The organism is Rothia sp. ND6WE1A (assembly GCF_001683935.1).
Lineage (GTDB): Bacteria > Actinomycetota > Actinomycetes > Actinomycetales > Micrococcaceae > Rothia > Rothia amarae.
The window spans coordinates 1-57,511 of record NZ_LXTU01000061.1 but is presented as its reverse complement, the minus strand read 5'-3'; the positions used below and the strand labels follow the sequence as shown (position 1 = coordinate 57,511).

Below are 57,511 nucleotides of genomic sequence, written 5' to 3'. Positions count from 1 at the left end.
CAATTTTCTCATTTCCACCCATAATTTTTGATTGAATTTTTGGGCGCAAAGGGTAAAACGCGACGGTTGAGCGTAAAACGTTGGTTAAAGAAAGGAGGCTCCCCTCCACTTGAGAAAAAGGGGAGAGGAACCTCATGCTCTTCTTATAAAATTAGCGGTGCCAGACTGGGAGCGCCTCTCGGCGGAAGGCCGCTCGAAGCGGCTAAATATTGGAGCCCGGGGCTACCTATTAACAGCCTGACACCTGCTAACTAGTTTTCTCGTTTTCAGCCAGAGTGTCAATTTCAAGGCGCAGTTTGTGAACGTTCTTACGTTGCTATTAGCTATCGAGGGTTCCTGCCCGCCATTTGGCGGCGGCGGTTTCCAGCTCCACAGCAGTTCCTTTGAGCTTGCGGCTATGCTCCCGGAGTGACGACGCGCGGGTGGATGCCTCAGCCTGCACCTCGGCGCTTGGCGTCGAACGGCGAGAATCGGCGTCATTATTGAGTTCACGCTGAGGTTCAGAAGAGTAAGTTCCGGGCTCGATGAGGTAAGCCGTCGATTCTTCCCCTGCCGCAACTACTCGGCAAAAGGCAGCGAACCGTTCTAAGGCTATATCGAACTCGCCGGTGTATGCGCCGGTGAGGATTTCGTCGGTGGTAGTAATAATTTCCAGTTCGGTGGGAGGGGCAGCGACGCCGGACACTACGCGCGCCGCCCAGTCAGTGTTCATGCCTCGTTCGTAATACACGGAGATTTGCTGAGCATTTTTCTGCACGGTATCTCGGAGGGCATAGATACGCCACAGAGCGCCAGGTAAGGAAATCGCGGGGGAGTGGGACCACATTTCGGCTACGGTGTCGATGCCAAAAACGTCTGTAAATTCTACGAGCCGTTCGGTAACGAGAGGGTCGTCGGCTGCGCGCCCTCTGTGTAAAATCGCGTGCGCCGATCGATAAGCTGCCTCGTGGAGAGCCGCGGGGTCATCGCCACCGATGTAGTGCGTGAACTTATCCGGGGTGAATTTCACGGGCCGGTGCGGCCGGGGAGAGTTGGGGCAGGGCGAATGAGGCATAGCGACTATTTTAGAAGCATGAAGAGTGTTTGAGAAGGGATAAGAATTGCTGAAAAACTGGTCTGGTTATACTAATGTGCCCCATTGCACACGCAGGATTTTTAGGTTTCCGCCTCTGTGCTGTATAGTTGTTTTCGCTGACTTTCTTAGAAAGACAGTGGAGCGCCTTTAGCTCAGTTGGTAGAGCATCGGACTTTTAATCCGTGGGTCGTGGGTTCGAGCCCCACAGGGCGCACAACTAAATATAGAAAAACCCGCTCTGATTTGTGAAGACAAGCCAGAGCGGGTTTTTCTATGAGAAGCCACCGAAGTGGGTTAACCTTTATTTCTTGATTTCATCGGGGAGTTTGCACGAAGCCTCTTCACCATTCGTAGCTTCCGCCTGTGATTGGACGACGCCGTCTACGGAGATCTCACAAGAAACTGTGGCTGAAGAATCTTCACTCTTTGCGCGTAAACCGTAGCTATCCTGGGGACGGATGTCTTCTACCGTCTTATCCCATTCTCCAGCAAAGTCTTCGGCAACAATAGAATCATCGGGACCGTAGTATACGGTTCCGCTCGTGCTGGAGGTGGTTTTTAATTCGACCCGTACGCTCTCATTGTTACTGACGTTACCCACAAGTGCGCACCCGCCCCAGATGAGGAGGCTCAAAAGGAGTAAACCTATAACCCATGGCCAAGCGGGTTTCTTGGAGGGGGTAGTTTGGGCAGGAGGTTCTTCAGGGAGAACACGATTGGGCTCACGCTTAAAAGGTCTGGCATCGTTATGCTTTTCACCGTGATTGGGGTTTTGAGGTGTAGACATGATGTCCTTTCCGGTTCGTAGGGTTGTAATATCAGCTTACTTATAATCTGGTATATTACATACTCATTTAGGGAGAAACCGGTTGTCAGAGAAAGAATCTCGGTTTTTCCGGGGTATAGGTAAGCTGAAACTATGAAAACCCTCACAGTAAGTAGCTTCGGTTATTCTCCGATGAAGGGCACCCAGCATATGCACCGACGTAGCGGCCACTTATTAAATAGTTTCTTGCAGGAGGATCGTCGGTTGTGCCTGGTAGACATCACGAGCAGAAAAGTAATCCGCACTGTTCAGCACCCTGAGCTGATGGCGATTGAAGTCTTTCTCGATATAGAAAAGGCATCTGCGTGCATCGTTTTTCCCGGTAAAAAAGGGCGAGAGGTCAAACTTGTTCCACAAGAAACCGCCATCGGCGATTTCTGGGGCAGGTCTGTAACGCTTGGCATTCTGGATACGCCAGTCAATCAATTATTCTCTGATTTGCTACGTCAAGAGGTGAGCTTAGCTCTCGTAGAACCGGGTGCCATCCTATTCGGCGCACCTTTTTCTCTTATAGGATCAGCAACCATCGAAGAGCTTGCATCGCAACTAAATTATCCGTCGTTGGTTCACGAGGCGGCTCGATTCCGATCTACTTTTCTTATCAAAACAGAACGTCCGTTCGAAGAAGAAAAGTGGGAAGGAGAATCGTTCATTCTTCGCAACGAACGCGGGTTTTTACCGGCTAATCTCCAGAATCAAATAATTACTGTGGGGCAACCCATTGGCCGTTGCGCCGTCGTCGATTCAAACCCGGCAACCGGAACTCGGGATCTCAAACTCCTCAAGCACCTTGCGAAAACTCGCCTCTTAACGAGTGCAGGGGAACCACGCTTGGGCATGTACGCAAAAGCGGGTTAGACCCTATTTGCTAGGACGGCTCGTGCGCGCGAACTCCTCAGCTTTCTCGATATCGCTCATAGTCCTCTTGCGCTGGGCGTCCTTCTGAGTTGCTTCGGAACCGCCAATAACGTGGTCTTTACCCGCAAAGAGCGCATCAACACCGAGTTTAGCCACCAGAGCTGGCTCATTCTTCCAGGAATTATCTCCAAATTTGGTGTTATCCATCTTGGCTGTGTGGTGGAAATCAGTTGCGGTAGCACCGGGGAGGAGCGCAGTAACTGAAACGTTATAGTCCTTCATCTCTTCGCGTAACCCCTGAGCAAAGCTATACATGAACGCACGGGTGGGCCCATAGATTGACTCAAACGGGGTGGGAGTGAGCGCAGACATCGAGGTGGTAATCAAGATGCGCCCATCCCGCTGCTGAGCAAGCTGACGCACCACACGCTTTGCTAGCTTAACCTGCGAGATCACATTGAGATTGAGCATGTACAGCTCTTCATCAAGATCAGTATCGTGGAAAGATCCCCCTAGGCTCTTGCCGGCGTTGAGCACAGCCACGTCAAGGTTGCGCCCCTGCGATTCGAAGGTAGACCAAATTTTCTCGATTCCCTCATCAGCGGTGAGGTCAGCTTGTACCGGGTAAATCTGAACACCGGTTATTTTTTCACTGACTGAACTCACACGTTCAGAAGACCCTACGGCGATGATGTCGTGACCGCGCTCAGCCAACTCCTGGGCAATCTTCAAACCAATACCTGCAGAGGCCCCGGTAACTAGTGCTAGAGGGTTTATCGAGATCTCCTTTAACGAGTAGCTTTTGAATTTCAATGTATCATTTTTTAGTTTTTTAGTTTTTTGTTTTTAAAGCGCTTGCTTTCTGCCCAATAATCCCTGATAAGAACAGGGTTTTCTTCTCAAATACTTTAGGTCAGAGCAGACAAAACGTAATGCTTGAACATATTCTTTGAAACCCTACCCTCCTGCTGAAATAAACCAGTTTTAGGAGAAGACTAGAAGTATCACCCCAGCGGAAAGAAGCAGGCAGAAAATGAGTACCACCTCAGTGAGAGCTGGCACAAGAACCCCACAAAAACAGATCGGTCCGCGCTGGCTCAGCAACGTTCTTGCCAAATACATTATGGCTTTCACCGGCATCGTGTTTGGCGTTTTTGTGCTGGTGCACATGTTCGGAAACCTCAAAGTCTATCTAGGTCCCGAGCACTTCAATGATTACGCGCTATGGTTACGCACCCTCCTGGAACCCCTATTGCCCTATGAGGGATTCCTCTGGCTTTTTCGGCTTTTCCTTCTGGCTTGTTTAGCAGGGCACGTCTACTGTGCGTGGGTCATCAGCGCGCGTGCAAAAGCTCGCCGCGGCAAATTTGCCCGTAAAGGACTGCACGGCTTCAGCTCGTTCACTGCACGAACCATGCCAGTTACCGGCATCGTACTCCTGCTCTTCATCATCTTTCACCTGCTTGACCTCACCGCCGGGATAGGTGTCGCCACTGAAAACTTTCAACACGGGTCAGAGGCGGGCAGCTTTGCTTACCAGAACCTCATCGCCAGTTTTTCCCGCCCCGCAGTAGCAATCTTCTACCTGCTCGCCATGGTCATTCTCTTTCTCCATCTGGCACACGGTCTCTACGCCACGGTCAACGACTTCGGCATCACCCTCGGGCAAAAAGCCCGCTCCACCGTCATGCTCCTCAGCGGACTTTTCGCGCTCGTCGTCATGCTCGGCAACATCACTATTCCCATCGCGGTACTCACCGGACTCGTGAGCTAACGCGAATAGAGAGGAAAACCAATGGCAGACATCAATATTTCATACGGGGAAGACATCAGCGGGCACGTACCTGAAGGTGACCCCGCTACCGCCTGGGAGAGACGCCGCGATGACTACAAACTCGTCTCCCCGCTGAACCGCCGCAAATTCAAGGTCATCGTCGTGGGCACCGGTCTAGCTGGCGCAGGGTGTGCCGCAGCACTGGGCGAACTCGGCTACAACGTCTCCTCATACACCTTCCACGATTCGTCCCGCCGCGCTCACTCGGTGGCAGCGCAGGGCGGCATCAACTCCGCACGCGCTCGCAAGGTAGACAACGACTCGATTCACCGGTTCGTCAAAGACACCGTCAAAGGTGGGGACTTCCGCGGTCGCGAAGCCGACGCTTTCCGTCTCGCTGAAGAATCCGTGCGCGTCATCGACCATATGAACGGGATAGGCGCTCCCTTCGCCCGCGAATACGGTGGCGAGCTCACCACTCGATCCTTCGGCGGCGTCCAGGTCTCACGTACCTACTACACACGCGGGCAAACAGGGCAGCAGCTCCAAGTTTCAGCTCACCGCGCCTTACAACGCCAGGTAGCGGCGGGCACAGTAAACCTGCACACACACGAGGAGATGCTGGACCTCATCGTGAAGGACGGACGCGCGGTCGGCATTGTGACCCGCAACCTCCGCACAGGAAAAATCAGTGCGGAAACCGCTCACGCCGTCGTACTAGCAACCGGCGGGTACGGCAACGTATTTCACAAATCGACCCTGGCAAAGAACTCCAACTGTACGGCTGCCTGGCGAGCGCACCGGCGTGGGGCTTATTTTGCATCGCCCGCTTATATTCAGTTCCATCCCACGGCGTTGCCCATTAGCTCCAAATTCCAGTCGAAGACCACGCTGATGTCTGAATCTTTGCGTAACGACGGGCGTATTTGGGTTCCGCTCACAGCGGGAGATACGCGTGCGGCAAACGATATTCCTGAGAACGAACGCGACTACTATCTTGAGCGGAAATACCCGGCGTTTGCCAACCTGACTCCGCGTGATATTGCCTCTCGTGCTGCTCGTGAGCAGATTGAAGCAGGGCACGGCGTAGGGCCGTTGAAGAATTCGGTGTACCTAGATTTTCGGGATGCCAAAGAGCGCTTAGGCGTGAAGGTTCTAGATGAGCGCTACGGCAATCTGTTTGAAATGTACCGTGACGCTACTGGCGAGGACCCCCACGAAGTTCCGATGCGTATTGCACCCGGTGCCCATTTTGCAATGGGTGGTTTGTGGACTGACTATGACCAGATGAGCAATATCCCTGGCTTGTTTGTGGGTGGCGAAGCTGGCTGGGCGTATCACGGTGCTAATCGTTTAGGGGCGAATTCGTTGCTTTCTGCCTGTGTGGATGGGTGGTTCACTCTGCCTTATTCGGTACCTCACTACCTTGCCGAGCATCTGGGCGAGGCACCGGTAGACGTGGCGGACGACGTCGTCGTGCAGACACTTACCGATGTGCAGGAGCGCATAGACCGGCTCATGAACATCCGAGGTACTGTGCCCACCGATCATTTTCACGCCCGACTAGGCGAAATCCTGTACGAAGGGTGCGGGGTGAGCCGAAACGACTCCAAGCTACGCCGCGCCATCGAAGAGATTCGTGAATTGCGCGACGAATTTTATCGCGAGCTTTTCGTGCCGGGAACCGGCGAGCAGTTCAATCAGGAACTCGAACGGGCTGGGCGCGTAGAAGATTATCTGGAACTTGCCGAACTCATGTGCGTGGATGCCCTTGACCGTAAAGAATCTGCTGGCGCACATTTCCGCGAAGAATTCCAGACGGACGACGGTGAAGCACAACGAAATGATGAGGAATGGTGTTTTGTGAGCGCCTGGGAAATGGGTCCTGACTATTCCCATATTCGCCATGCCGAGCCCCTGACCTTTGAGGCTATCGAACTACAGACGAGGAATTACAAATGAGACTCACCATTGAGGTATGGCGCCAAGAAAACCCTGATGTTCCCGGGTTCTTTGAAGAGCACGCCATTGAGGGCGCACAGGAAGAAATGTCGCTTCTTGAGCTCATCGACTACCTCAACGACCACCTGGTATCTGAGGGGAGGGAGCCGATTGCCTATGATTCTGACTGCCGTGAAGGCATTTGCGGAACCTGCGGAATCACGGTCAACGATCAGCCTCATGGGCCGGTGCCCAACACGCCGTCGTGCCGTCAACATCTGCGTTCCTTTAAGGATGGGCAGAAACTGCGGTTGGAACCGCTGCGCTCGGCGGCGTTTCCCGTCATCCGCGATTTGGTAGTGGACCGATCGGCCATGGACCGCGTGATTCAGGCGGGCGGTTTTGTGGCGGTGGACGCCGGCACTGCTGCCGACGCCGACTCCATGCAGATTGGGCACGGCCGGGCTGAAAAAGCCCTTGATTTTGCTGCCTGTATTGGGTGCGGAGCGTGCATCGCGGCATGCCCTAATGGTGCTGCGAATCTGTTTGCAGGTTCGGTGCTCAACCACCTCTCCACCTTGCCGCAGGGCAAACCAGAACGCTCTAAGCGAGCTCGTTCGATTATCCAAGAAATCGACGAATCCTTTGGACCCTGTTCGGTCTACGGCGAATGCGCAGTGACCTGCCCCGCTGGCATCCCGCTTTCGGCGATTGCCGCCGTCAACCGCGAGCGAGCCCGTGCAGCCCTTCGTAGAGGAAAGGACGACTAGAAGGGGGCCTCACAGCCGGTGGGTCACTAAATCAGTGGAAGTGCACTCAAATAAGTGCACTTCCACTGATTTAGTGACCCAGACGGGACCAGCCATCTTCTCGGCACGCAAAACGCAGCTCTATACTTCAAGTATGTTTCTCTTCCGCGCCGTCGTAGCGCTCGTCGTTATAGGCATCATGGTCGCAATAGCATTTCTGCTCCAATACCTTAACAGGTCGAAAGAATTCCCCGACCACTGGGGCAACGTCCTTACCTTGCCCCAAGAGACAACGGCGCAGCGGATTGCCTCCTGGGTTGTTGCTCTAGCTGCTGTTGGCGGAATTTATTGGTATCTCACGAGGGGTTAAGTCCACCAGCGTTTGCACCCCGAGTTGCTCACAGAAGTACTCGTCATGGCTCACGAGCAACAGAGCACCTTCATAATTTTTAAGGGCACTCCCCAGCCAATCCACCGATGTCATATCCAAGTTATTCGTGGGCTCATCGAGAATGAGGAGCTGCGGCGCCGGTTGCGCCAATAAAATCTGCGCAAGCGCCACCCTGAAACGCTCCCCGCCGGACAGGGCTTCAGACGGTAAAAGCACCCGGTCGCGGCGAAAGAGCAGACGAGCCAAAGCATCACGAATCTGCTGTTCGTTCATCATAGGGTTGGCGCGCCCGACCATTTCCAGCATGTTCAAACCGGTCTCTAGCTCAATTCGCTGAGGCAAATACCCCACGTTCTCAATGCAGTACTCTGCCCGATAAACCGGCACCGGAGCAGAAGACGCGCGCACGCCAAGGATTTCCTGAATAAGCGTGCTTTTTCCCGAACCGTTTTCCCCGGCAATACGCCAGCGTTCGGGGCCAGCCACAATAATCTGCTCAGGTAAATCGTCGCTTTTCTTCAGCTCAGAAGACTTTTGTAATTCCAAAACTTTCTTTCCCACGGGCAAGGAAGTAGCGGGTAAGTCCAAATAGATACTTTCATACTCGCGAACCTTGCTCTCAGCTTCGCGCCTAGCCGCATCCGCAGAATCGAAGCGATTCTGATGCACCTGCCGGGTTTTCGCGTAGCTACGCTGGGCAGACATCTTATCGAGCCCTAAAGCTAGGGGCGCTTTTTTCTTGTTAGCTACCGCTTTCTTACCTGCTTGTTCAGCACGCGCTATTTTGGTTTCTGCTTCGATGCGCTCCCGTTTTTGGCGTCTTTCGTCTGCCTTTGCCTCGCGCACATGGCGTTCGGCGGCGTCCTGCTCGGTATCAAGAGCAGCCCGATACACCTCGAAATTTCCCGCGAAGAAGCGCAAGTTCCCCTCATAGAGTTCAGCAATCTGGTCAACATGCATCAGAAGATCACGGTCGTGGCTCACCACAATTGCCGGGCACGATAGTTCTTCTAGCAAGTGAATGAGCCGTGCTTTGGCGGTTGAATCCAGATTGTTCGTGGGTTCATCGAGGAGCACAACATCAGGGGCGGACTGTAACAGCGCGACGACGGCGGCAGTTACCGCCTCGCCACCAGAAAACTCGGTCAGGGGTCGAGTTAGTAAAGTCTGGGATTGTTCCTGCTTTGCTGGTTCAAACCCTGCCGAGGCCAGGGTACTCAGCGTTTTTTCGGCGATGTCCCATTGCTCGCCAATGATGTCATAAAGTTCAGGGTCGTACTCGCCGGCTTCTATCGCATCGAGGGCAGAGAGAACCTCTGCAATGCCGAACAGCTCTGCAATCGTAGAGTGCTGCGAAAGACCAAGATCTTGCGGCAAGTAGGCGACGGCATCAGGCACGCTGATTTCTCCTGAGCTAGGTTCGATGAGCCCTGCGAGTACTTTCAATAAAGAAGACTTGCCCGAACCGTTATCGCCGATTAGCCCTGTTATTCCCGGTGGGAAAGTACCGGAAAGATGATTAAAACAGGGGGTACCGTCTGCCCACAATAGGGATAAATCAGTAAAAGAAAGAGAGGGCACGGAGGTATTAAAAATATGCATGGATAAGCGTCTTTCGCTAGAGATTAAGCTGAAGACGGGTGCTTCAGCGGTTATCGAATAAACGCTGCAGAATCCAATGCAGAACCTTCCGTAGGCAATAGAACGATTCATAGTTTAGCACCGTGCTAGCTGAACCTAAAGAAATATCGAAAATCAATCCCTAAAGAATTCAGAAAATGTAGACACTTAAGGGGGTAAATTGCCTAAAAAGTGTGTATGACTAGGAGAAACAGTGGTGAACTACTAATAATCGATAGTACAAAGCTCAAATTATATTGCTTTCTTACTTCGTTTCCCCTCAGTATCTTCAATCGCAACCACAGTAAAAAACTTTTATACGTCTTATCAGGAGACCCCTTTCGTGAAGAACACCCTCAAAATCGGTTCAGCATTTATTTCAGCGACTATGTTGTTTGGAATAGCGCCCACAATGGCTCATGCTGCCCCCACCTCATCGCAGGGCGCAATCTCAACATTCGCTACCTCCCACGCCAAACAATTAGGTACCCCCACCAGCGCAGAAGAATGCTTTTCTAATGGAACATGCGCCCAGGAATTTAAAACAGGTATCGTCACCTGGCGTCCTTCCACCGGTGCCAAAGCCCTCACTAACTCCGCTGAGATGCAGAGTTTCAAACAGGCTGGTGGCCCTGCGCAGTTAGGCGCCCTGGAGAGCTCCTCTTGGAAGAGCTCTTACTGCGGTCAAATCGTCACCACTACCTCCGGTAAGACTCGATGGCTAGTCGTAGTTGACCAGGCCACCCAGCCTGGATCTAAAATCGATCTGCAGAGCCCTGAAGCTAAGACATGGATGGCACAACGTGCCAAAACTCGTGCCTGCTTCACCGCAAACACCGCTCCCGTTGTGAAAGGCCCAGAAAATATCAATTGGACCGCCGCACAGTTCATTCCAGCGCAGCGAGCTCTCCTTTCCATCACCGATACCACAGCTTACGTAACTGCCGCAGATGCCAACGGCGCGCGGGTTCCCGGCTCCGCCGTCGTCGAAGTTCCCTGGCTCAAGACAAACACCGCCGCGCTCAACGACTGGACAGGTAAAAGCACCTGGTCAGAGGGGTCCGCTATCCAGGCCCTGGGTCTGCCAACCAGCAACCCCGTGTGGAATGGCACTACTGCTCAGCAGAATTTCGAGCACGGAACCCTGACTTTCTCGCGCGACAACACCACGGTGAAGACCCAGCTCAACACCGAGGGTTTGAAGACTCTGGAAGAAAGCCTGAATCTTACGCCTAAAATCTCCGGGGAATACAAGACGGTCAATGACCGTTTGACCATCAAACAGGGCGGTACTTCTGTTTTCGTTTACGATGCGCAGACCGGGCACGCTACCGTAATGGATCAGCGGGTGTATAACGAGTATTTGAAGAACCCTGACCGCTTTGGCGCTCCGGCAGGTTGGCGTTGGGCAGGTGCCGACGGCCACGGTAGCAGCCAGTACCTCACCACCATGTTTACCGACGCCGCGGGACGTATAACTACTGTATGGGGTGCCGATACTGCTTCTGTAGTAGTGGACCCAGCAGAGGGCGATATCTTCACCATCAATAACGAACCGGCAACTGTTGATCCGGCCGCTATCAATTGGGATTACACCGATTACAGCTTGATACAGAACGCTCGAATCTACCTCCACGAAGGCGATAACGTTGCATACACCATCGCCGCCGGTAGCGATTACCATGCAGTTGCCGGGTCGCCCGTCTTTTCATCGCGCTGGCTCGGTTATAACCTTGCCCAAATGAAATCTGATGCCTGGGATTCATACTCTGATACCAACCAGTACAAAGAATGGAGCCAGGGAGAGTTAGGTTTGCACAGCAAGGTTTCGGCAATCGGTTTGCCGGTAGCTGCGGCAAAGACCGTTGTTGAAAACGGCGTAACGTACGAGGTCCAGGAGTACTCTGGCGGCACCGTCAAGTGGGCTATCCCTGGTGCTGCCGCAGCAGCAAACGCCGGGGACGCTCAGATTACCCTCAACGCTGTTGGTCAGGAACGTGTGGCAGCGGCAGATGCACAGCGCAAAGCAATCTACGGCTAAACCCCACTATGTGATATCACCGGGCAGCGTATGTGCTACCCGGTGATACGCTTTTTTCCATGAAAAACCCACAGTTTCACGTGAAAACATTTGATGAGCTGACCCTGCGAGAACTACACAGCATTTACGTGATGCGTGCGCTCGTCTTTACTGTGGGCCAAAAAATTACCGAGCAGGAACCGGACGACGCCGACCTCGACTGCATGCACCTTTTCGTCAAGGCCGACGACGGGCGCGTCATTGCCTACCTGCGCATGTTTGATTTGGAGACCGTCACTGACGATTCCCACGAAATCACTCCTGGCGCGTGGACGATTGGACGAGTCGCCGTCCTGCCCGAAACTCGCGGAACCGGGCTGGGCAAAGCGATTTTTGCCGAAGGTATCCGCTGGATTAGCGAAAATACCGATGCCCAGCGCATCGAAATTTCGGCCCAGCAGTACCTCGCGGGCACTCTCTATGCAGCTGCGGGGTTTGCCCAGGTGGGGGACGTGTACCTTGAAGCGGGGATTGATCATGTGCATATGGTTCTAGAGTTAGAACGCTAGATTTAAAACAATTGACCGCCGTAGCGTGTTTTGACCAGATATACCTGGTCAAAACACGCTACGGCGGTCAGTCGCTTAGGAAGCCCGCGATTTAAGCAGTAATCTGAATCAGATCATCGCCGGGAGCAACTTCACCGGTTTTCGCCGAAACCTCGGAGAACTTCACGGTGTTGGTCACCAAAACGGGGGTGACGAGGGGGAATCCGGCGTCCTCAATGACCTTGCGATCAAAGCTGAGGAGTGCCTGACCAGCTTCAACCTGCTGACCCTTAGTTACCTTGACATCAAATCCCTGACCGTTGAGGCTTACAGTGTCGATACCCACGTGAATCAGGAGCTCTGCACCGTTATCCAAGCGCAGACCAACCGCGTGTCCGGAGGGGAAAGTCGCAATAACCTTGCCCGCAGCGGGTGCATACACGGTGTTACCCGAAGGCTCGATTGCCGCACCCTTGCCGAGCTTTTCGCCAGCAAAGATGGGGTCAGGAACTTCCGCGAGAGGAATCGCGCGTCCTGCAAGAGGAGCAGGAACATCCAGACCAGAGTTGTTTGAGCCAGCCCAAGGCAGATCTGCGGATGCTGCAGAATCTGAGGACGATGCCGCAGTGGTAGTACCGGATGCCTGGTCTGCCGATCGGTGCGCACCAGCAGATGCGGTAGCCGCACCCGCTACACCTGCACCGGCAAGACCGGCAGCTACAGAAGAAGTTTTATTATCTTCCACGCGATCGGCTACGGTTTCACCCTCGGTAGCATCATCTTCCAGCGCCTTCTTGGAGGTCTTGGAGTCGTAACCGAAGATCAAAACACCTACGAGAGCACCGAAGTAAGCAACAGCCAAACCAATCATGTAGAGAGGCGCAGGCTGCATTGCAGGAATCGAAAGTAGAGAGGTGAACGCGAAAGCGTAGGACTTGACACCCAGCATAGAAATCAGCGCGCCACCGATGACAGCGGGAACAAGAATGAGCGGGAAGACACGCTTATAACGCAGAACCACACCGTAGAGCGAAGGCTCAGAAATACCACCGAGCAGACCGGAAACAGCGGCACCGGTTGCGGTCTGACGAAGCAGCTTATTGTGGCGAGCACGGATCGCAACACCGGTAACTACGCCGAAGACAGCGAAGTTGTAAGCGCCCATGGGGGACTGAATGAAGTCGAAACCATTGGTCTGCAGGTTGTTAATCATGACAGCGTTCAAAGGCCAGTGCAGACCCAGGGGAACCATGAAGAGATACAGACCAGCGATGAGCGCGCCTACCAACCAGGGAGCAATTTCGTTGATGTTGCCAATGAAGTCAGAGATCAAAAGTGCGAACTTGATGCCGAAAGGCCCGATGAGGAACGCGGTGAGCGGAACCAAAATCAGGACGGATAGCATAGGCACGAAAACCATGTGGAGCATGGTTGGAATGACCTTTTTGAGGAAGCGTTCCAGCGGTGCCAGCAGTGCCGCTGCGAACAACGGCGGGAAGATCTGACCGGTGTAGTTCATAACGTACAGCGGGATGGTGAGGCCGAGGAAGGGGACCTGGACTACGCCGTCAGTAGCGACGTCGGCGAAACCCTGGAAGGTGCCGGTCATCAACGCTGCGGGGATTGCTGCACCAACCCACATGTTGGCGCCCAAACGCTTAGCTGCGGTTGCACCAATCATGATGGGCATGAACTGCAGAACCGACAGTGACGCTGCCAGAAGAATGAACCAGAAGGGGAACTTCAAACGCCATTCGTTGAGCATAGAAGCTGCGGCATCTGGGTCTGAAAGGCGTGGGCCATTCACGATGTCGATGTTCACTACCTGACCGGTGAGGTCGGTGTAGGTTCCGAAGAAGCCTAGCTGCTGCAAGAACACGATGAGGGTCAGAATCATCGAGGTACCCAGCAGCGCCCACAGGATGGGGCGGAAAGCGTCGGAGAGGACGTCGAAGACGCGGGTCAAAACGCCCGCTTTCTTTTCGTCGTTGTCGTCGGCGTCAACGGTGCCTTCGCCTACGTTTTTCATGCCGGGAAGTTTGAGCATTTCGTTGTAAACGCCCTCAACCTTATCGCCCAGCACAACCTGGGTTTGGCCAGATTGTTCAAGGATGGAAAGAACGCCGGGGGTGCTCTCAATTTTGTCTTTATCGATAGCGCCGTGAGACTTGGGGGTAACGCGCAAGCGGGTGGCGCAGTGGGTGAAGTGCGAGATGTTCTCAGGGCCGCCGAGGCCTTCGAGAATCTGCTCACCCATCTGGGAGTTGTTCATGCTGATCCATTTCTGAATACGGGGATTGCCGGTGCATAGCTGCCTGAGAATACAAAAAAGACCCGAGCTGTATCGATGATTCCCCGTTTGGATAGACTGCGGGTATGGGAGCCGCAAGTACACCACCAAAGTGGTCAACGGGAACTCGCGAGTGTTATGCATGAGGGGCTTTCGCTCCGCTGCTTCACGAGTTGATACAACTCAGGTCTTGCCTGCAAAATCAGTAACAATCCTGATATGTGTACGTTTTTCAACGCATTTGAAATTTACTTTACACCCGGGGTAATCGCTGGCGCAACAGCAGATATTTACCCCGCTGGAAGTGAGAAGGACCGCTTGTCGATGCTGTGTCGGCTAGCGGTATGTTCTGCCTTATGAGAATTTCCTAGGATGCCTGAGCATTTTTAAGGGCCCGCACGGTCTCTGGGTGTTTGCGGCGCAGCCAGCGCTGGTGCAACTGCAGATTAATTTCGATGAGTACGATACCCAGCAAACCTAAGCCCCATGCCCAAAGGCGTAATGAGCCGGAGGGAATCTCAAATTGGTGGTAAGCCGCCAAAATCGGTAGGTGAATAGCCACGACCATACCCGCATACATCAGCACAATCAGAGCGAACCGGTAGGGTTTGAGCGGGCGAATGACCGTGGTGATGTTGTAAACGCCCATCAGCACTAGCGTTATAAAGGTGGCGGTCTGAACCTGCTGCAAGCTCACCGCGCTACCGAGCGAGCGTCCTACAAAATTCACTCCAACCAGCATGGCCGTGATAATGAACGCGGTGGGAATCGCATAGTGTAAAGAACGGGATAGGAACCCCGAAACATACTTGCGAGTATTGGGGAAGAGCGTAATAAAGAATGCTGGGCCGCCCACCATAAGTAGGTCGGCGGTGGAGTACTGGCGTGGCAAGAATGGGAACTCCCAGCACAGAATACCCAGTACGATGCCGAGAAGAATCGCAAACCCCGTCTTGGACAAGAAGAGGTTCGTGACTCGCTCGATATTGGCAATAATTTTGCGACCCTCGCCAAGAACACTGGGCAGACGGTCAAAGCGCCCGTCCAACAGAACCATGCGCGAGACTGCCTTAGTAGCGGGGGCCGCGTTTCCCATGGCGATGCCGAGGTCAGCGTGTTTGAGCGCCAGGGCATCGTTGATGCCGTCGCCCGTCATTGCAACCGTCTTACCGTTGCGTTGCAGAGCCAACACCATGTTCTTTTTCTGCTGGGGATTCACGCGACCAAAAACGGCGTGGTCCATGACGGCGCGTTCGAGCTCAGTACCATCGTCGGGCAACTGCGAAGTATCAACCGCGCCGGCAGAAATATCCATACCGGCCTGTTGAGCAGCGGCGGCGACCGTGTGCGGGTTATCGCCAGAAAGCACCTTCAAATCGATACCTTGGGAGCGGAAATATTCGAGAGTGGCAGGGGCTTCTTTGCGTACCTGTTCGCGGAAGGTTACAAAGCAAACCGGTTCTGTGCCTGCGGGAATCTCTGCCGCCGGCTGCCCCTTGGCATCACGCATGAGCTTGGTTGCATGGGAAAGCACCATGGTGCGTAATCCCCCTGCGGCAAGGTCTTTTGCTCGCTCGCGTTCGGGGGAATCTGCAGATAGCAAAGCCTCCGGTGCCCCCAATATCCACGCACCAGATTCTTCAAACTCGACGGCGGAGAACCGTTTGGCTGAATTGAACGCTACCTGACCGGTCGGTTCTGCCGCAGGAGGCTCAGAGAAACCTTCTGACAGCGCCGCTGCCGTGGGGTTAGCGTTTTCATCCGCGCCAAACCAGGCAAGAGCTGCCTGCGCCGAGGAATCTAGGGGCGCAGCGTCGTCATTTTCGGTGGTTGCGGAAAGAGAAAGAGTCTTGTTGAACCGGACGCCACCTTCAGTAAGGGTTCCGGTTTTGTCGAAGCAGACGACGTCCACTCGGGCTAGTACCTCGACCGCAGGTTGCTCCTGAATCAGAACATCATCTTGCGCAAGCTTTACCGCCGCCGTAGCAAACGAAATAGTGGTCATCAGCGCAAGACCCTGAGGAATCATCGAGGCAATAGAAGAAACCGCCACAATCAGAGCGTCCTGCCACGCCCCACTTTCTAACGCATGAGACCAGCCGCCAGCGGCAACCATCTGGCCATTGAGCACAATTGCGATAATCGGAATAATCGCCCATGTAATCCACTTGACCACTCGTTCCATACCGGCGCGTAGTTCAGAGTTGATAGCGGTAAATTTTTTAGCTTCTCGGGCGAGCTTAGCGGCGTGGGATTTCTCGCCCACCGCATAGACGCGCACGCGCCCGGTTCCACCGACGACCGCCGAAGCAGACAGTACCTTGTCGCCGGGACGTTTCGCCACTGGATCGTTCTCGCCGGTCAGCATAGATTCATCAAGATCCAGGCCGTCGGAGGTTAGCACCTCGGCATCGGCGGGCACCTGATCGCCGCGGGAAAGCACCACGACGTCGTCCTGTACCAACTCCTCCATACCAACTTTTTGGCGGGTTCCGTCGCGCAAAACCACTACAGGGTCGCGGCGCAACAGCGCAATCTGATCAAGTTTGCGTTTAGCAGAGAACTCTTGCACAAATCCGACGACAACGTTTGCGATAGCTGCCAACAAAAATAGGGTATCGAGCCAGCGACCCAACATGACCACCGCGAGACCGCACAACCCCAAAATCAGATTGAACAGGGTGAAGAGATGGGAACGAATGATGGTGAAAGTGCTACGAGAAGACGAATGATCCTGCGTATTAGTGAGCCCGGCATCGCGACGTTGCTGAACCTCCGCGCTAGTGAGGCCCTCGGGGGAGAGACGGGAAGTAGAAGTGTCAGCGGTTGAATTGCCGAGGGTGTTCACGAGGGCGGCTCCGACTATCTCATCTGTGCGGTTCGTTAAGGTTGCCACCGGGGAGAAGCGCAGGTGGCGGCAGCGCGGGGTCAAAGAGCCCGCACGCTCTAGCCTAATAGGGGTTACTTACTAAAACCTCATACCGGAGGAGGAAAACTGGGATTCGTTTGCTTTTAAGAGGACTTACTTGGGGGGCGGTCAACCAAAGAGGTGTCTCAAGGCCAATTTTATAAGCCCTAGGGTGCATGAAATTCGCTGTTGAGGTACAACTTCATAAGCGACAAAACCCGCCGTCTCGTCCTAGGACAAGTCGGCGGGTTCTGTAAAAAATGAAGTGGCGAGGTTTAGAGTTCTTCCTCGAGAACCTCAACTGTTGTCTTGCCCTTGTGGCGCTCAACCATGAACTCAATTACTATCGGCAGCAGCGAGACGACAACGATGATGATGGCAATAACATCGATGTGGTCGCGGATGAACGAAATACCACCGAGCAGAACGCCGGCAACGGTCAGCAGAACCACCCACAGCACCGAGCCGATTACGTTCCATTTGAGGAAGTCGCGGTAGCGGTAGTTAGCAACACCGGCAGCCAGCGGCACGAAGGTGCGAACAACGGGCACAAAACGTGCCAGAACCAGTGCCTTACCGCCGTACTTAGCAAAGAAATTTTCCGACGCCGCAAGGTTTTTCGTGTTCAGAATGCGCGCGCCAGGCTTGAAAAGGCGGCGTCCAAACTTGTGCCCTAGGAAGTAGCCAATCTGACCGCCAGCAATAGCTGCTACCAGCAAAACACCCAAAGTCAGCCAAATATTGAGGCCAAGCTGCGTGTGGAGCAAACCGAGGGTGAACAACAGCGAATCGCCAGGAAGAAAAGGGAAGAGAACACCCGATTCAACAAACACGATGAGCGCAACAACAGCCAAAGCCCAAGGGCCAGAATTTTCAAGGATTTGTTCAATATCGATACCCAGGAGGGCAACGGGGGCGTGGGCAACGTCAATGGACGACGCCGCAGCAAGCAAAGTGGACACAGGCAACTCTTTCAGAATAAGGGTCTATCTGAGGTGAAATCTTACTCTGCTCCCTGTGCGAGGAGGTGTGCCCGGGCTGTGGGTCTGCTGTGGTTTCTACTACGAGCTGCAAAAATCGCCTGTGGATAACTCGATAGCTTTGAATCGAGGTGCGCCTTTAGACTGAGGGTATGACTTTCGACCAGAACCATTCTGCCCTGCACTCCGAAGCATTGGAGCTGTTGCGTAAGCTGACCGGTAACCCTGAGGCAATATTCCACGATGGGCAGTTTGAGGCAATTGAGGCGCTGGTTGCTGAACGCCGTCGGGCGTTGGTGATTCAGCGAACCGGCTGGGGTAAATCGGCAGTGTATTTTATTGCTGCGTTGCTGATGCGCCGTCGTGGGGCGGGGCCTGCGTTAATTGTTTCGCCGCTTTTGGCACTGATGCGCGATCAGGTAGAGGCGGCATCGCGCGCGGGTGTGCGTGCGGCGATGGTGAATTCATCGAATGTGACGGAGTGGGAAGAGATCCGCTCGGCACTAGAAGCGGGTGAGCTGGATGTGCTCCTCATCGGCCCGGAGCGTCTAAATAACCCAGACTTCCGCACCGAATGGCTGCCGCGTATCCAAGCGCGTATGGGTTTGTTGGTTATTGATGAAGCGCACTGCATCTCTGACTGGGGGCATGATTTCCGCCCCGACTACCGACGTATCCGCCATCTCATTGCTGAATTACCGGCGAGCGTTCCGGTGCTGGCCACTACCGCTACTGCTAACCAGCGAGTGGTGCAGGACGTCGCTGAGCAGCTGAACGTGCACGGGGGAGGAGAACAGACGCCAGATTTTTCTCAGGAGGTCTTCATTCTGCGCGGCCCCCTCTCACGCGATTCCCTGCGTCTGGGCGTTCTTCAGCTCAAGCATTCATCTGAGCGCGTTGCCTGGTTGGTTGAACACTTAGGAATGCTCGAAGGTTCGGGCATTATTTACGTATTGACTGTGTCTGCCGCCGAAGACACCGCTGCAGCTCTGCGTGAAGCTGGCTACGAGGTACTCGCGTACACGGGTAAGACAGACCCCGATGAGCGTCTTGAAGCCGAGAGCGCTTTGAAGGACAACCGCGTCAAGGCTCTTGTGGCCACCAGCGCCTTGGGCATGGGCTTCGATAAACCCGATCTTGGCTTCGTGGTGCATTTGGGGGCGCCGTCGTCGGCAGTTGCCTACTGCCAGCAGGTTGGACGCGCCGGCCGCGGAGCCATCAACGCCGATGTTCTGCTTCTTCCCGGCAGCGAAGACACAGAAATCTGGAAGTATTTCGCTACCGCATCGATGCCTACTGAAGAAAACACCACACGGCTTTTGAATGCGCTCGCTGAGTCTACAGCGGCGGGGCAGACGCTTTCTGTTCCTGCGTTAGAAACCCGGGTTGACGTGCGAAGAAGCTCCATTGATTTGCTCTTGAAAGTCTTGGCAGTAGAAGGGGCAGTAGAACGGGCGGGCCGCGGTTGGGTATCGACCGGTCAACCCTGGGTCTATGACCAGGCGCGTTATGACCGCGTGGCAGCTACCCGCCAGCAGGAACAGCAGGCGATGCTGGACTATGAGCACACCGATGTATGCCGCATGGTGTTTCTTGCTCGTGAGCTCGACGACATGTCGGCTCAGCCATGCGGACAGTGCGACGTGTGCGCAGGTCCCTGGTATTCGCAAACCACAAGCGAACAAGCCGCTCAGGTAGCTCAAAATAACCTCAAAAGGGTAGGCGTGGTCATTGAGCCGCGGGGCATGTGGCCCACTGGAATGGACCGGTTGAATATTTCAGAAAACGGAAACCCGGTGAAGGGCAGAATTCCCCCAGCTTTGCGGGCTGAAGCAGGGAGGTCTGTGGCCCGCCTTTCCGATTTAGGCTGGGGTAACCGGCTGCGAGAAATCTTTATCACTGATGCCGCAGGCGTTGCTGTGGACGGCCCGGTTCCTGCTGATCTTGGACGCGCGGCGGTCAAGGTTCTGGGGGAGTGGGACTGGCCCGAGCGTCCGGCTGCGGTGATTTCCATTCCATCCCCCACGCGCCCCCAGCTGGCTGATTCGCTGGCGCGCGGGCTGGGCGCGGTGGGAAAACTCAAAGATTTGGGCAGCGTGCAACCTGTTGCGCCCTCGGAACACTTCGGCGGTAACTCGGTTTTTCGGTGTGCCGGTGTTTTCCACTCTTTTGAGATTCCTCAGGAGGTGGAAGAGTTCTTGCGCGAGAATCCGGTTTCAGTTTTGTTGGTGACGGACGTGGTGGATTCACGCTGGACGTTCACTGTAGTAGCACGCCAGCTCCTGCAAGCGGGGGCTTCAACAGTGTTGCCGTTTGCGTTGGCTTCGACCCATTAGGAGTCGGGATGAAGAGTTCAAAAACTAGGGCTTCTTCGGGTGCCTCAGTTCCCTCCCAGAATGTCTCGGGTGAGTTGGCTCCCTCCGCCCCCGGTGATTTTGTTCGTGCCCGGGGAGTAACGAATCCACAGTATGAACAGTGGATGGATCGGGCGCTCATCTTGGCCGGAGAAGCGGCAGCAAACGGCGATGTTCCGATTGGTGCAATAGTTCTGGACGTCGCCGGTGAGGTAATCGGGCAAGGGTATAACCGCCGCGAAGTAGACCATAATCCCACCGCTCATGCTGAAGTGGTGGCAATCCGCCAGGCAGCTCGCCAGCGGGGAAGCTGGCGATTGGAGGATTGCACGCTGGTAGTCACCCTTGAGCCCTGTCTCATGTGCGCGGGTTCTATTTTGTTGGCGCGGATCCCGCGCGTCGTGATGGGGGCATGGGAAGAAAAGATGGGCGCAGCTGGAAGCCAGTACGATGTTCTGCGGGATAGGCGATACCCACACACCGTTGAAGTAATTTCTGGGGTGCGGGAGCAAGAATGCGCTGAAATTTTACGTGTGTTCTTTAAAGAGCATCGCCCCTAGCCACCTTTGTGAAATACGCCGCAGAGGGCGGTCTAATATTTCACACCTCCTTTCTGTAAACTGACTGGTCGGTTCAAGTTAGAATTTTGTGGTAACTGCAATATATATTTTGAAAGTGGGCGCATGCTGATCATCAACAATATTTGGGCAAAGGGACGCCATAACGCTCTCTTTGGGCCGACAAGCTTTGAGGTTGAAGCCGGTGAAGTTATCATTATCCAGGCCGATAGCCAGCTGGAGCGAACGGCGCTCTCTTTGACCTTGACCGGTCGAATGAAACCATCAGGTGGAAGCATTAGCCGCGCAGAAGGCAAGCACTCAGTAAGAAAAGAAATTCGTCGCAAGCAGTTGCGCAAGCGCTCGGAACTAATCGATTCTCCCGATGTCAACGAACCCGAAAACTTCATGCGCGTGCACGATTACGTTTCGGAAATGCTCAGCTACCAACTTTCGGCATTTAGCAGACCTCGTAGTAAACAGTGGCTTGAAGAAAATGGTCTTGAAGAGCTCGATAACCTATGGATTGAGCAAGTCAGCGGTGAACAAAACATTCGTCTCATGAGCGCCTTGGCACGTAGCTACGATAAAGCTGACTTGCTAGTTTTTGACACACCAAGCCGCCACCTCAACCATACGTATATGTGGTTGCCCTACCTGCAGGAACTTGCAGAGGATCCCGAACACCCTCGCATCGTGATTGCCGTGGTGCCACATATTTCTAGCGAATGGACCGGTAAACGAGCTGTAGTGGGTAACGCGCACGAAGAATTTGACGAGGCTTCAATCCGACATTCTCCGGTGATATGGCATGAGGTAATAGAAGATTCTTCTGAAAATCAGCTCTCTTCCACTGAACCTCAGTCTTTGAACGGGAGCGTGGCTAACGATGAAACTTTGCACGAACATCATCTGCCTGTGCCAACAGAGGCGGAAAATTATTCTGCAGATACAGAAGGAACCAAATAAATGGGTATCGTACGAGTAACACTTTCCGAACTGAAGCGGTTAAGCGGCGGCATTCTGCCCAAACTGGTACTGCTTTCAATGGCTTGTATTCCGCTGCTCTACGGCGGAATCTACCTTTACGCTAACTGGGACCCTTATGGCTCGATGGACGATGTTCCGGCGGCTATTGTGATGCTCGATAGTGGTTCAACTGATGCCAATGGAAACTACCAAAAGGTGGGTCAAGACGTTGAAAAAAACCTCAAAGACTCAGCTGATTTCCAATGGCAAGATGTAGCTACCCGAGATGAAGCCGTGCAAAAAGTTACCGATGGTGACCTACAGTTTGCCTTGGTTATTCCTCAGGATTTCACGAAAAATCTGCAATCTACTTCTGAGATTAAGCCCGATGCAGACGGCAAGGTGACTAACCTTAATCCGGAATCTGCTGGAATTGAAGTTATTACCAATGATGCCAATAACTATATTTTGACTAATATCGTCAAAACTGCCGGCACCACCATTCGTAATTCCGTAGCACAACAGGTGGGCGACAAAACCGCAGATACAATGCTGGCAAGCTTCACGCAGATTCACTCGAATATTTCAGATGCAGCAGATGGCGCGGATCAGCTTAACGCCGGTTCTATCAAGTTGAAAGACGGTATAGACCAGCTCAAAGACGGCTCCTCCCAGCTTTCTGAAGGCACTATCACGCTCAAAGACGGCACAGTTCAGTTGCGAGATGGATCTGGTCAGCTGGTGGATGGCCAGCAAAAATTGGCAGATGGATCGAGCCAGCTTGCCAGCGGTGCAGACCAGCTTAGCCAAGGTGCTTCCGATGCTAATGATGGTGCGAAGAAGCTAGCTGATGGTTCCAGCCAACTCTACGATGGCACAAAAAAACTTTCGGATGGAGCTGATTCCCTGGCCGACGGTACGTCCGATTTAGCTGACGGTGCGAGCACCTTAGCAACAGGTACTCAAGATCTATCTACCGGCGCTGGTGCTCTTGCCAGCGGAACCAAAGACCTCTCTGACGGGGCAGGGCAACTCGCTGCCGGAACTAGTGAACTGAATCAGAAATTGAACGAGTCTGGTTTGAATACCGTTGCCTCTGATCTAAATCAGGTCTGCACTGATATTTCACAGAATAAGAGCACAGGTAATGCCGGAGCCAAGCTCACTGATCAGGTAACCACTCAAATTGCTCAGCAGTTCAAGCAGCAGGTTCAGCCGCTCGTTGCTGATGGCACGCTTACTCAACAACAGGCAGATCAGTTGGTAGCTACCTTGACGTCGCAGCAGACGAAAGACGATGTTACCGCCGTCAATAATAAGGTGATTGACGACGTCGATGCGCGGTTGGAACAGCTGGGAAGTTCGTGTGCTACTGACGGGACTTCATCCGTTGCCACCAAGATTACTGACCTCACTGGCGCTGTTTCTCAAATTAATGAGGGCGCTCAGTCTGTTGCTCAGGGAGCCAGCGATGCCCATGATGGAGCCCAGAAACTCTCTGATGGTTCTACGCAGCTCAACGATGGTGCACAGAAACTCTCGCAGGGTGCAGATTCTGCACGAGACGGCGCGAAGCAACTCGCTGATGGCGCGCAGGAGGTAGAAGATAACACCGGCAAGCTCTCCGAAGGCGCGTCTACTCTTGCAGACGGCACGCAGAAACTTGCCGATGGTTCATCTACCTTGGCAGCCTCCGCTCATCAACTTGCTGACGGCGAACAGACAGCTTTAGAAGGTCAGAAGGATCTCAATTCTGGCGCTACTAAACTCGACGACGGCGCTACCAGCCTGAAAGATGGCGCCTCTGAACTGGATTCAGGAATCGGGCAAGCGCAGTCGGGTGCTGGCGATCTTCAGGACGGTTCAGGAGAATTGGCAACTGGACTCTCTGATGGTGTTAAAAAGATTCCTTCTCTGACCGATAGCCAGCAACGAGATACTGCAGAAACCATGTCTAACCCGGTAGATCTCAACCGGACGTCCTTGGCATCAGGAGAGAACTACGGTGAGGGCATGGGACCCTTCTTTATGGTTCTTGCATTGTGGATTGGTGCTCTGATGCTGGTGCAGACTATGCGCCCTAAAAATACCCGCGCCCTTGCTTCTAACGCGAACTCCGTTCGCATTGCAATAGGCGCATGGGGACCCTTTGGCGTGGTAGGTATTTTGCAGGCATTCCTGCTCTACCTGGTCGTTGATAAGGTACTAGGGTTTAACTTTGCACACCCCGTCATGGTGTTCTTCTTCTTGCTTCTGGTATCCCTGGTCTACACCGCTGTGATTTATGGCCTAGTCGCTTTGCTCGATGCCCCAGGTAAACTATTGGGTCTGATTATTTTGATTATCCAGCTGGTTACTGCGGGCGGTATGATGCCCTATCAGACCCTGCCTGATCCCATCAGATGGCTTCACTTTGTACTGCCGATGGGATACGCCCTTGGCGGTGTACGTAGACTTGCCTATGGAATTGACCTCGGGGCTCTGCCGGTCATCATCGCAATGTTGCTTTTGTGGGGATTCATTGGGCTATTCTTAGGTTATTTAGGAACCCGAAAGAACCGTACCTGGACCCTCAAGACACTTAACCCGGAGATCGCGGTCTAATGAATTCTTCTATTCAACGACCCTCTACGCAGGAATTTCAGTACCCAGTCCCGGTAGTGAACGCTGATTCTCGACGTCCCGGGCGTACCAACCGTACTCAGCTCAAGCTGTTTCAAGCAGCTTTGGAAATTATGAGCGAAAAAGGCCCTTCCTCTACCACAGTGGAAGAGGTCGCTCTGAAGGCAGGTGTCTCTAAAGGAACGGTTTACTATAACTTCGGTTCTAAGAAGACCATGGTCGAACAGCTGTTGCAGTATGGAGCAAATCTTCTCAAAGAAGAAATCTTGCTGGGTGCTCAAAAGAATGATCCGCGTGAGGCAATACGAGGGGCAGTAAAGTCAGCGTTTCTCTACTTGGAGAATCATCCGGGCTTTGCGCGCCTGTGGATTGCAGAAGTTTGGAAGGGCAAGGCGTCGTGGTCTGAAACTATGATTCAAATTCGTGCTGAATTGATGAGCGTGCTTGAAGACCTCGTACGGAGTATTTCCACCCGTTACACGGTAGATAAAGCACAAGATCCCGAGGCTATCGCGGTAGCTATTTTTGGCTCAACTTTTATGCTCTCCATGGATCATGAGATTCACAACGCTTCGCGAACCGCTGAGGACGCCACTCGCGCCGTCATGTTAACTATTGATGCTTATATTTCTCACTAAACACCGTACAGAGAGTTAAAAGTTTGAGAAGTTAGCAAACTGCGAGTAAAGTATCCACAGTTGGTGACGTGTCCGAGCGGCCGAAGGTGCAACACTCGAAATGTTGTGTACGGTAACCCCGTACCGAGGGTTCAAATCCCTCCGTCACCGCCAGCGAAAGCTCCCGAGTTCTCTCTTACTCGGGGGCTTTTCTTTTGCCCCTTTTTCTGACGCATGGGAACTTGGAAAAGTGGTAGCTTGAAGGTATGCAGATTACCATTCTTAATCACCCTCTTGTAGACCATAAAATTTCAGTTCTTCGTGATAAGAACACTCCTTCGCCCATTTTTCGTCAGCTGGTAGAAGAGCTAGTTGCTTTGCTGGCTTATGAAGCAACTCGCGGTATTCGTACAGAAGAACGTGAGATTGAAACTCCCGTGGCAAAGACCGTGGGGCGTATGTTGGCGAGCCCCCGTCCGCTGGTGGTTCCCATCCTTCGCGCGGGGTTGGGCATGCTGGAGGGTATGACCAAGTTGCTACCTACCGCTGAGGTGGGTTTCTTAGGCATGGCGCGTAATGAGGAAACTCTAGATATCGTGACCTACGCGGAGCGCCTGCCTGAGGACTTAACCGGTCGTCAGGTTTACGTCTTGGATCCCATGCTGGCAACTGGTGGCACCTTGATTGAAACCATTAAATTTCTGCGTGAACGCGGAGCCGACCACATTACCTGCTTGTGCATTATTGGTGCTCCTGAGGGTATCGAGGCGCTTCAGCAGGGAGTGGCAGGCATGGAGAACGTTAATCTTTTCTTGGCGACTCAGGACGAGCGATTGAACGAGAAAGCTTATATTGTGCCGGGGCTGGGTGACGCCGGCGACCGCCTGTATGGGCTGGCCGAATAATCGAGAAGTAATGTAAATCACTAAACGCCGTAAGTGAAGCTTTGCTTTACTTACGGCGCTTTTCATCACTGTATATATGCAGTTTGTTACCTAACCTTTACCTGGGAAGTTTCAAGGTGTTAGTGAGGCGACGTTTCTGGAGTGTCGATGCATCTTGGAGGAGTAGGCGGGTTGCTGCTTGCGGTGGTCAATCCTTGCGATTCCACGTGCTGTTTTCATGTGGGGTATCTGGTTTTTGCCCCTAGGTTCCCGGTGGGAGGGGATAGATCTTAAGACTTTCCGAACGCTTACTACTAGTGACGGGTTGATTGATGGGGGAGCGAGTTGAAGAGCGGGTGGTTTTAGGTGGTTGCCACAGTGTTGTTTTGTGTGGGAAAACGATGTGCCTGAAGGTCTAGGATTCGAGACAAGCTACTTTCGCTATAAAATATCTGAGGAGTAAAATCAGTTTTTTCGTCAAGCCTCTTGACAAGCAGTCTAACTCAGGTGTTGTTCAGGAAAATATAAATTTACCAGATTTGAGCCGTGCCTAAAACTAAGTATCTAGATGTATAAATAAAGAATTTTTGTATTTCTATTCACATTTTATGAAGTTTACTTAGGCCTTTGGCGGGGAGGGAATCCCCCTTAAATAGCTGTTTCCTTCAAAAAAGACACATTTATTACTTGATTTATTGAGAGATTCAGACCACGATTGAAGAAGTAAAGCGATGAGGCGTCGTCGAAGAACTTCTACACTCCACTGTGGGTTTTAAGGGAACGATTTCAAGATTGCCGCATCCCACTTCAACGAAGCAGGTAATCTCATGTCAGGTGCTCCCGGATACGTGCATATTTCCCAGCGCGGTCGTAATAATGCTCAGCGCGCTGGAGCTCAACCCTACTACATGGGGGAGGGTCGAGCCCATCTGTCACCTGCCAATTTGCGCCCCATGGCAACAAGCCAAATAGAACAAACCGCCGCGCGTCCTCAGCAGCAGGCTGAGAATGAGGCTCGGGGGTTTGTGATTTACGTTGGTCTGTCCGAAGAAACCGCTGCCTCAAACGGCACTTCACTGGTTCGTATTGTGCAAGATCTACGTGCATACGCCCATAACTTGGCTCCTGAAGCTGAATCTTACGCAGCCGTTGCGCTTGCCCCATCGGATGCCGAAGGTTCGGATCTAGAGGTAGTGCGCAACGCTTTGGGCGACCCTACTGCAGTGCACCATCAGCCAGAGTCGCACCTCATGGTTCAGCAGTCCAGTCAGGACAACGCGCCCGGGCACAACGTCGGCGTCTTGATTGACCTTTCCCGCCGCGAAGTATTCCTGGACGGCGAGATTCTCAACCTCACCTATAAAGAGTTTGAGCTATTGAACTACCTGGTAGAAAACGCTGCGCGTACCGTGGGTCGCGATGAATTGCTCAACAGTCTTTGGCGGGAAGCCGAAGAAATTCCTAATGAGCGAACCATTGACGTTCACATCCGCCGGTTGCGTTCTAAACTAGGGCGTTTGGCAAATACCGTGCGCACTGTACGCGGCCAGGGCTATCGCTTCTATGAGCACCCAGAAGTTGTAGTCTGGGCAGCTCCCGAATACTCCATCTAATCTGATTTTCTTGAATCCGCCGGTACTGAGTCGCTCAGTGCCGGCGGATTCTTTAGTATGGAGGGAAATCGTTCAAGGAGTGTAGATAGATGCAACAGGGTCGGGAACTAGCGCACGAGATTGTAGGAAATGGTGCTCATCGGGTGGTTTTTCTGCACGGGCTGATGGGCCGAGGAAAGAACTTTACAACTATCGCAAAGCGTCTGGGGGATGACTTCACCGTATTATTGGTAGATTTGCCTAACCATGGAGCTTCACCTTGGACTGAAGATTTTGATTATGACGAGATGGCAGATCTTGTTGCCGAATTTCTCTCCGCTGACTTTGCGAAAGATTGCGCCGTGGATGTTGTCGGGCATTCTATGGGTGGAAAAATCGCCATGCGGTTGGCGCTTCGCTATCCTCACCTGGTCAAGAAGCTGGCTGTTCTCGATATCGCGCCGTCGGCATCGAGCGGAAATTTCGATCACCTGCTGGGAAGCATGCTAGCTCTTTCGTTGAAAGACTTTTCGACACGCGGGCAGGCGAGCCAGGCGCTAGAGCCGGCGGTTCCACAGGACGGCACGCGGGGATTTCTGCTTCAAAACCTGACGCGCCGCAACGGCGAGTTCGTGTGGGAGCCTAACCTGCAGATGCTCTATAACAATCTGGAAAAAATTATGGGATGGGAGCAGCCCGTTGCGCAGTTCGAGGGAGAGGTTCTGTGGGTGGCTGGGGAACAGTCGGGATATATTCGCCCCGAAGACTCTGCCCCTATGCGTGAATTGTTTCCGCGCGTGCGAAAAGTGACGCTCAAGGGCGCTGGCCACTGGGTTCATGCTGATAAGCCTGATGAAATTGTCTATATGTTGCAGACTTTTCTATTGGGTCAATAGACTCTAGGTATGCCTGAATTTTCAAAGCGTCACGATTCTAAAATGCTCATCATTATGCGCCATGCAGAGGCGGACTGGGGGCTGGACGATTTCAACCGCCCTCTTACTCAGCGCGGTCATGGTCAGGCATCTGAGGCAGGGCAGTGGTTACAGGAAACTGGGACGATTCCCGAGATGATTATTTCATCGGCGGCTTTGCGCACCCGGCAGACCACTACGTGGATTGAGGACGCGCTGGGGGAGAAAGCTCCTACGGCGTCTTTGGACGAACGCCTGTATAACGCGCCGTCGTCGGCTCTCATCGGGGCGATTAACCATGCCCCTTCTGCCGTCAATTCGCTGATGCTGGTGGCGCATTTACCGGGTGTGCAGGATGCCGCGATGGAACTCATGCGCTCAGATTCGGCGGTGGAGGCATCCACGGAGATTTCTTATGGGTTCCCGCCTGCTTCGGTTGCCGTTTTTGAGGTGCTGGGAAATTGGAACGAGCTGGCGCCGGGTGAGGCTAAGCTTATTGCTTTTCGGACGTTCAGTTAGAGGCTGGGCGCGTTTTACACAAACGAATGCCAAAAACCCCTGTTTCCTTGATTTCTCAAGGGAACAGGGGCTTTCTTTCTGGCGGAGACGGGGGGATTTGAACCCCCGGTCGAGTTTAAGCCCGACCCTTCATTAGCAGTGAAGTCCATTCGGCCGCTCTGGCACGTCTCCAACACCGCATCGCTTGTAGCTCGTCAACATAGCGCTACATTGCAACACAGTATTCACTATACTAACTGCTTTCTCAGAACCGGTCAAAATGCTGCTTCAGTGGGCAAGCCTGAGGGGTGGATGAAAACTACGGAGAAACAAAAAAGTCTCGGGTTCTTTCGAACCCGAGACTTATCTCGCGGATGGTAAGGGATTTGAACCCTTGAGACGGGGTTGCCGCCTACTGGTTTTCAAGACCAGCTCCTTCGGCCGCTCGGACAACCATCCCTGAGGAAAAACTCTAATGGATGCCGTGGGCGATTGCAAAATATGAACCGCTCAAAGTGGTAGAAAGCATAGGTTTTCTCTGGAAAGAGTGGGTAATGATGCGTACGGTGGATAGAAAAGACGCTCAGAGAAAGAGGAGACATGAAAGCTGTAGTTGAAAATGAGCATGGCGGTCCAGATGTTCTAGAAATCACCGACGAACCCCAGCCTCAACCTCAGCGAGGTCAGGTTCTCCTCAAGGTCATGGCTGCAGGTATCAACCGCGCCGACGCCATGCAGCGTCGCAATATGTACCCTGTCCCTGCCGGCGAGTCGGCAATCTATGGGCTAGAAGTTGCCGGAGAAATTGTAGAAGTTGGCGAGGGTATCGATTCTTCTTTGGTAGGTCAATCGCGAGTTGCGCTTTTAGGGAGCGGTGGATATGCCGAATTTGTTGCGGTGAATGCCGAACACACGCTACCCGTGCCCAAGAACGTGAGTATAGAAGAAGCTGCAGGACTGATTGAGGTTGCCGCGACCGTCTATTCCAACCTGGTGTTGGCAGCAGGTCTCTCTACGGAGCTTGCACAAAACCAGGGCAAGACCGCGCTCGTTCACGGCGGAACGGGCGGAATCGGTATGCACGCCACCCAGCTGTTGAAGTACCTGGGCGTAAAAGTGTTTGCTACTGCAGGAGAGCCTGAAAAATGTGCCTATCTTCAAGGGCAGGGTGTAGAAGCCATCAACTATAAGAAACAAAATTTCAGGGAAGTAATCGCCGATGAAACCGAAGATGGCGTGGACTATATCCTCGACGTCGTCGGCGGAAAGTACCTTGCTGATAACCTTTCGTCGCTGGCAAAGGACGGTCACCTGTGCATTATTGCCTTGCAGGGTGGGGCAAAGGCTGAAGCTAATTTGGGGCTGATGATGTCGCGCCGCCTCAATATCCACGGTACGACTTTGCGAGGGCGACCGGCCCAGCAAAAAGCTGAAATCGTGAAAGGTGTGGGTGAAGTAGTGTGGCCACTGATTGAAAAGGGCTACATTAGCCCTGGCCTCGACCGCTCCTTCCCTTTTGAACAGGTGCAAGAAGCACATGAATACTTTGACTCGGGCAATCATCGCGGAAAAATTGTGCTCACCATGAGCTAATTTTTGACGGCAGACGGAGGACGCCGGGGCAGATTGTGCTGTAGATAACTCAGGTATATGGTTTAAATTACACACACTTTCTATCCCCGAAGGACTTTCCATGCGTGAAAATTCTGCGTCCTCCACCGACCTCTTGGAGCATGAACGGCCACCGGCCTATGTGGATCCCGAGATTATTGCGGCAGAAGAAAAGAAATGGACCCCTAAGAAGATAGCCCTCTGGGTAGCTATCTCTCTGGTAGGTGCCATCAGCTGGTTTATGCTCGCCATCGTGCGGGGCGAGACCGTCAACGGTATTTGGTTCGTCTTTGCCGCGGTCTGCTCGTACCTCATCGCTTACCGTTTCTATGCCCGTTATGTTGAGGCGAAACTGGCTAATCCCGACGACCGCCGGGCAACCCCCGCTGAGTATGATGCCGACGGCAAAGACTACGCAGCTACCGATCGTCGTGTTCTCTACGGCCACCACTTTGCCGCTATCGCCGGTGCCGGCCCGCTCGTCGGCCCTGTGCTCGCTGCGCAAATGGGTTTTCTTCCCGGAACTATCTGGATTATTGTCGGCGTAATTTTTGCCGGTGCTGTGCAGGACTACCTGGTACTCTTTTTCTCGATGCGCCGTGGCGGACGCTCACTGGGGCAGATGGCCAAGGAAGAGCTGGGTACCGTAGGCGGTTACGCAGCCATCCTTGCCACGCTCACCATCATGATTATCATTACCGCCATCTTGGCGCTGGTGGTTGTCAACGCACTGGGCGAATCACCCTGGGGCGTGTTCTCCGTGGGTATGACCATTCCCATTGCACTCTTTATGGGTGTCTATCTGCGCTATCTGCGCCCGGGCAAAGTGGGCGAAGTATCCCTCATTGGATTCATTTTGCTGATGGTCGCAATTATTGCCGGCGGCTGGGTGGCTGAGACATCCTGGGGTGCACAATATCTGACTCTCGACCGCGTTACCCTCGCATGGGCAGTTATTATCTACGGTTTCGTTGCCGCTATCTTGCCTGTTTGGCTCCTGCTCGCCCCGCGCGATTACCTCTCTACCTTTATGAAGGTGGGGACCATCATTTTACTGGCAGTGGGCATTATCGTTGTCCGCCCAGAGATCTCTGTACCTGCCTTCTCCGAATTCGCTTCCCGTTCCGATGGCCCCGTATGGTCCGGTTCGCTCTTCCCCTTCCTCTTCGTCACCATCGCCTGTGGTGCACTTTCGGGCTTCCACGCGCTGATTGCTTCGGGCACCACTCCTAAGATGGTGGAAAAAGAACGCCAGGTTCGTTTTATCGGCTACGGCGGTATGCTCATGGAATCATTCGTGGCAATCATGGCTCTCGTAGCTGCTGTGACCGTAGACCGCGGAATCTACTTTGCGATGAACTCAGCTGCGGGCGCTACCGGAGGCACAATCGAAGGCGCAGCGGCGTTCGTGAATTCGCTGGGGCTTACCGGAGTCCACGTAACCCCTGAACTCCTCGGCGAAACCGCCCAGCATGTAGGCGAACAAAGCATCGTTTCGCGTACAGGCGGCGCACCCACCCTCGCCGTCGGTATGGCAACCATTCTGCATCAGATGATGCCCGCCTTCGACCTCATGAGCTTCTGGTACCACTTCGCCATCATGTTCGAAGCACTCTTCATCCTCACCGCGGTGGACGCCGGAACGCGTGTAGCCCGATTCATGTTGCAGGATACGCTGGGCAACTTCTTCCCCCGGTTTAATGACCACAACTGGCGCTTGGGCGCATGGCTGACCACCGCCATCATGGTTGCTGGCTGGGGTAGCATCCTGATTCTTGGCGTCACCGATCCTTTGGGCGGTATCAATACTTTCTACCCGCTCTTCGGCATCGCCAACCAGCTGCTTGCTGCCGTGGCGCTCGCGGTTTGCCTTGCCATCGCAGCAAATAAGGGCAAATTCAAGTACCTGTGGATTATTGCTCTACCTCTCGCCTTTGACCTAGTAGTTACCGTGGTTGGTTCTTGGCAGAAAATCTTTAGTTCAAACCCCAAGGTGGGTTACTGGGCGAATCATTTTGCTTTCAAGGACGCCCTGGAATCCGGTGCTTCCTCCTTTGGCGCGGCGAAAACTCCCGCGGCAATGGAAGCGGTTCTTCGCAATACCATGGTGCAGGGAACGCTCTCCATCATTTTCGTGGTGCTTACTCTAATCGTGGTCCTTATGGCAGTTCTTGAAGTCATGCGCGCTGCCAAGGGTCAGCAGAAGGAAACCCGCGAGAACCCCTATATCGAATCTCGAATCTTTGCACCGGCAGGGCTCACTGCCACCGATGCAGAGAAGAAACTGGAGAAAGAATGGGCGGAGTTCTACCGGAAACATCCTGAGGAAATCGCCGGTTCTGCGGGTCATTCGGCTCACTAAGCGAGGGCGTTCTATGAATAAGATCAAAGAGATTATCTCAGCGATAGAGTGGTTTACCTCTGGCATGCTGGGTGGAGATAAATACCAAAAATATCTTGCCCACCACCGCCAAACGGGGTGCGATCACGCTCCGATGAGCGAGCGAGAATTCTGGCGTGATTATCACCGTCGACTAGACGAGAACCCTGGCGCTCGCTGTTGCTGACCCCTCTGTCGGTTGGATAAACCGTGTACCGCTCGCTCCGCTCACTGTCCATGAAGTGGGCGGAGCGAGTTTTTATACTTTTATTTAGGTGACGAATCGTCCCTCAACAATTTAGGGTAACCTCAGTATGGAACAAACGGGAGGAGGCTCTATGGGAATCAGAGACATGCTGCAAAGCCGCAGAGACGACGCCGAGTTGGGGCGCGGAGTCTGGCGGCGTGCCCATGACCGTTTTCGTCGTGGAATTGACCGTTTCCACCAGATTTTAGAGAAGCTTTCTCACGACCAAAATTTTGAACTTCTTATTCCAGAGGCAAACGCATTAGCAGATCTTTTGCCCCGTGTGCGAGATATTGCCCGCCAAGCACAGCTTCTTGCACCTAGTCAGGAAACCGATATACCGGCGTCACCCCACGGTACGTATTCGGATCTTCACCGCAGTCTCTCGCGCGCTGGCAATGCCGTTGCCCTGTGTGCCGAGGCTCTCGCCATGGTGCGTTGCCAGGGCGACTGCCAGCTTTCGTGTTCCCGGAAAGTTGCAGTGAGCCGGCGTCTACAAACAGTAATTGAGCATATTGAAGATGCCGAAGCTAAACTTGCGCAGGCGCATCGCGAATCTACTAACTAGGCGAACGAGGCTAATCGCGTGCGTGGGTCTCTTCTAGCGAAACGTTATTTCCCCCTTTTTTGTGCCACTGCTGTTGCTATCGTCTGCGCGGCTCTCGCAGGTGTTCTCTCTACTTATTTTCTGCACGCAGTTGAAAATATCTTTCATCATTTAAGCGCTTACCCCCGGTGGGTTCTATTGCTTGCCATGACGTGCACAGGGGTTACGGTAGGGCTTCTCTGGTGGTTCGTTCGAGCTAAACCCCTGGGATCGATAAGCGAGGCCTTGGGGCAAAAACTCTCCACCTTTCCTCTCGCACGAAACACTCTCGATGCCACTTTACAGCTTACGGTGGTCGGGGCAGGAGCTTCGATCGGTCGAGAAGGAGCACCCCGACAGCTAGCGGGTGTCTATTCTTTTCACTTGAGTACGTTGCTCAAAGTACAGGACCCTGATCGAGCGCTAGTGACGGCGTCGGCGGCAGGGGCGGCTTTGGCAACAGTGTACAACACGCCTTGGGCGGGAATCGCATATACGGTGTGCGTAATGATGGGTAGGTGCAACTGGTTCTCTCTTGCAGTGGCATCGGTGACTAGTTGGGGCGCGGTGTTACTCTCCCATATCTTCTTAGGTAACAACGCCTTTTACCCCCTGACTTTTTCTGCGGTGCGCTGGGAAGTATGGGTCTGGGCAGTTGTCTCTATCCCTCTTATCGCTGTAGCTGGCTTTGTATTTCGTCAGATAGCGCAGCACGCCAACAAGAAATCTTCCACCGTACAAGGGGCTTTTCTGCCGCTCACCATCGGTGTGGTGCTGGCGCTAACCGGTCTAGTGATGCTGGTTGCCCCGGATATTTCGGGTCACGGCGTCCTCATTCTTCAGAACGGTTTTGCGGGAAACATTAGTCTCCTAGGTTTCTTCCTACTGATTCTTCTGAAACCATTTTTTACGTTTCTCACCTTGGCTGCAGGAGCCAAAGGCGGGGTGCTTACTCCTGCGCTTGCCCTGGGCGGTGCGCTGGGCGGAGCCTGTGCAATAGTGACTGGAAACAGCGAGAGTTTACTGCCGTTCATGGTGGTTGGCGCTGGCGCTTTGCTAGCAGTTTCAGAAAATTCCATTGCATTTGGCCTGTTATTTGCGTTGGAACTGGTGCACGCTCCACCGCCGTTGTGGGGTGCAGTCGGTGTAGCTACCTGGGGGAGCGTCTCTCTTGTTCAGCTGGTTCAGCGCAAATACAAGCACTCCGACCAGAGGTAATATGACAGAACTATCCCCATTAAGGCGGCTAACAATCCCAGCTAAGTGGTGGTAGGTTTTGCTGTTATGGTGCATTTTGCTCAAAATGTACCGTTCGCACTCGCTTGTACCATTTAGAAACACCAGAAGGACCCCCTTGAATCGCTACGCTCACATCGATGCAATGCGTGCATTTGCAGTTTTGCTCGTCGTTTTTTCGCATGCAGGACTGACCTTTGTACCCGGCGGATCCGGCGTCACCATCTTTTTTGTCATTTCAGGCTTTATCATTACGTTCTTGCTCCTGCGAGAACGAGATAAAACTGGAGGGTTCGACCTCGGTGGCTTCTATATGCGACGCCTCATCAAAATCGCCCCGCCCCTCTTTCTCGCGCTAATCATCCCAACCCTGATCTATATGGCTTTCGGTGGCGCCGTCAATATTGGTGATTTCCTCGGGCAGATTTTCTTCTTCTTTAACTGGCGCTATCTTGATTCCCAAGTCACCGTTCTCCCCGGCTCTCATGTCACCTGGTCCCTAGCGATTGAAGAACAGTTCTACCTGGTCTTCGCGCTGATTTGGCTCTTTGCCGTCAAGAGCAAGCACTACCTCAAAATCGTAGTGAGCCTCGCTATTTTTGCCATTGTATGGTCGAATCTCTCACGATTCTTCCTGTTCCTCGACGGCGCAAGTTCTGACCGTATTTACTTCGGTACCGATACCCGCGTTGAAGCTATCGCTGTAGGCACTCTCGTGGCTGTCTGGTTCTTTAAATACCGAAATACCGACATGGTTCAGGGCCGCTCCATCCGTGGGTCTCGGTTTGCCGATTCTTCTCTTACTGGTGCCGGGCGTAGCATTCCCTTGCTGGGCCGTAACTGGGTGATTGTGGTAGCTGTAGGAATCTACCTTTTCTCACTCGTAATTCGTGATGATTTCTTCCGCGATACCGCACGCTATTCCCTCCAGGCTATTGCTGCCGCACTGATGGTGCTGTGGGGTCAGGTAGCTCGACGCCAGCCGCTGGGCACTAAGCTCATGAAACTACTCCAGTGGCGATTCCTGCAGCTGTTGGGACTTTCCAGCTACTCCATCTACCTCTCTCATGATGTTATTTACCGCCTGGTTGAACCCCACCTGGAATTCTTGCCCCGTCCCGTGATGGTCCTTCTCATGGTCGCTCTCGGCCTGGTGGTAGGAATTGCCATGTATAAGTTCGTGGAAGTTCCCGCGCTGGCGTACAAAGATCGCCACTTCGCTTCAGCTAATTACAAAGCTGAGCAAGAAGCCCGCATGATTGCTGCGGCGAATAATACCTCTGACGTTCAGGGGCAGGAAATCCGTCAGGCACAGGACTAAGTTCCGCCGTCGAATTATTGAAAAAAGAATCGCCGCCGGTTCACCATGAACCGGCGGCGATTCTCTTTAAATAAGCCGCATTTCCCGCGCGACGCCGATTGCCGCCGTCCTATTATCCACTCCCAGCTTGGAATAGATATGGACGAGGTGGGTTTTTACAGTCGCCTCAGAGATAAAAAGTTGCTTGGCCAGTTGCTTGTTAGTGGCTCCAGTGGCAAGCGCTTGGAGAAGTTCAATTTCTCGCGGGCTCAAATCGGGAGCGGGGGTGCGCATCCGGTCAAGCAATACCTCAGTGATATGTGGAGAAAGAGTTCTGCGGCCTGCCGCCGTAGCTAAAACAGCATCGTGCACTTGCTGGGGCGGGGCATCTTTGAGGAGGTAGCCTAGCGCTCCGGCTTCGACCGCTGCCACAATATTCGATTGGGTATCAAAAGTTGTTAGCACCAGCACCGGCGGCCCGCCTGCCTGGGTAATAGCTCGGCAAGCTTCTATCCCGTTCATGGGTTTCATCTGTAGATCCATGATGACAGCGTCAGGCGCTGTGCCGTTCTGGGTGACCTGCTGTAAAACATCTAGTGCCTCTGCGCCGTCTGAGGCTTCTGCGATAACCTCAATATCTTCGAAGGAAGTGAAGACTGCTTTCAACCCGGCACGCACGATGGGATGATCGTCAACCAACATAATAGATACGGTCATGAGCGTCCTTGGGTAAGCGATGAATGAGGTAGGGAAAGAGTCACTACTGTACCTTCACCCGGAGTAGATTCTACGGCCAGCTCTGCGCCGATTTCGACGGCGCGAGTTCGGAGGGATACTAGCCCGTAGCCTGAGCCATCAGCGGGGTGGGTCGGGTGAGCCTCGGCAGCAAGCGTGGGGATGAAACCGCGGCCGTCGTCAAAAATATCTAAAGTGGTGGCGTGCTCCCATAGCCCCAGGGTAACGACGGCGTGCTGGGCATGGGCATGAGCTGCAACGTTGGCTAAAGCTCCCTGGGTAATGCGTATGAGAGCCTCTTGGATAGGTTCGGGAAGCTCTGCGGCACTCAGCGGAGACTGATCCCCATCAAGGTGCACCGTGCAAGAGAGCGAATCGCCTCGGGCAGATACCATTCTCTGAGTCTCGGCACAAAGGCGCTCTAAAGCTGGGACGAGCGATGTAGTGAGAGAGGGAGAGGAAAGGTCTCGGATGAAGCGGCGGGCTTCTGCAAGGTTATCTGCGGCGACGCGGTTGATTACGCTGAGCTGTTCTCCTACCTCTGGGGCGGTGGGTTTTGCTGCTGCCGCTCTGGAAATCAGCACGATAGAAGAGAGCCCCTGGGCGAGCGTGTCATGTATTTCACGGGCGAGCCTTTCCCGTTCTTCCAGCCTCCCCGATTCGTGCTCTTTTTGAGCAAGTTCAGCTTGGGTTGCGCGAAGTTTCTCGGCGGTACGCTGATGCGCTAGGGAATCTCGGTGAAGTTGACGGTATGCAAGCGAAATAATGATGGCTAACAGCGCGCCCAGGCTGGGCCCAATGATGGCACCGGCACTGAGTTCGTGAGCGCTTTCGTGCTGTGTCTGAATCGCGGGAAGCCCGATAGAAATGCCGGTAAGAAGAGCCACCGCCCCCAATGCCGGAATAACCGGTAGCAGATGCATACACAGGAAGACGAGAGGGAACATCATCCAGGTGAAACTACTGTGATGGTACAGCAACACAAGCCACAGCATCACGACAATCGCTAGCCAGGTTCTCGCTAGCGCAGGGCGGGAACGCACCAGATTAGCTCCGCGAACTCCGCCGAACTTTCCCCGGGCAAACCGGTTCTCCACGATAGTGCCAGCCATATACGTCAGCGCCAGTGCGAGCGAGCCCACCGTCAGTCTGCCGGGGGCGGCGTCGTCCTGAAGCGCCGAAATAAAACCTACTGCCAGCAAAAAAGCGAACATCACGTGCAAACTGATGCGCAAAATCTGCAGAACAGATGATTCTTCGGGGGCTGGATTCATGGGTCTACTTTCAGCAAAGAGGTTCTGATAATTCTAAGGTACCCACTGTGAAGATATTCCGCCTGCCTGCCCTATCAACCAAATGGTTGATAAGAGGTTCAACCGTTCACGTGATGTAAAAAGCGCTCGCTTTTTCAAGAATAGAAGAAGAAGTTGAGGCCTATTTTTAGCGTCTACACCTTCCGTGCGGTACAGCGTCGGCAAGCAATCCCTCTCGCCTGACTCGCTAGCGCTCGCAAAGGCGATTCATGCCAGACCCAGCCAGCTTGCCTCTCGCTACACCGAACAGTCGGTGGAGTCCTACTCAATAAACCTCATGGTGGCGAAAGGGATCCAGTGTTTTTAGGAATAAGAGAAATATTCTCTGCGCGAGGGCGGTTTGCTCTTATCGCGGCAGTGGTAGGGTTGCTGACCCTGCTCTTGGTGATGCTCACCGGTCTCACCGGGGGGTTGGGTCAGCAGAATACGGCGGGGCTGGAATCGCTCAAGGCAGATCGCTTGGTGTTTGGTTCTGCAGGTTCGCAGGAACCGGAGGTATCGTTCACCTCCTCCAGCGTGACTGCCGGCGAACAAAAGATCTGGGCGAACCAGGACGGCGTGGACTCTGCTACCCCGGTGGGTATCAGCCAGACGGTGTTAGAGGGGTCTGCGGCGTCGCCGTCGATTGCAGTCTTCGGTATTCCTGCGGGAAGTTCACTACTGCACGATTCGGTAGGGCATGCGTTAGAAGGCTCCACGGAGCTTTCCGATTCAACGGTGGTTTTGGGAGAAACTATCGCCCAGGACTCGGGTGCGAAAGTGGGGGATAAGGTCACTATCAGCGGAAATACGTTTACAGTCGGTGGGATTGTTGCTGACACCTACTACTCGCATACTCCGGTGATGTGGGCTGATACTGCCGCTTGGCAGAAAATCGGGCATGTGAACGCTGGCGCTTCGCAACAGCCGACGGATCAAGAGATCGTAGGCACTGTGTTAGCCATCTCTGCTCCCCATACAGATGACGCCGCGCTGACTTCCGCCGCCGACCAGTCAGGAACCAAAGCAGTCACCACCAAAGAATCGTTCCAGGGGCTAGCCGCCTTTCAATCAGAACGCGGATCACTGCAAGCCATGCAGGGGTTCCTCTATGGAATTTCGGCGCTAGTGACTCTCTCTTTCCTGACCGTGTGGACCATCCAGCGCACTCGCGATTTAGCTGTCTTGCGCGCTCTAGGAGCTTCCACCGGGTACCTTCTGCGCGATGCGATGATTCAAGCCGCCATTATCCTCTTTGGAGGAGCTGCACTGGGTGCTCTCTTGGGCTGGGTTCTTGGCGCGCTTGCCCAGAATGCTCTTCCCTTCCAGCTTGATCCCCTCACCGTTCTGGGCCCAGCAGTAGGAATCTGGGCAATTGGGCTAGCCGGGTCGCTTATCGCCACCGCCCGCATCACTAAAATCGACCCCATGATTGCTTTAGGAGGCAACTAATGACCACCGTACTTTCCCTAGAAAACGTGACTCTCGAATACCCCGACGGCGTAGACTCCAACGGTCAGCCCCAAACGCTCAAAGCTCTTGACTCCATCACGTTTCAAGCAGATAAAGGAAGTTTCACCGCTGTTGTTGGCGCTTCGGGCTCGGGTAAATCATCGCTCCTTTCTGTGGCTGCCACGCTCATTCAACCTACCTCTGGCAAGGTGTTCCTCAACGGGCAAGAAACCTCTGGTCTCAAAGACTCCGAACGTACTCGCCTGCGTGGCAACGACATTGGCATCATTTTTCAGCAACCCAACTTGCTCCCCGCCCTCACTTCAGAAGAACAACTCGTTGCGATGGCACACCTAGCTGGTGCACGCGGCAAAGAGCTCAAAGATGCCCGAGGCCGAGCCGCCGAATTGCTCGACGTCGTTGGGTTGGCAGATATGCGCAACCGCCGCCCCCACCAGCTCTCCGGCGGACAACGCCAGCGCGTCAACATCGCCCGAGCACTCATGGGGAACCCCTCCCTCCTGCTCGCCGATGAACCCACCTCAGCCCTCGACCACGAACGATCAGCGTCTATTGTTGCGCTTCTTGCCCAACTGGCCAGCGAATTCCAGCTCGCCACCGTCATGGTCACCCACGATTCCATTACATCCTCAGCAATCGACGCTGTCTTTGAAATGAAAGACGGGCGCGGGTACATGATACCCTCAACGGCAAAGAGTGCAGACGCCGCCTGACGAACCCAAGTAGAATCAAAGTAAATACTCGATTCTGCATGAAGGATGACCGTGCCCCACTTTCACCGAAATGACCGAGCAGCAGCCCTACCTGCACGAGTCTCTCGTACATGGCTGTTAGTTTCTGCAGCAGCCGACGAAGAAACTATCGCCGCCGCTCTCGAATCAGAAGCGGACTCCATCCTGTTAGACCTGGAAGACGGTTGTCCCGAGAATCTCAAAGACGCATCCCGCGAAAAAATCGTTCAGCTCCTGGAAACTTCCATGACCGCTTGGGTGCGTATTAACACCATGGGCACCGAGCACTGGAAGAAAGACGTTCAAGCACTCAACGGCGTCAGAGGTCTGCGCGGCGTGATGCTGGCAACCACCGAACATCCTGACCAAGTAACCCGCACTGCCATGATGCTCGCTGCAGGCACCCCCGTTATTGCGCTCATCGAATCGGCAGTTGGCATGCTTAACGTCGTCGATATCGCCCGCGCGCCCGGTACGTTCCGCCTCGCCTTTGGCGTAGGTGACTACCGCCGCGATACCGGCGTCTCCGCAGATCCGATTGCCCTGTCCTACGCGCGCTCTCAGCTAGTTCTGGCGTCCCGTGCAGGAGAACTACCCGGCCCCATCGACGGCCCCTCAGTCGGCAAATACGGTGGAGATCTCATGAAAGAATGCCACTACACCACCATGCACGGGATGACAGGTAAACTCTTGCTGGACCCGCGCCAAGCAGAAACCATCAACCTCACCCTCGCGCCCAGCGACGAAGAAATTCAATGGGCACAAGAGATGCTCAACGAAGCCGGCGGCGGCAACGTACCTAAAGACGGCTCCTACCTGCCGCGCCTGGCGCGCGCTCGCAAAGTGTCAGAACTGGCGAAAACGTACGGTTTGTGGCGTAGCTAAGTCTCGCTGAGGTATAAGCCTTAAAGAAAAGGGGCGGTTTCAACCTTCATCGGTTGAAACCGCCCCTTTTGATGAGCTGAAATTATTCGGTAATCTCAGCGGTGTGCTGATCTTCGCCATAGCCAATGAGATAAGCCCACAGCCACGCAGTAATAGCGGAAAGAGCAATCATTCCTGCAATAGAAGCATCTGCCTGGAAAAGCGAACGATAAAAGAACCAAATCGCTGCAGAAGGAATGAATAGAAGAATAACGAGGAGCAAGAAGCCGCGTGCGGAACGGTTCCCTGATCCTCCAACAGAGCTAAAGAGCTCTTTTAACATGGAGAACCTCCGGAATTTCAAGGGGGAATGTACGAGTGTCTTCCAATCATAACGGTTTGATATACACGAAATAAAGAGTGTCACGGTTCGATAACAAAATTAATAGAAATATTTTCTTTTATGACGTGCGGTTCTCATTACTGGCGGGTAATACAAAAAAAGTCCGCTACTTAGATAAGTAGCGGACTTACATGGAGCCCCCAGTCGGATTTGAACCGACGACCTTTTCTTTACGAGGGAAATGCTCTACCCCTGAGCTATGGAGGCCTGCTCTTTCGGCGCTCGCGCACGTCTTGAACGAATGCCACTGTACCAGAAACCCACTATTTCTCTCCACTCGGTTATCTAAAAGCCTTCGGCAACCAGACGCGGCAACTCTGCCATGTCCTCAAAAATCTGGGCACCGGCATCCTCCAACTTTTGAGCCGGCGTATCCAAGAACTTTCATACCGGCTGCGCGTGCTGCGGTTACACCGTGGGCGCTATCTTCAATGACCAGGCAGTCCTTCGGATGAAACCCCCATCGACGACGCCGCGTGCAAGAACAAATCGGGAGCAGATTTTCCGTGGTGCACGTCCTGGGCACTAAAAATATGGGAATCTTCAAAATAACCCAACATTTTGCACAAAGTGAGAGAATGACGGATACGCTCGTGAGTACCGCTGGACGCCACACGCCGTGGGCCCTCGAGCTGCTCCAATGCCTCGATGATTCCCGGAACGGGCCTGAGGTCTTTCTCAAACGACTCTTTATAGCGGGCTTCGAGCGAATCAATCCAGTCAGCACCCAGTGGGCGGCCCAGATGCTCTTCGAGACCTTCCTGCACCTTAGTCATGGGGATCCCCAGAAAATGCTCAATGACCTGTTCGCGAGTGAGTGACCATCCGTGTTCTTCAAGAACCATACGGTCAATCTCAACCGCAAGAACTTCACTATCAACGAGAACACCGTCGCAGTCAAAGATGAAAAGTCCGGGTTGCATGGGAGCCTGTCGGTGGGGCAAGAACGTTGAAATCTAATCTACTACGGGGAATAAAAACTAAGCAGTGATAGTTTTGTTGAAAGAAGAGGTTAAAACTCTTCGTAAACTCGAAAGGAGATTCTCATGGCAAACGTAACGATTATTGGTGGCCACGGCAAGGTTGCTTTATTGGCAGAGCCCAAACTGGTTCAGGCAGGGCACACCGTTAACGCAGTGATTCGTAACGCCGATCAGAGTTCGGACATCGAGAGCAAGGGCGCGAACGCCGTCGTCCTGGATATCCAGAATGCTTCTACTACCGAGATTGAGAAGATGCTCCAGGAGACAGAAACTGACGTTCTGGTGTGGAGTGCCGGCGCGGGCGGCGGCGATACTTCGCGCACCTACGCTATTGACCAGGACGCAGCGATTCGAACCATCGAAGCCGCGGAGCACACCGGGGTAAAGCGCTACGTTATGGTTTCTTACCTTGGCTCCGGCAACGCACATACGGTTGGTGAAGACAACGGTTTCTACGCCTACGAGACAGCGAAAGCTGTAGCAGATGCTTACCTGAGAGACTCCGATTTGGACTTCACTATCTTGGGTCCAGGTATGTTGACGGAGGACGCCGCTGCCGGCATCGAGGTAAATCTCAAGCCTGAGAACGCAGAGACTCCGCGGGAGCTAGTTGCTGATGTGATGGTGGCGGTCATTGCTGACGACTCCACTATTGGCAAGGCGATTCCGTTCTCGGCAGGATCAGATGAAGTGAGCGCGGCTGTGGCTGCTGCGCCAGCTAAGCGCGACTTCAAGTAAGAACTCTTACTTCGCTCGTCGGCTCCTTGCCCTCCCGTTTGTATCAGATTTCCGCCTGTGTACCGCGCTTTTCGTGGTACACAGGCGCTTTTCTGATACAAACTCGATGTAGGATGCGGGATGAAACGCATTTTGGAAAAGGAATCCCATGCATCTTCATTTAAAACCTGTAGCGATGAAAGATATCGATACTTTTGAATTAGCTTTTTCCAATCGAGAGGGCGCAAGTACCTATCAGTGGTTTGGACTCACGAATTACAACTCTTTACGAAACGCTTATACTCAGCGTGGAGCTTTGGGCGGGGACGAAAATACTCTCAGCATCTATTATGGCAGTGAGCTAGTAGGAAGAGTAGATTGGTTCGCCAAGGCATGGGGACGTGCGTCTACCAGCAAGTGTTGGGAAATAGCGGTAGGAATTTTGCCCACCTACCGGGGTCGCGGTTTTGGTATTTCAGCTCAGAGACTTCTGGTTGACTATATTTTTACGCACTATCCGGTTCACCGAGTGCAGGTAACTACCGATCCAGAAAATAAAGCGGAGCTCGCTTGTATTCATAAGTTAGGGTTTACGTTGGAAGGGCGGGTTCGCCAAGGACAATGGCGTGAAGGGGCTTGGCACGACCAGCTTCTTTTCTCCCTTCTCCGCACCGAATGGGAGTCTGCTTCCTCTCACGAATTAGGTGAAGGAGAGTAAACATGGCTACTTTTAGCGCTGACATCGCCCAATATTCTCTCAAGGAATTTTCTGCCACTGCGGAAGGATTAGGCTGGAAAATAGATTTTTCTCGCTGTGCTATTCTCCTCCACGATTTACTGCCCTATTACCTTAAAGTTCTTCCCACAGAACTGATAGAAGAGGTAATTCATCAGAATCAGCAGTTAGTAGATTTTGCTCGGGAAAAAGATATCCCGCTAATATGTTCGGCACCGCGAGCAGCTCATACCCTCCACCAGCGGGGGCTTGGCGCACGATTATGGGGGCTAGGGCCATCTGAAGAAGAAACTCATACGTTTGCGTTAGAAGGTCTAGATGAGCCTGAAGTTCCCTGTATGCGTAAGCGGTCTCTGAGCGCATTTTTTGCCACTGACCTTGAGACGGAGCTCCGCCGTCAAAAGCGCGACCAGCTGATTATTAGCGGTGTCTTCACTGCCGGTGGCATTTTGGCGACTTCATTTGATGCGTTAGCGCGTGATATTGAGGTTTTTGTTATTGCAGATGCATGTGCTGACTTTACTAGAGAGAGACATGCTAGTGCTCTTCACCAGATAGCAACGACGACCGGCGAAGTAGTACCACTGAGCGCTGTGTTGGAGGGCTGAACAGCTTGTACCAAATTTGTGAAAGCGGACCGTATCGCATGCGGTCCATTTTCATTTTTCTGGTTCAAACCTCCCTATTTTGATACAAACTCCCCCCGCTTATTTCCAACGCCCCTGACCCCTCCTCGCCTGGTGTAGTAGGCTTACTCTATGAGTTTCTTTAACGTATTTGACCGAGAAAAATCCGCTCAGCAAGGCTCCGGGGAACCTGCTGAAGCTCAGCTGAATGCCAACGTTACCGGCCGTGTCCAGGGCGTGGGATTCCGCTGGTGGGCGAAGAGCGAAGCAACTCCTCTAGGGCTGGTGGGTTATGCCAAGAACTTGGATGACGGTTCGGTAGAGATCGTGGCTCAAGGCAGCCGTGAAAATTGTCAGAAACTTCTGGATTCGCTCAACTCGGGGAATACCGCGGGGCACGTAGATCACGTAGACGCCGAAATTGGAGACCCCCAGGGTTCCTACCGCGATTTCGGAACCTACTAGGAGCAGTTCACTTTATGGGTCATGACCACCATTCCCACGGCGCAGGTGCCAATTCCAAGCGTCTCACCGTCGTTGTTGCTATCGCCTGGCTTCTCTTCGCCTTTCAGCTGGCAGGGGCTTGGATTACCGGGTCACTGGCGCTTCTCTTTGACACGGTTCATGTTTTCACCGATGCTTTGAGCGTTACTGTCGCCCTGGTAGCTGCGCATCTTGCTGCGCGCCCGTCGTCGTTGAAACGCACATGGGGGTGGAAACGTATTGAGGTTATCAGCGCCATGTTCCAAGCAGCGTTTTTGCTGGGCGTGGGAGCGTTCGTCGTCGTTGAGGCGATTAAGCGGTTCTTCAATCCGGCAGAGATTCCAGGGTTTGAAGTACTCATTTTTGGTGCAATCGGGCTGGTGGGCAACCTTGTTATGATAGCCATTTTGGTAGGGGGAAACCGTCAAAACTTTAATATGCGAGCGGCTTTCCTCGAAGTACTCAACGATGCTCTGGGCTCGGTCGCGGTGATTGTTTCTGCGCTGGTGATTGGTGTGTGGGGCTGGTATCAGGCAGACGCCGTAGTGGCGCTCTTCATTGGTATTTTGATTATTCCCCGCACCCTCAAACTCCTGTTTGAAACTATCAATGTTCTGCTGGAATCGACTCCACCTCACCTTGATTTGCAGAAATTACAGAACCACTTGGAATCCCAGGAACACGTTTTGGCGGTCCATGACCTGCATGCATCTCAAATTTCTTCGGATTTGCCGGTGCTAACCGCGCACGTGGTGTTGCGCGATGAATGTTTTGAAACCGGGCACACCGTTGAAATTCTCAAAGCCTTGCAGAATTGTGTGAATGAGCATTTTGAGGTGAGCATTCGCCACTCCACCTTCCAGCTGGAACCTGAATCTTTGAAGGAGAGCGAACATTACGCTCATCTGCATTAGCCATCGGCGCGGGGAAAGCTTGGCGCATCCTCTACGATGAGAGCATGAAGTCTCGTACAGTTCAGCTCTCCTTTTCAGGTCTTGGCGCGCGCATTATTCCCGACGGGCTGAGCGACTCCGGTTATATCCTTGAAATCGGCGGTGCTGAGCAGTCGCACGTTGATATGGCTGATCAGAGCCACATTTTCTATGAATATTTACGCCGTATCGCTCATGTGATTGATGTTTTTCGCCCTACCCAGGAACCTATTTCGGCAGCACATTTAGGCGCTGGGGCGCTCACTCTGGCTCGCTATATTCAGGTAACCCGCCCCGGATCTGTGCAGGTCGCGGTGGATATTGAGCGGGAATTACCCACATTGGTATTGGATGAGTTGCCCTTACCCGCAGGTAGCTCATTAGAAATTCTGATTGACGACGCGCGGTCGGCGGTTCCCCGCCTGGCCTCCTTGCTCAAAACTGAGCAGGGAATCGATGCGATAGTCCTCGATATTTTCTCCGGCTGGCAGGCTCCTGAGCACCTGACCGAACCTGAATTTTATGGGGAACTGCAGAACGAGCTTTCCGGTGGGGGAGTACTGGTAGTGAACGTGGGCGATGACCCGGGGCTCACCTTCTTTGCCGCCCAAGCTCGTACTATGCTAGGGATTTTCAACCATGTATGGTGTTTGACCGAGCAGTCACTGCTGACCGCTAAGTACCCGGGAAACCTTATCCTGGTGGGTACAGACCAGCCCCTGTCCGCCGATATCCGGGCTACGTTGAGCGCCGCAGGTCCCCACCCCGGCGTCGTGCTAGATACGCATGAGCTCAGCGAGTTCGTGGCAACTCTTTAGATCTGCTTAGCTCCCAGAACGATAGTCGTCGGGGAGTTCAATTTTGCGAATAGATTGCGTGAGCGGGCTGGGGTGCTCAGGGTCTTCTAAATCCACAGGAGTTTGGAATCCGACGAGGGTAGGTAGAGCGCCGGTTGCCGTAGATTCGTCGTAGCCCAAGAGCTCAAGCTCAGTGGTGGCAACAGATACTTCAATAGGTTTGGTGCGGGTAATACCGATGCTGGCACAAATCAATAGGGCAATAGCGCACCACCGTACCGGTCCCGTTTCCTGCTGTAAGAGAAGCCAGCCGCCAAGAGCGGCGATGGCAGGTTCAAGACTTAGCAAAATACTGAAGATATTTCGCGGCACCCTTCGCAGGGCCATAAACTCAAAAATTGCGGGGGCAAGCGATGACAAAATACCGGTGAGCACGCCGAAAAGAATGAGCTGAGGATCCCAGAAAGCCACAGCTGCTCCCGAGACGCCAAAGGGAAGAACCAACAAAGCGGCAATCACAAGGCTGGCTGCAAGCCCACTAGCGCCGTCGATAACTTCACCTACCCGAGCACTGCAGAGAATATATCCTGCCCAAAAAAGCCCGGCTATGAAAGCGTACAAAACACCCAGGGGATTCACCGCATCAGCACCGGAGAGAGCTTCTACCCCCAGAATTCCTAGGCCAAGTGCTGCTATTGCTGACCAGAGGAGGTCGATGCGACGCCGGGAAAGCGCCATCGAGAGCAGAAGCGGCCCAGCGAATTCTACGGCGACCGCCAAACCGAGCGGAATCCGAGAAAGAGCTTGATAAAAAGCCGCATTCATACCGGCAATAGATACTCCGAAGAGAAGAACTGCCCGCCATTGAATCCACGTCCACGCCCGAATCCGAGGGCGAATCGCTAGTACCATAAAAAATGCGGCAACGGCGAGACGGAAAGCAGTAACTCCCCACGCACCCATATGAGGGAAAAGGTAAACTGCGAAAGCCGAACCAAACTGAATAGAAGTCGCAGAAAGAAGCACTAATCCAACGCCTGCGCTGATACCTGATTTAGCTGACCCTGGATATGCTTTGTTCTTCATAAAACTCCCTCTGTGCTTTTTGACCCTCACCTAGTTTAGCCATCTGCGCAGAGGGGGCAACTTAAAGCCCATCTGCCTAGAACGGGCAGGCGGGAGTGAGCTGTGGGCAAATTTTTGGGTGGATTGCAAGAAAAGTAAGTAGGGAGATGATTTACTTTAATCATGTTTAATCCTACGAAGAATGCTTTTGATAAAGACGGCAATCCCAAGCCGGCTCTCACTAAAACACTTGACACTGTGCTGCGCATCCAGCGCCCCCTTGTGCTTTCCATGGTGAAGAAGATGCGGGAGAAGCACCCCAACGAAACCCCTTCCCAGATTGCTAAGCGCCTGGAGCAGCAGTACCTTCGCGACGTCACCGTGGGCGGCGGAGCTATCGGTGCTTCGGCTTTTGTGCCAGGTATCGGCACCGCAACCTCGGTAGGGCTTTCAGTGCTAACCGTAGGTGGCTATTTGGAACGCACGGCCCTGTTCGCCCAGGCAATTGCTGAGCTGAACGGCGTAGATAACCTGAGCGAAGAAGAAGCCCGCACCATGGTCATGGGTATTATGCTCGGCGAAGACGGCGCCAGCCTGATGAACTCGCTGGTAGCTCAAAGCGGCTCCGCTTCAGGAATCACCAGCAAATGGGGTCTGATGATGGGCAAAAAAGACTCCGGCAAGGCATTCAGCGTGGAGCGCACCATCCGCAACATGTTTGTGAAGCGCTTCCTCCCCCGCCGGTCCGGCGCACTGCTCGGACGCGCGCTACCCTTCGGCATCGGCGCGGTAGTGGGTGGCGGTGCAAACCTCGCCCTGGGTAAACAGGTTATCAAGTCCACTCAGAAAGCCTTCGGTGAAGCTCCTGCGACTTTCCCCGCCGCACTGCAGATTAACGAACGTGCACCAAAATTCGAAGACAAAAAAGCAGAGAAAAAAGACTCTGCCGAAGAAATCACCAAGTAATTGAGCGTGGTGGGAGAGGCACTCTGAAGGGTAAAAGCCATGCAAGCACGGCAGTAAGGTGAACTGGCTGGGTCTGGCATGAATCGCCTTTGCGAGCGCCAGCGAGGCAGGCGAGAAGGTTAGTTCACCGTTGCTGTGCTTGCATGGCGACTTAACCGCTTGAATAAGCCTCTCATCCCACAAAAAATGCCTCCGCTCTTCTTCGAGAGCGGAGGCATTCTTTTGAGGTTTTACTTTTTTCCGAAACCAAACAGTCCGGTCTTTTCAGAGCCTTTAGCAAACATCTTGGCAGCTAAGCGAGCGCCCTTGACCGAGGCAGAGTTTTGCGTGGCAATACGTTCGAGTTCTTCCGCAGAGGTTGCCGCAACCTCCTCGGCGGGAGTTGCCTCGATATTCTCCGGAGCCTTATCTACCTCAGGCTCAATGACCTGGATGAACCGATCGGGGAAAGCGGCAGGCGTTTCCCCGAGTACCTCTTTCGCCTGCGCTATTAGCTGCTGAGCAAACTCCTTCCGAGCCTTAGAGCTTTCCACTACCGAGCCGCCGGATCTCACCAACTGTTCACCGCTCTTGACCAGCAAAAACATCTGCGGATTGCGCAAACCGATCTGTGAAATTGCCGTGATCACGTTCAACGGCGAAGCTCCTGATTGGTGGGGCTGGCGTGCAATAGGTTGTTCTAACGTGGTGAGTAACTGGTGGATATCCCCGCCGAGAATTTGGGCGGCGGCATCGTCGGCGTTATCCACGGGAAGGTGGTGCAGAAGCGCCTGGGCAAAAAGATAGGTCTTGATAGCCTGGGAGGAACCGACGTGTGCCGCTGTGCTCACTCCCTGGGCGGTTTTTTGAGTGTAGGTGGAGATACCCTGCACCGCGCCGATTTGGGTAGCTGCTCGGGTGAGACCAGCAACCTTGCTGTTGCGGGTAGCGGCAGTTACAGCGCCGGGCACCAAGTTATTGACACCTGCTTCTGCGCCGCCCACAAGCGTAAAATCGCGAATAAAAAGTTGATCGAGCGCATCAGAAATTTCAACCGGTGTACCTTCGGGGTTTTTGCGGCGTAGCTTGAGAATGCGACGAATGGCAAGTGGTTCTTTAGCATCGGCAGCGGGGCGCGCATCGTTCGAGCCGGATGCACCGACGTGCGGACGCGCGGCGGGGGAGGACGTCTCCGTCCGGAGCTGGTCGGGGGTGCGCTGGCGTTCGTCGTCGAGTTCTGTCATGTCTCTAGTCTAGGGAGGCAACTGCTTTAAAAGCGACCAGGAAGATGCTCTTTTGACCAGCAAATACTGGTCAAAAGAGCACTTCCCTGGTCGCTTTCAGCGAATGCGCTATTTACTGGGCGAATTTCAAGAGCTCGGGCGCAATACCAATGTAGGTGTTGGGGGTGAGCTCTGAGAGGCGCTTTTCGGCATCGGCAGAAAGACCTAGCCCCGCGACGAATTCCTTCAAACGGGTAGCGTCAACGCGCTGTCCTCGGGTCAGTTCCTTCAAACGTTCGTAAGGATCTTCCATACCCTCGACCCCGGCGATTGCCTCGGCGCGCATGACCATCTGAATAGCTTCGGCGAGAACTTCCCAGTTTTGGTCGAGATCCTCAGCGATGACGTCCTCTGCGACGTCCAATCGAGCCAGACCCTTCGCCACGTTCGAGATCGCCAGAATGGAGTGACCAAAAGCCACACCGATATTACGCTGGGACGACGAGTCGGTGAGGTCCCGCTGCCAGCGCGACTGAATCAGGGTGGAGCCCAAAGTGTTCAACAGGGCATTAGAGATTTCTAGGTTAGCCTCAGCGTTCTCAAACCGAATCGGGTTCACCTTATGCGGCATAGTCGATGAGCCAGTCGCACCTTCCACAGGAATTTGGCGGAAGAAACGGATAGAAATGTAATTCCAAATATCGGTGCACAGGTTATGCAGAATCTGGTTGAAATGCGCGATAGAAGAATACAGCTCTGCCTGCCAGTCGTGGTTCTCGATCTGAGTGGTGAGTGGGTTCCAGTCCAGACCCAGTCCGGTCACGAATTCTTCAGAAACTTTCAGCCAATCGGCACCGGGAACAGATGCGACATGTGCAGAGAAAGTGCCGGTAGCACCGTTGATTTTGCCCAAGAACTCAGCATTTTCCACGTGCTTAACCTGGCGGCCCAAACGGTAGGCAAATACTGCTAATTCCTTGCCCAAAGTGGAGGGTGTGGCGGGCTGACCGTGGGTACGAGAAAGCATGGGAATGTCTTTAGCGTTTTCTGCCATCTCGTTAATCTGAGCTACCAGATCGCGAGCTGCTGGCAGCCACACATTGTTGACGGCGTCCTTGATGCCTAGCGCGTAGGAGAGGTTGTTGATGTCTTCGGAGGTGCACCCAAAGTGAACCAGGGGCTTGAGGCGTTCTAATCCGAGCTTCTCTAAGCGGCGGCCGATGAAGTACTCAACGGCTTTGACATCGTGCACGGTAACCGCTTCGATTTCAGCCAGTTCTGCAGTGGATTCCTCGGTGAACTCGGTGACGATTTCACGCAGACCCTTTTTCTGATCTTCGGTGAGGGGTTCAAGACCGGGCAGGACCTTGTGATCGCAGAGGTAAATAAACCATTCGACCTCTACGTGCACGCGGTCGCGGTTCAGCGCGGCTTCAGAAAGGTAATCAACCAATGGTTCGGTTGCTGATTTGTATCGGCCGTCGAGAGGACCAAGGGCGAGACCGGCGCCGGTCAGTGAATGGCGGCCGTTGGGCAAGGTGGTGCAATTATCACGATGAGACATAGTCCTATTTTGACACGAAGCGGCGGTAGAAACCTGGTCGAATATCAAAGATGAAGACGGCGACGCCGGCAAATAAGGTACCAGCAGGGTGTGGATAACTTTATAAGACATTTTTGAGGGGGTTTATCCACAGATTTCTTTCATGCTCTCCTCCTTCAGGATCCCTTACCCTAGCCTGAAATAAACAGTTCGAGGAGGGAATCAGTTGAGTGTGGAATCCGTCATGAGCGTGGCATGGTCGGCGGGTATAGGAAGCGGCGTGAGCGGGCCGGTGTCTGCTGAGGTATGGACGTTAGCGCAAGAAGTTCGTATATATTCGCAGACTTTGGCACAAAATATCGAAGCATTTCAGGCAGAGAGCGAGCAGGTCTCAGCTCAACTTGATGGAATGTACGCGGTCAAGTGGGTATCGGACGCCGCTACTCAGTTTCGGGATTCGCTGGATACCTCTAATGAAGAACAGTGCGACACTCAGCGTTCGCTGGCTGACGCCGCTGCGAAAACTCGTATAGGGGGCGAGGCGCTTGCTCAAGAGTTAGAAACGTTGGCGGCGAATATTACTAGCGCTGGGGCTGCGGTAGACCAGGGATTGCGCAGCTTAGAGGGGGCAACAGATCATCTTCCCGATATTCTGACCAACCCTCTGGTGAGTTCTGCCCAGGCTCATTTGGAATCGCTGATTCACAGCCCTCTGATTTCCTCTGTACAAAATACCTTAACCGCGGGAGCACGCTGATGAGCCAAAACATGTGCATGGCACGTATCGAAGTAGATACTGACAGCCTGACTGAAGTTGTAGAGCAACTCAAAACCGCGGGGGAAACGAACCAAGATTTAGCGGTGGACGTCTCTTTGATTGCCGCCCAAGTGACAGCCCTGCTTTCTTTTGATCCCACAGGGGAGGGCCTACATGCCGGTGCTATTCTGACCGCCACCGGCGCGAAATTCTTCCTTCTCTCCCAGGGGCATAAAACCCTTTCAGCCAAGGTAGAAACTGCGCGAAATAACTATATTGATGCAGAGCGCCTTGCCACTGAGATTCTCCAAGGTCCTGAGGGGTATGTGCCCGGGCTACTCTATCTGGCCGGCAAAAGCGTGGCGACGGGCGGCGTCTTAGGCGAAAAGATAGCCGACAAAGTGCCGTTCGCCAGCATAGTTTCCCCTCTAGTAGCGCGAGCTCTTTTCGGCATGGGATACTATGCCGATTTGAAAATGAACGGTGAATCTTTCGCTCGTAAACGCCGGGACGAACGAATGGGTGAGCTGGGCATGAGCGCTTCATGGCGACGTGACGTGGGGAAGTACCTCAAAGAGTTCGGCGTCAAGACCGGGGTTGTCAGAGACCTCAATGACTCAAGCGTGCGCGTGGAGAAGCTTGAGGGGAAAAAAGAGTATGAAGATGCTACCCAGCCTATGTTCGCTGTTCCAGTAACTCCCTATCAGTGGGCTCATAACCTGGAGTTGGTCGGTAAAGGCGAGGACGCGATGGACGCACTCGATGGCGGTGATGGAGAAATCATCGAATACGACGGACTACGGGTACAAGTAGTCCGAGATGGTGAGGGTAACACGATTGCTGCCAATGTTTATGTGCCGGGAACGGACCCAGATTCGCCTGCCTACAGCGGTGGGATCAGCACCTGGAGCACGAACGTTGCCTCTATCAATGCCGATAACCTCGATACCCTTGAAGAAAGCACAGCCATGATGCAGCTGGTAGATCGAGCTCTTTCGGACGCCGGCATATCTTCGGACGTGCCTGTTAACCTGGGTGGTTTTAGCCAAGGAGCAGCGACCGTTAGCGCCTTATCTACGAATAAGGAATTCGTGAAGAAATACAAGCTCAATTACCTCTATATGCAGGGCGGACCGACGGGCGATATGAAAGTTTCCCCCAATATTCCCACCATGATTGTGGCAGACAGGAACGACCCCGTACCCCATCTGCAAGGCTCTTCCACTTACCCAGACCGAGGCAAAAATGTTCGGACTATCGAGACGAACTATGACATCACTCCCGACGGCATAGAAAAATTCAAGGAACGGGATGTAGACCATCTTGAGCAAAACGATGAACACATCAAGTTAGTCACGAGTATGCCTGTTCACGGGTATGACGAGTACACCACTGCTACTGAAGCTATCCCTCAATCACATATCCCGGAACAATCTTTGTTGGATATACGGGATCATATGGCGAGTACTGAAAACTATGAAGTCAGCGGTTCTTCGTTTGCACCGGGGACTTCCCAGCAGGATATTTCTTTGAACCGCGCTCTGGGAATTGGGTCAGGAGCCTACGATGTCACAGAAAAAATTTTGAACAATACGGCATCCAAAGGGGCAAAACTACCAGGGCTCCCAGAAGACTACTCATCCACAGAATTCTACGATAAATATGTGGATCCGCTGGGGGAGTCTCCCAAGGCTTTTCTTTATACAGGGGTAGAAAGCCCTGCTCTTGCATGGGTCTTAAACCCCTCCGCCCAGTATTCTGAACCTCTCCAGGCTTCTTCCCAGGCGGAGCGGTTCTCGACTTTTACTCCGGCACTCAAACCGGCTCTTTAAAGCCTAGTTGGCTACGGGGTAAAGAGGGTTGTGACCAGCTTCTACACGTTCGCTGTCGCGTACCTCTGCGGGAGGGGTTGCTCCTGTAGCCTCATTGAAAGGGGAGCCCCCTAATTCTTCGCGGTCGTGGGCAGTCAACCATCCGTCGGTACGAGGACCAACGGGCACAATTTGGGTGGGATTGATGTCTTCGTGAACGTAGTAGTAATGGCGCTTAATCTGCTCAAAATCTACTGTGTCTCCGAAGCCCGGGGTCTGGAAAAGATCGCGGGCATAGCCCCAGAGGTTCGGCATACTAAAGAGCGGCTGACGATTGCACTTGAAATGGGAGTAGTAGACGGCGTCGAACCGTACCAGTGTGGTGAACAGGCGGACATCTGCCTCAGTGATGTAATCTCCCATGAGATAACGACGGGTGTAAAGTCGTTCCTCTACACAGTCCAGGGCAGACCATAGTCGGTCATAAGCTCTCTTGTAGGCAGCTTGCGAACCGGCGAACCCGCAGCGGTAGACTCCGTTATTAATCTCGGTGTAGATGTACTGCATGACCTGACGCATCTCATCTTCGAGCTCAGCAGGCCATAAATCAGGTGCGCCCTCGCGGTGGAATTCCTTCCATTCTTTCGCAAAGTCCTCTGTAATCTGAGGGAAATTATTGGTGACGACCGCTTTAGAGTCAATCTCAACAATGGCAGGAACGGTAATTCCGCGGGGGTAATCTGCAAAGCGGTTGAAGAATGCTTCTTGCAAGCGCTCGATATCCAATACAGGGTCTTTTCCGTCTTCGTCTAAATCAAAAGTCCAGGAGCGCGCGTCGTGAGTAGGACCGGGCAATCCTACAGAAATGGCGTCTTCCAGACCTAACAGACGGCGCACAATGAGAGTGCGGTTAGCCCAGGGGCAAGCGCGTGCAGCCACGAGTCGGTAGCGGTTCTTCTCTACTGGCCAGATGCCATGTTCACGGTCATCTTCACCGGGACCCATGCCAGAATGAGCAACGATGCGATCTTCGATGTAGTTAGTATCGCGGTCGAATTCTTCGCCAGAATGTACGTAGGCACCAGCGGTGGAGTGTTCGTCGTACTTTTTCTGTTGAGATGTCATGGTGTTCATTATTCCCTGAAAAAGTTTTGGTGTAAAGTAAAAATTCTTTCGAATAAAAGTAATTTCTTGGTATCTGGCAGGTCGATGCGTTGATGAAATCCCCGCTAGCGTACGGAAGCTCTCACTAGTTCATCCCAGTGTGTCGTTCCTCGGCGCGAGAGAAGCTCTCTCTTCATCTCCCACACCGGTTTACGAGTGAAGCCCGCTCTGCCTAAGCCGAGTGATCCCTCCCCGCATTTTTCTTCCACCTGAGAAATCAGAGAGGCAACGTTTCTTCTTTCATGACTGTACTGAAACATCTCAAATGCAATAGAGGAATCCTCCGGGGCGAGATCCGTCAGCATAATCCCCGCCCTTGCATAACGGGGACCATCAAAATCGGCACGATCTAATAGAGTAAGCGCTGCTTTAGTCAGCACTGCGGGGTCAGCGGTTCGTGCCTGTAACGTGACCGCGGAGGTAGGGAAAACCATGTTCTCCCCGTAAAAACTTGTAGCGCAAAAAGCAGTCAAAAGTTTCGCCTGCTGTCCATCGCGAACTAATCTCTTAGAAGCCCTTTGCGCATAAACACTCATTACCTGAGCCATATCTTCTCGATCAACAATGGGGTAAGAGAACGATCTTGAATAAATCAACTGATCTTTAAATTTCCGCACTGGTTCTAAGGGGATGCAGGACGTCCCCCGCAACTCTAATACCGTGCGCATGAGCACTATAGAGAACCGTTTACGAATAGTAGAAAGATCGGCGGTCGCTAAATCTCCGATAGAAATAATTCCCATGCTGGCTAATTTCTTGCGAGTCCTTGAGGCAACTCCCCATAGCTGATCCACCGGTAAATGGTGGAAAAGATGGGCACGGCGTCCAGAGGGCAGTAGATTCCACACACATACCCCGCCCAGGTGGGGAACATTCTTAGCGGTCTTATTGCTGAGTTTGGCCAAAGTTTTAGTAGCGGCAACCCCTACACACACCGGCACGCCGATGCGTCTTGCAATATCGTCCTTGATGCACCGGGCAATATGCGCGGCTTGGCGAGTAGATAGACGAACCGTCAGAAACGCCTCGTCAATGCTATATTGCTCAAACCCCTGGGCATACTCGCGCAAAACCTCCATTACCCGGTTACTAATGTCGCCGTATAACTCATAATTCGACGACCGGGCAATAACCCCTCGCGCTTCAGCTCCTTCTTTTACCTTGAACCAGGGTTCCCCCAGGCGGTAACCCATCGCTTTTGCCTCTGCTGAGAGCGCCACCATGCAACCGTCGTTATTAGAGAGCACTACTACAGGCTTGCCGTTCAACGAAGGGTCGAGAATGCGCTCGCAGGAGGCATAGCAAGAGTTGATGTCGACGTGAAAGTAGAGTAGCTGAGGCTTGTGCTCGGGGAGAGCCAAGGATGGAGGACTGCTGGGCTGGCAGGATGTCGAACCCTGGTTCTGGGCGTGAAGGATGGCGGGCGGAGGGTGGTTTTGAAAATCCTTAGCAGAGAGGGCTTTAGCCCACATGGTGAAGGCACCTCGTTACTACTCCAAAAATCATAAAATCTGCGTGTTCAGAGATGGGGATAGCGGGGTAGGTGGGATTTTCGGGAAGTAGCCAGCCTCGACCGTCGGGGCTGCGGCGGAACCTTTTGACGGTGAATTCCCCGTCTAATGCTGCGACGACGATGGCGCCCTCATAAGGTTCAAGGGAGCGATCTACGATAATTTCGTCCCCATCTGAGATTCCTGCATCCACCATGGAATCTCCGTAAACGCGCAGAATGAAAGTTGCTGCTCGATCATGAATGAGAACCTCGTTTAAATCCAAGGTGGTTGCTGAATAGTCCTGGGCGGGGGAGGGGAACCCTGCGGGCACGCGGACGTCGGCGGTGGGGTAAGTTGCAGGCGCTGGGGAAGTGAGGCGCGCGAGAATCAC

The 57,511-nt window shown here is 53.4% G+C and carries 51 protein-coding genes and 5 tRNA genes; 36 read left to right on the top strand and 20 right to left on the bottom strand.

All coding sequences use genetic code 11. The annotated features are described in order from the left end of the window. Positions 1-319: 319 nt before the first annotated feature. On the bottom strand, positions 320-1,054 hold the full coding sequence (locus A7E48_RS08525) for a hypothetical protein (RefSeq protein WP_068172186.1): 735 nt from the start codon (positions 1,052-1,054) through the stop codon (positions 320-322). 162 nt (positions 1,055-1,216) lie between these two features. Between A7E48_RS08525 and A7E48_RS08520 the strand changes: the two genes are divergently transcribed. Next, a tRNA-Lys gene (locus tag A7E48_RS08520) sits at positions 1,217-1,289 on the top strand. A gap of 87 nt (positions 1,290-1,376) precedes the next feature. Here the strand turns inward: A7E48_RS08520 and A7E48_RS08515 are convergent. Further along, complete coding sequence (locus tag A7E48_RS08515; protein ID WP_068172183.1) at positions 1,377-1,862, bottom strand: hypothetical protein; 486 nt, start codon at positions 1,860-1,862, stop codon at positions 1,377-1,379. 132 nt (positions 1,863-1,994) lie between these two features. On the opposite strand from A7E48_RS08515, the gene A7E48_RS08510 reads away from it, so the two are divergent. Next, positions 1,995-2,759, top strand: a complete 765-nt coding sequence (locus A7E48_RS08510) for an MOSC domain-containing protein (RefSeq protein ID WP_083147318.1) — start codon at positions 1,995-1,997, stop codon at positions 2,757-2,759. 3 nt (positions 2,760-2,762) lie between these two features. On the opposite strand, the gene A7E48_RS08505 is transcribed toward A7E48_RS08510, so the two are convergent. Next, positions 2,763-3,572: an SDR family oxidoreductase gene (locus A7E48_RS08505; protein ID WP_255376926.1), complete on the bottom strand. Its 810-nt coding sequence runs from the start codon at positions 3,570-3,572 to the stop codon at positions 2,763-2,765. Between the two features lie 220 nt (positions 3,573-3,792). Here A7E48_RS08505 and A7E48_RS08500 point away from each other — a divergent pair, with 220 nt between their 5' ends. The 4 genes from A7E48_RS08500 to A7E48_RS11020 are packed head-to-tail and all read left to right on the top strand — an operon-like array spanning position 3,793 to position 7,593. Next, positions 3,793-4,533, top strand: coding sequence for a succinate dehydrogenase cytochrome b subunit (locus tag A7E48_RS08500; RefSeq protein WP_068172177.1), 741 nt, complete (start codon positions 3,793-3,795; stop codon positions 4,531-4,533). Between the two features lie 21 nt (positions 4,534-4,554). Further along, positions 4,555-6,495, top strand: coding sequence for a fumarate reductase/succinate dehydrogenase flavoprotein subunit (locus A7E48_RS08495; RefSeq protein ID WP_068172176.1), 1,941 nt, complete (start codon positions 4,555-4,557; stop codon positions 6,493-6,495). Beyond that, positions 6,492-7,244: a succinate dehydrogenase/fumarate reductase iron-sulfur subunit gene (locus A7E48_RS08490; protein ID WP_068172174.1), complete on the top strand. Its 753-nt coding sequence runs from the start codon at positions 6,492-6,494 to the stop codon at positions 7,242-7,244. Before A7E48_RS08495 ends, A7E48_RS08490 begins: the two co-directional genes overlap by 4 nt. A 40-nt stretch (positions 7,245-7,284) precedes the next feature. Continuing rightward, a complete protein-coding gene (locus A7E48_RS11020) occupies positions 7,285-7,593 on the top strand; it encodes a hypothetical protein (RefSeq protein ID WP_141669430.1) in 309 nt (102 codons plus the stop codon). Here the strand turns inward: A7E48_RS11020 and A7E48_RS08485 are convergent. Further along, positions 7,549-9,216 (bottom strand): ABC-F family ATP-binding cassette domain-containing protein, encoded by a 1,668-nt coding sequence (locus A7E48_RS08485; RefSeq protein ID WP_068172171.1) that lies wholly within the window; start codon positions 9,214-9,216, stop codon positions 7,549-7,551. The genes A7E48_RS11020 and A7E48_RS08485 overlap by 45 nt on opposite strands. A gap of 361 nt (positions 9,217-9,577) precedes the next feature. On the opposite strand from A7E48_RS08485, the gene A7E48_RS08480 reads away from it, so the two are divergent. Together A7E48_RS08480 and A7E48_RS08475 are read left to right on the top strand one after the other, a co-directional pair. Then, complete coding sequence (locus tag A7E48_RS08480; RefSeq protein ID WP_068172168.1) at positions 9,578-11,275, top strand: hypothetical protein; 1,698 nt, start codon at positions 9,578-9,580, stop codon at positions 11,273-11,275. An 80-nt stretch (positions 11,276-11,355) separates the two neighbouring features. Continuing rightward, a complete protein-coding gene (locus tag A7E48_RS08475; protein ID WP_233126045.1) occupies positions 11,356-11,823 on the top strand; it encodes a GNAT family N-acetyltransferase in 468 nt (155 codons plus the stop codon). 91 nt (positions 11,824-11,914) lie between these two features. Here A7E48_RS08475 and A7E48_RS08470 read toward each other — a convergent pair whose 3' ends face one another. The 3 genes from A7E48_RS08470 to A7E48_RS08460 all read right to left on the bottom strand — a co-directional run bounded on the left by A7E48_RS08470 (position 11,915) and on the right by A7E48_RS08460 (position 17,962). Beyond that, positions 11,915-14,074 carry a glucose PTS transporter subunit IIA gene (locus A7E48_RS08470; protein ID WP_068172165.1) on the bottom strand — a complete coding sequence of 720 codons (2,160 nt, stop codon included), beginning with the start codon at positions 14,072-14,074 and terminating at the stop codon, positions 11,915-11,917. A 385-nt stretch (positions 14,075-14,459) separates the two neighbouring features. Beyond that, positions 14,460-16,940 (bottom strand): HAD-IC family P-type ATPase, encoded by a 2,481-nt coding sequence (locus A7E48_RS08465; RefSeq protein ID WP_141669429.1) that lies wholly within the window; start codon positions 16,938-16,940, stop codon positions 14,460-14,462. A 335-nt stretch (positions 16,941-17,275) separates the two neighbouring features. Further along, positions 17,276-17,962 (bottom strand): DedA family protein, encoded by a 687-nt coding sequence (locus A7E48_RS08460; RefSeq protein WP_068172162.1) that lies wholly within the window; start codon positions 17,960-17,962, stop codon positions 17,276-17,278. A 170-nt stretch (positions 17,963-18,132) separates the two neighbouring features. Here A7E48_RS08460 and A7E48_RS08455 point away from each other — a divergent pair, with 170 nt between their 5' ends. The 10 genes from A7E48_RS08455 to A7E48_RS08410 all read left to right on the top strand — a co-directional run bounded on the left by A7E48_RS08455 (position 18,133) and on the right by A7E48_RS08410 (position 29,008). Next, the gene (locus A7E48_RS08455; RefSeq protein WP_068172159.1) at positions 18,133-20,316 is read left to right on the top strand and encodes an ATP-dependent DNA helicase RecQ; all 2,184 of its coding nucleotides are present in this window, start codon (positions 18,133-18,135) and stop codon (positions 20,314-20,316) included. A gap of 8 nt (positions 20,317-20,324) precedes the next feature. Continuing rightward, positions 20,325-20,894 (top strand): tRNA adenosine(34) deaminase TadA, encoded by a 570-nt coding sequence (gene tadA, locus A7E48_RS08450; RefSeq protein WP_255376924.1) that lies wholly within the window; start codon positions 20,325-20,327, stop codon positions 20,892-20,894. Between the two features lie 123 nt (positions 20,895-21,017). Then, complete coding sequence (locus A7E48_RS08445) at positions 21,018-21,860, top strand: hypothetical protein (protein WP_068172157.1); 843 nt, start codon at positions 21,018-21,020, stop codon at positions 21,858-21,860. Further along, positions 21,861-24,464: a YhgE/Pip domain-containing protein gene (locus tag A7E48_RS08440; RefSeq protein ID WP_068172154.1), complete on the top strand. Its 2,604-nt coding sequence runs from the start codon at positions 21,861-21,863 to the stop codon at positions 24,462-24,464. Continuing rightward, on the top strand, positions 24,464-25,120 hold the full coding sequence (locus A7E48_RS08435; RefSeq protein WP_068172152.1) for a TetR/AcrR family transcriptional regulator: 657 nt from the start codon (positions 24,464-24,466) through the stop codon (positions 25,118-25,120). The genes A7E48_RS08440 and A7E48_RS08435 overlap by 1 nt, the downstream gene beginning before the upstream one ends. Before the next feature lie 62 nt (positions 25,121-25,182). Beyond that, positions 25,183-25,273: transfer RNA gene (locus tag A7E48_RS08430), tRNA-Ser, on the top strand. 92 nt (positions 25,274-25,365) lie between these two features. Continuing rightward, entirely contained in the window at positions 25,366-26,004 is a 639-nt protein-coding gene (gene upp, locus A7E48_RS08425) for a uracil phosphoribosyltransferase (protein WP_068172149.1), read from the top strand. A gap of 806 nt (positions 26,005-26,810) precedes the next feature. Beyond that, complete coding sequence (locus A7E48_RS08420; RefSeq protein WP_068172147.1) at positions 26,811-27,596, top strand: winged helix-turn-helix domain-containing protein; 786 nt, start codon at positions 26,811-26,813, stop codon at positions 27,594-27,596. An 89-nt stretch (positions 27,597-27,685) separates the two neighbouring features. Next, the gene (locus tag A7E48_RS08415; protein ID WP_068172144.1) at positions 27,686-28,471 is read left to right on the top strand and encodes an alpha/beta fold hydrolase; all 786 of its coding nucleotides are present in this window, start codon (positions 27,686-27,688) and stop codon (positions 28,469-28,471) included. Positions 28,472-28,480: 9 nt separating this feature from the next. Then, the gene (locus A7E48_RS08410; RefSeq protein ID WP_068172141.1) at positions 28,481-29,008 is read left to right on the top strand and encodes a histidine phosphatase family protein; all 528 of its coding nucleotides are present in this window, start codon (positions 28,481-28,483) and stop codon (positions 29,006-29,008) included. A gap of 79 nt (positions 29,009-29,087) precedes the next feature. On the opposite strand, the gene A7E48_RS08405 is transcribed toward A7E48_RS08410, so the two are convergent. Then, a tRNA-Ser gene (locus A7E48_RS08405) sits at positions 29,088-29,179 on the bottom strand. A 179-nt stretch (positions 29,180-29,358) separates the two neighbouring features. Continuing rightward, a tRNA-Ser gene (locus tag A7E48_RS08400) sits at positions 29,359-29,446 on the bottom strand. A gap of 141 nt (positions 29,447-29,587) precedes the next feature. On the opposite strand from A7E48_RS08400, the gene A7E48_RS08395 reads away from it, so the two are divergent. The 6 genes from A7E48_RS08395 (at position 29,588) to A7E48_RS08375 (ending at position 36,368) form a co-directional block, all read left to right on the top strand. Beyond that, positions 29,588-30,580, top strand: a complete 993-nt coding sequence (locus A7E48_RS08395) for an NAD(P)H-quinone oxidoreductase (protein ID WP_068172137.1) — start codon at positions 29,588-29,590, stop codon at positions 30,578-30,580. Between the two features lie 100 nt (positions 30,581-30,680). Then, positions 30,681-32,960 (top strand): carbon starvation CstA family protein, encoded by a 2,280-nt coding sequence (locus A7E48_RS08390; protein ID WP_068172134.1) that lies wholly within the window; start codon positions 30,681-30,683, stop codon positions 32,958-32,960. Positions 32,961-32,973: 13 nt separating this feature from the next. Beyond that, a complete protein-coding gene (locus A7E48_RS10860) occupies positions 32,974-33,165 on the top strand; it encodes a YbdD/YjiX family protein (RefSeq protein WP_083147317.1) in 192 nt (63 codons plus the stop codon). Between the two features lie 151 nt (positions 33,166-33,316). After that, on the top strand, positions 33,317-33,793 hold the full coding sequence (locus A7E48_RS08385) for a dehydrogenase (RefSeq protein ID WP_068172132.1): 477 nt from the start codon (positions 33,317-33,319) through the stop codon (positions 33,791-33,793). A 186-nt stretch (positions 33,794-33,979) separates the two neighbouring features. After that, positions 33,980-35,029: a chloride channel protein gene (locus A7E48_RS08380; RefSeq protein WP_141669428.1), complete on the top strand. Its 1,050-nt coding sequence runs from the start codon at positions 33,980-33,982 to the stop codon at positions 35,027-35,029. Between the two features lie 136 nt (positions 35,030-35,165). Next, the gene (locus tag A7E48_RS08375; protein WP_068172127.1) at positions 35,166-36,368 is read left to right on the top strand and encodes an acyltransferase; all 1,203 of its coding nucleotides are present in this window, start codon (positions 35,166-35,168) and stop codon (positions 36,366-36,368) included. A 66-nt stretch (positions 36,369-36,434) separates the two neighbouring features. On the opposite strand, the gene A7E48_RS08370 is transcribed toward A7E48_RS08375, so the two are convergent. Together A7E48_RS08370 and A7E48_RS08365 are read right to left on the bottom strand one after the other, a co-directional pair. Next, entirely contained in the window at positions 36,435-37,064 is a 630-nt protein-coding gene (locus A7E48_RS08370; protein ID WP_068172124.1) for a response regulator transcription factor, read from the bottom strand. After that, entirely contained in the window at positions 37,061-38,356 is a 1,296-nt protein-coding gene (locus A7E48_RS08365; protein WP_068172122.1) for a sensor histidine kinase, read from the bottom strand. Before A7E48_RS08365 ends, A7E48_RS08370 begins: the two co-directional genes overlap by 4 nt. A gap of 336 nt (positions 38,357-38,692) precedes the next feature. On the opposite strand from A7E48_RS08365, the gene A7E48_RS08360 reads away from it, so the two are divergent. Genes A7E48_RS08360 through A7E48_RS08350 form a run of 3 tightly spaced genes read left to right on the top strand, consistent with a single transcriptional unit; the run spans position 38,693 to position 41,463 of the window. Further along, the gene (locus tag A7E48_RS08360) at positions 38,693-39,826 is read left to right on the top strand and encodes an FtsX-like permease family protein (protein WP_068172119.1); all 1,134 of its coding nucleotides are present in this window, start codon (positions 38,693-38,695) and stop codon (positions 39,824-39,826) included. Continuing rightward, complete coding sequence (locus A7E48_RS08355) at positions 39,826-40,560, top strand: ABC transporter ATP-binding protein (protein ID WP_068172116.1); 735 nt, start codon at positions 39,826-39,828, stop codon at positions 40,558-40,560. The genes A7E48_RS08360 and A7E48_RS08355 overlap by 1 nt, the downstream gene beginning before the upstream one ends. A gap of 51 nt (positions 40,561-40,611) precedes the next feature. Next, a complete protein-coding gene (locus tag A7E48_RS08350) occupies positions 40,612-41,463 on the top strand; it encodes a CoA ester lyase (protein ID WP_141669427.1) in 852 nt (283 codons plus the stop codon). Between the two features lie 82 nt (positions 41,464-41,545). Here the strand turns inward: A7E48_RS08350 and A7E48_RS08345 are convergent, their stop codons facing one another. The 3 genes from A7E48_RS08345 to A7E48_RS08335 all read right to left on the bottom strand — a co-directional run bounded on the left by A7E48_RS08345 (position 41,546) and on the right by A7E48_RS08335 (position 42,768). After that, a complete protein-coding gene (locus A7E48_RS08345; protein WP_068172109.1) occupies positions 41,546-41,785 on the bottom strand; it encodes a hypothetical protein in 240 nt (79 codons plus the stop codon). Positions 41,786-41,977: 192 nt separating this feature from the next. Next, positions 41,978-42,052, bottom strand: a tRNA-Thr gene (locus A7E48_RS08340). Between the two features lie 221 nt (positions 42,053-42,273). Further along, complete coding sequence (locus A7E48_RS08335; RefSeq protein ID WP_233126044.1) at positions 42,274-42,768, bottom strand: HAD family phosphatase; 495 nt, start codon at positions 42,766-42,768, stop codon at positions 42,274-42,276. Between the two features lie 123 nt (positions 42,769-42,891). On the opposite strand from A7E48_RS08335, the gene A7E48_RS08330 reads away from it, so the two are divergent. From A7E48_RS08330 to A7E48_RS08305, 6 genes are all read left to right on the top strand, one after another. Further along, positions 42,892-43,566 carry an SDR family oxidoreductase gene (locus A7E48_RS08330; protein WP_068172107.1) on the top strand — a complete coding sequence of 225 codons (675 nt, stop codon included), beginning with the start codon at positions 42,892-42,894 and terminating at the stop codon, positions 43,564-43,566. A gap of 148 nt (positions 43,567-43,714) precedes the next feature. Next, the gene (locus A7E48_RS08325; protein WP_068172104.1) at positions 43,715-44,263 is read left to right on the top strand and encodes a GNAT family N-acetyltransferase; all 549 of its coding nucleotides are present in this window, start codon (positions 43,715-43,717) and stop codon (positions 44,261-44,263) included. Positions 44,264-44,265: 2 nt separating this feature from the next. Further along, a complete protein-coding gene (locus A7E48_RS08320; protein WP_068172102.1) occupies positions 44,266-44,889 on the top strand; it encodes an isochorismatase family protein in 624 nt (207 codons plus the stop codon). Between the two features lie 150 nt (positions 44,890-45,039). Beyond that, entirely contained in the window at positions 45,040-45,372 is a 333-nt protein-coding gene (locus A7E48_RS08315) for an acylphosphatase (protein ID WP_068172099.1), read from the top strand. Between the two features lie 14 nt (positions 45,373-45,386). Further along, positions 45,387-46,304 (top strand): cation diffusion facilitator family transporter, encoded by a 918-nt coding sequence (locus A7E48_RS08310; protein ID WP_068172096.1) that lies wholly within the window; start codon positions 45,387-45,389, stop codon positions 46,302-46,304. A gap of 44 nt (positions 46,305-46,348) precedes the next feature. Then, positions 46,349-47,140, top strand: a complete 792-nt coding sequence (locus tag A7E48_RS08305) for a spermidine synthase (RefSeq protein WP_068172093.1) — start codon at positions 46,349-46,351, stop codon at positions 47,138-47,140. A 6-nt stretch (positions 47,141-47,146) separates the two neighbouring features. On the opposite strand, the gene A7E48_RS08300 is transcribed toward A7E48_RS08305, so the two are convergent. After that, on the bottom strand, positions 47,147-48,205 hold the full coding sequence (locus A7E48_RS08300) for a DMT family transporter (protein WP_068172090.1): 1,059 nt from the start codon (positions 48,203-48,205) through the stop codon (positions 47,147-47,149). A 162-nt stretch (positions 48,206-48,367) separates the two neighbouring features. Here A7E48_RS08300 and A7E48_RS08295 point away from each other — a divergent pair, with 162 nt between their 5' ends. Beyond that, positions 48,368-49,150, top strand: a complete 783-nt coding sequence (locus A7E48_RS08295; protein WP_068172088.1) for a di- and tripeptidase — start codon at positions 48,368-48,370, stop codon at positions 49,148-49,150. A gap of 230 nt (positions 49,151-49,380) precedes the next feature. Here A7E48_RS08295 and A7E48_RS08290 read toward each other — a convergent pair whose 3' ends face one another. Together A7E48_RS08290 and purB are read right to left on the bottom strand one after the other, a co-directional pair. Beyond that, positions 49,381-50,373, bottom strand: a complete 993-nt coding sequence (locus tag A7E48_RS08290) for a hypothetical protein (RefSeq protein WP_068172085.1) — start codon at positions 50,371-50,373, stop codon at positions 49,381-49,383. Positions 50,374-50,485: 112 nt separating this feature from the next. Then, entirely contained in the window at positions 50,486-51,916 is a 1,431-nt protein-coding gene (purB, locus tag A7E48_RS08285; protein ID WP_068172082.1) for an adenylosuccinate lyase, read from the bottom strand. Between the two features lie 205 nt (positions 51,917-52,121). Here purB and A7E48_RS08280 point away from each other — a divergent pair, with 205 nt between their 5' ends. Together A7E48_RS08280 and A7E48_RS08275 are read left to right on the top strand one after the other, a co-directional pair. Beyond that, a complete protein-coding gene (locus tag A7E48_RS08280) occupies positions 52,122-52,652 on the top strand; it encodes a hypothetical protein (protein WP_141669426.1) in 531 nt (176 codons plus the stop codon). Then, positions 52,652-54,484: a hypothetical protein gene (locus tag A7E48_RS08275; RefSeq protein WP_068172073.1), complete on the top strand. Its 1,833-nt coding sequence runs from the start codon at positions 52,652-52,654 to the stop codon at positions 54,482-54,484. The genes A7E48_RS08280 and A7E48_RS08275 overlap by 1 nt, the downstream gene beginning before the upstream one ends. A gap of 3 nt (positions 54,485-54,487) precedes the next feature. Here the strand turns inward: A7E48_RS08275 and A7E48_RS08270 are convergent, their stop codons facing one another. The 3 genes from A7E48_RS08270 to A7E48_RS08260 form a co-directional block, all read right to left on the bottom strand. Further along, positions 54,488-55,588, bottom strand: a complete 1,101-nt coding sequence (locus tag A7E48_RS08270) for a glutathione S-transferase C-terminal domain-containing protein (protein ID WP_068172466.1) — start codon at positions 55,586-55,588, stop codon at positions 54,488-54,490. A gap of 104 nt (positions 55,589-55,692) precedes the next feature. After that, positions 55,693-57,099 carry a Y-family DNA polymerase gene (locus tag A7E48_RS08265; protein ID WP_083147315.1) on the bottom strand — a complete coding sequence of 469 codons (1,407 nt, stop codon included), beginning with the start codon at positions 57,097-57,099 and terminating at the stop codon, positions 55,693-55,695. Continuing rightward, a partial coding sequence (locus A7E48_RS08260; protein WP_369796774.1) for a LexA family protein occupies positions 57,089-57,511 on the bottom strand: 423 nt, incomplete at its 5' end. The genes A7E48_RS08260 and A7E48_RS08265, both read right to left, overlap by 11 nt.

What these genes read in the sequence shown, in the direction of transcription:
- A7E48_RS08310 (WP_068172096.1), top strand. Translation starts at nt 45,387, where the DNA reads ATGGGTCATGACCACCATTCCCACGGCGCAGGTGCCAATTCCAAGCGT.
- A7E48_RS08495 (WP_068172176.1), top strand. Translation starts at nt 4,555, where the DNA reads ATGGCAGACATCAATATTTCATACGGGGAAGACATCAGCGGGCACGTA.
- A7E48_RS08325 (WP_068172104.1), top strand. Translation starts at nt 43,715, where the DNA reads ATGCATCTTCATTTAAAACCTGTAGCGATGAAAGATATCGATACTTTT.
- A7E48_RS08410 (WP_068172141.1), top strand. Translation starts at nt 28,481, where the DNA reads ATGCCTGAATTTTCAAAGCGTCACGATTCTAAAATGCTCATCATTATG.
- A7E48_RS08300 (WP_068172090.1), bottom strand. Translation starts at nt 48,205, where the DNA reads ATGAAGAACAAAGCATATCCAGGGTCAGCTAAATCAGGTATCAGCGCA.
- A7E48_RS08385 (WP_068172132.1), top strand. Translation starts at nt 33,317, where the DNA reads ATGGGAATCAGAGACATGCTGCAAAGCCGCAGAGACGACGCCGAGTTG.
- A7E48_RS08275 (WP_068172073.1), top strand. Translation starts at nt 52,652, where the DNA reads ATGAGCCAAAACATGTGCATGGCACGTATCGAAGTAGATACTGACAGC.
- A7E48_RS08440 (WP_068172154.1), top strand. Translation starts at nt 21,861, where the DNA reads ATGGGTATCGTACGAGTAACACTTTCCGAACTGAAGCGGTTAAGCGGC.
- A7E48_RS08320 (WP_068172102.1), top strand. Translation starts at nt 44,266, where the DNA reads ATGGCTACTTTTAGCGCTGACATCGCCCAATATTCTCTCAAGGAATTT.
- A7E48_RS08470 (WP_068172165.1), bottom strand. Translation starts at nt 14,074, where the DNA reads ATGAACAACTCCCAGATGGGTGAGCAGATTCTCGAAGGCCTCGGCGGC.
- A7E48_RS08365 (WP_068172122.1), bottom strand. Translation starts at nt 38,356, where the DNA reads ATGAATCCAGCCCCCGAAGAATCATCTGTTCTGCAGATTTTGCGCATC.
- A7E48_RS08515 (WP_068172183.1), bottom strand. Translation starts at nt 1,862, where the DNA reads ATGTCTACACCTCAAAACCCCAATCACGGTGAAAAGCATAACGATGCC.
- A7E48_RS08265 (WP_083147315.1), bottom strand. Translation starts at nt 57,099, where the DNA reads ATGTGGGCTAAAGCCCTCTCTGCTAAGGATTTTCAAAACCACCCTCCG.
- A7E48_RS10860 (WP_083147317.1), top strand. Translation starts at nt 32,974, where the DNA reads ATGAATAAGATCAAAGAGATTATCTCAGCGATAGAGTGGTTTACCTCT.
- A7E48_RS08345 (WP_068172109.1), bottom strand. Translation starts at nt 41,785, where the DNA reads ATGTTAAAAGAGCTCTTTAGCTCTGTTGGAGGATCAGGGAACCGTTCC.
- A7E48_RS08270 (WP_068172466.1), bottom strand. Translation starts at nt 55,588, where the DNA reads ATGACATCTCAACAGAAAAAGTACGACGAACACTCCACCGCTGGTGCC.
- A7E48_RS08420 (WP_068172147.1), top strand. Translation starts at nt 26,811, where the DNA reads ATGTCAGGTGCTCCCGGATACGTGCATATTTCCCAGCGCGGTCGTAAT.
- A7E48_RS08525 (WP_068172186.1), bottom strand. Translation starts at nt 1,054, where the DNA reads ATGCCTCATTCGCCCTGCCCCAACTCTCCCCGGCCGCACCGGCCCGTG.
- A7E48_RS08295 (WP_068172088.1), top strand. Translation starts at nt 48,368, where the DNA reads ATGTTTAATCCTACGAAGAATGCTTTTGATAAAGACGGCAATCCCAAG.
- A7E48_RS08485 (WP_068172171.1), bottom strand. Translation starts at nt 9,216, where the DNA reads ATGCATATTTTTAATACCTCCGTGCCCTCTCTTTCTTTTACTGATTTA.
- A7E48_RS08370 (WP_068172124.1), bottom strand. Translation starts at nt 37,064, where the DNA reads ATGACCGTATCTATTATGTTGGTTGACGATCATCCCATCGTGCGTGCC.
- A7E48_RS08390 (WP_068172134.1), top strand. Translation starts at nt 30,681, where the DNA reads ATGCGTGAAAATTCTGCGTCCTCCACCGACCTCTTGGAGCATGAACGG.
- A7E48_RS08490 (WP_068172174.1), top strand. Translation starts at nt 6,492, where the DNA reads ATGAGACTCACCATTGAGGTATGGCGCCAAGAAAACCCTGATGTTCCC.
- A7E48_RS08500 (WP_068172177.1), top strand. Translation starts at nt 3,793, where the DNA reads ATGAGTACCACCTCAGTGAGAGCTGGCACAAGAACCCCACAAAAACAG.
- A7E48_RS08315 (WP_068172099.1), top strand. Translation starts at nt 45,040, where the DNA reads ATGAGTTTCTTTAACGTATTTGACCGAGAAAAATCCGCTCAGCAAGGC.
- A7E48_RS08355 (WP_068172116.1), top strand. Translation starts at nt 39,826, where the DNA reads ATGACCACCGTACTTTCCCTAGAAAACGTGACTCTCGAATACCCCGAC.
- A7E48_RS08395 (WP_068172137.1), top strand. Translation starts at nt 29,588, where the DNA reads ATGAAAGCTGTAGTTGAAAATGAGCATGGCGGTCCAGATGTTCTAGAA.
- A7E48_RS08290 (WP_068172085.1), bottom strand. Translation starts at nt 50,373, where the DNA reads ATGACAGAACTCGACGACGAACGCCAGCGCACCCCCGACCAGCTCCGG.
- A7E48_RS08380 (WP_141669428.1), top strand. Translation starts at nt 33,980, where the DNA reads ATGACGTGCACAGGGGTTACGGTAGGGCTTCTCTGGTGGTTCGTTCGA.
- A7E48_RS08455 (WP_068172159.1), top strand. Translation starts at nt 18,133, where the DNA reads ATGACTTTCGACCAGAACCATTCTGCCCTGCACTCCGAAGCATTGGAG.
- A7E48_RS08445 (WP_068172157.1), top strand. Translation starts at nt 21,018, where the DNA reads ATGCTGATCATCAACAATATTTGGGCAAAGGGACGCCATAACGCTCTC.
- upp (WP_068172149.1), top strand. Translation starts at nt 25,366, where the DNA reads ATGCAGATTACCATTCTTAATCACCCTCTTGTAGACCATAAAATTTCA.
- tadA (WP_255376924.1), top strand. Translation starts at nt 20,325, where the DNA reads ATGAAGAGTTCAAAAACTAGGGCTTCTTCGGGTGCCTCAGTTCCCTCC.
- A7E48_RS08305 (WP_068172093.1), top strand. Translation starts at nt 46,349, where the DNA reads ATGAAGTCTCGTACAGTTCAGCTCTCCTTTTCAGGTCTTGGCGCGCGC.
- purB (WP_068172082.1), bottom strand. Translation starts at nt 51,916, where the DNA reads ATGTCTCATCGTGATAATTGCACCACCTTGCCCAACGGCCGCCATTCA.
- A7E48_RS08330 (WP_068172107.1), top strand. Translation starts at nt 42,892, where the DNA reads ATGGCAAACGTAACGATTATTGGTGGCCACGGCAAGGTTGCTTTATTG.
- A7E48_RS08435 (WP_068172152.1), top strand. Translation starts at nt 24,464, where the DNA reads ATGAATTCTTCTATTCAACGACCCTCTACGCAGGAATTTCAGTACCCA.
- A7E48_RS08335 (WP_233126044.1), bottom strand. Translation starts at nt 42,768, where the DNA reads ATGCAACCCGGACTTTTCATCTTTGACTGCGACGGTGTTCTCGTTGAT.
- A7E48_RS08415 (WP_068172144.1), top strand. Translation starts at nt 27,686, where the DNA reads ATGCAACAGGGTCGGGAACTAGCGCACGAGATTGTAGGAAATGGTGCT.
- A7E48_RS08510 (WP_083147318.1), top strand. Translation starts at nt 1,995, where the DNA reads ATGAAAACCCTCACAGTAAGTAGCTTCGGTTATTCTCCGATGAAGGGC.